The sequence below is a fragment of the Pseudomonas salomonii genome, from assembly GCF_900107155.1.
Classification (GTDB): Bacteria; Pseudomonadota; Gammaproteobacteria; order Pseudomonadales; family Pseudomonadaceae; genus Aquipseudomonas; species Aquipseudomonas salomonii.
In genome coordinates this window covers 571,531-629,201 of record NZ_FNOX01000002.1, presented here as the reverse complement: position 1 = coordinate 629,201, position 57,671 = coordinate 571,531, and the positions used below count along the sequence as shown (strand labels likewise).

46 protein-coding genes and 3 pseudogenes (2 of these 49 only partly in view) are annotated in these 57,671 nt (G+C 59.3%); 23 read left to right on the top strand and 26 right to left on the bottom strand.

The genetic code is table 11. From position 1 onward, the window contains the following. Positions 1 to 775, bottom strand: the 5' portion of a protein-coding gene (efeU, locus tag BLV67_RS06905) for an iron uptake transporter permease EfeU (protein WP_069787863.1). Its footprint begins 71 nt before the window's first position; only the first 775 of its 846 coding nucleotides appear in the window; it begins with the start codon at positions 773 to 775; its stop codon lies beyond the left edge, outside the window. Between the two features lie 167 nt (positions 776 to 942). Here efeU and BLV67_RS06900 point away from each other — a divergent pair, with 167 nt between their 5' ends. Then, positions 943 to 1,962 carry an AraC family transcriptional regulator gene (locus tag BLV67_RS06900; RefSeq protein ID WP_069787862.1) on the top strand — a complete coding sequence of 340 codons (1,020 nt, stop codon included), beginning with the start codon at positions 943 to 945 and terminating at the stop codon, positions 1,960 to 1,962. 266 nt (positions 1,963 to 2,228) lie between these two features. On the opposite strand, the gene BLV67_RS06895 is transcribed toward BLV67_RS06900, so the two are convergent. From BLV67_RS06895 to BLV67_RS06880, 4 genes are all read right to left on the bottom strand, one after another. Beyond that, positions 2,229 to 3,644 carry an efflux transporter outer membrane subunit gene (locus BLV67_RS06895; RefSeq protein ID WP_069787861.1) on the bottom strand — a complete coding sequence of 472 codons (1,416 nt, stop codon included), beginning with the start codon at positions 3,642 to 3,644 and terminating at the stop codon, positions 2,229 to 2,231. Continuing rightward, complete coding sequence (locus BLV67_RS06890) at positions 3,641 to 6,820, bottom strand: efflux RND transporter permease subunit (protein WP_065930180.1); 3,180 nt, start codon at positions 6,818 to 6,820, stop codon at positions 3,641 to 3,643. The genes BLV67_RS06895 and BLV67_RS06890 overlap by 4 nt, the downstream gene beginning before the upstream one ends. Positions 6,821 to 6,835: 15 nt before the next feature. Beyond that, the gene (mexE, locus tag BLV67_RS06885; protein WP_065930203.1) at positions 6,836 to 8,077 is read right to left on the bottom strand and encodes a multidrug efflux RND transporter periplasmic adaptor subunit MexE; all 1,242 of its coding nucleotides are present in this window, start codon (positions 8,075 to 8,077) and stop codon (positions 6,836 to 6,838) included. Positions 8,078 to 8,308: 231 nt separating this feature from the next. After that, on the bottom strand, positions 8,309 to 9,523 hold the full coding sequence (locus tag BLV67_RS06880; protein ID WP_069787860.1) for an MFS transporter: 1,215 nt from the start codon (positions 9,521 to 9,523) through the stop codon (positions 8,309 to 8,311). A 114-nt stretch (positions 9,524 to 9,637) separates the two neighbouring features. Here BLV67_RS06880 and BLV67_RS06875 point away from each other — a divergent pair, with 114 nt between their 5' ends. The 9 genes from BLV67_RS06875 (at position 9,638) to BLV67_RS06835 (ending at position 20,954) form a co-directional block, all read left to right on the top strand. Further along, positions 9,638 to 10,549 (top strand): LysR family transcriptional regulator, encoded by a 912-nt coding sequence (locus BLV67_RS06875; protein WP_069787859.1) that lies wholly within the window; start codon positions 9,638 to 9,640, stop codon positions 10,547 to 10,549. Between the two features lie 42 nt (positions 10,550 to 10,591). After that, positions 10,592 to 12,646: a prolyl oligopeptidase family serine peptidase gene (locus tag BLV67_RS06870; RefSeq protein ID WP_069787858.1), complete on the top strand. Its 2,055-nt coding sequence runs from the start codon at positions 10,592 to 10,594 to the stop codon at positions 12,644 to 12,646. A 50-nt stretch (positions 12,647 to 12,696) separates the two neighbouring features. Next, positions 12,697 to 13,539 (top strand): DUF1460 domain-containing protein, encoded by an 843-nt coding sequence (locus BLV67_RS06865; protein WP_069787857.1) that lies wholly within the window; start codon positions 12,697 to 12,699, stop codon positions 13,537 to 13,539. A 165-nt stretch (positions 13,540 to 13,704) separates the two neighbouring features. After that, a complete protein-coding gene (locus BLV67_RS06860; RefSeq protein WP_069787856.1) occupies positions 13,705 to 15,177 on the top strand; it encodes a DUF262 domain-containing protein in 1,473 nt (490 codons plus the stop codon). Then, entirely contained in the window at positions 15,177 to 17,141 is a 1,965-nt protein-coding gene (locus tag BLV67_RS06855) for a DUF262 domain-containing protein (RefSeq protein ID WP_069787855.1), read from the top strand. Before BLV67_RS06860 ends, BLV67_RS06855 begins: the two co-directional genes overlap by 1 nt. 100 nt (positions 17,142 to 17,241) lie before the next feature. Continuing rightward, on the top strand, positions 17,242 to 18,165 hold the full coding sequence (locus BLV67_RS06850; RefSeq protein WP_069787854.1) for a hypothetical protein: 924 nt from the start codon (positions 17,242 to 17,244) through the stop codon (positions 18,163 to 18,165). A 191-nt stretch (positions 18,166 to 18,356) separates the two neighbouring features. Continuing rightward, on the top strand, positions 18,357 to 19,253 hold the full coding sequence (gene gcvA, locus BLV67_RS06845; RefSeq protein ID WP_069787853.1) for a transcriptional regulator GcvA: 897 nt from the start codon (positions 18,357 to 18,359) through the stop codon (positions 19,251 to 19,253). Positions 19,254 to 19,335: 82 nt separating this feature from the next. Further along, complete coding sequence (locus BLV67_RS06840) at positions 19,336 to 20,163, top strand: DMT family transporter (protein ID WP_065930171.1); 828 nt, start codon at positions 19,336 to 19,338, stop codon at positions 20,161 to 20,163. Between the two features lie 29 nt (positions 20,164 to 20,192). Further along, positions 20,193 to 20,954: an SDR family oxidoreductase gene (locus tag BLV67_RS06835; RefSeq protein ID WP_065930170.1), complete on the top strand. Its 762-nt coding sequence runs from the start codon at positions 20,193 to 20,195 to the stop codon at positions 20,952 to 20,954. A gap of 36 nt (positions 20,955 to 20,990) precedes the next feature. Here the strand turns inward: BLV67_RS06835 and BLV67_RS06830 are convergent, their stop codons facing one another. Beyond that, positions 20,991 to 21,959: an AraC family transcriptional regulator gene (locus BLV67_RS06830; RefSeq protein ID WP_069787852.1), complete on the bottom strand. Its 969-nt coding sequence runs from the start codon at positions 21,957 to 21,959 to the stop codon at positions 20,991 to 20,993. 102 nt (positions 21,960 to 22,061) lie between these two features. On the opposite strand from BLV67_RS06830, the gene BLV67_RS06825 reads away from it, so the two are divergent. Beyond that, on the top strand, positions 22,062 to 23,312 hold the full coding sequence (locus tag BLV67_RS06825) for an MFS transporter (RefSeq protein WP_069787851.1): 1,251 nt from the start codon (positions 22,062 to 22,064) through the stop codon (positions 23,310 to 23,312). A 96-nt stretch (positions 23,313 to 23,408) separates the two neighbouring features. Here BLV67_RS06825 and BLV67_RS06820 read toward each other — a convergent pair whose 3' ends face one another. Genes BLV67_RS06820 through BLV67_RS06810 form a run of 3 tightly spaced genes read right to left on the bottom strand, consistent with a single transcriptional unit; the run spans position 23,409 to position 26,194 of the window. Then, positions 23,409 to 24,410, bottom strand: coding sequence for an NAD(P)H-quinone oxidoreductase (locus BLV67_RS06820; protein ID WP_069787850.1), 1,002 nt, complete (start codon positions 24,408 to 24,410; stop codon positions 23,409 to 23,411). Positions 24,411 to 24,412: 2 nt separating this feature from the next. Beyond that, positions 24,413 to 24,745: a carboxymuconolactone decarboxylase family protein gene (locus tag BLV67_RS06815; RefSeq protein ID WP_065930166.1), complete on the bottom strand. Its 333-nt coding sequence runs from the start codon at positions 24,743 to 24,745 to the stop codon at positions 24,413 to 24,415. Between the two features lie 12 nt (positions 24,746 to 24,757). Beyond that, complete coding sequence (locus tag BLV67_RS06810) at positions 24,758 to 26,194, bottom strand: NAD-dependent succinate-semialdehyde dehydrogenase (RefSeq protein ID WP_069787908.1); 1,437 nt, start codon at positions 26,192 to 26,194, stop codon at positions 24,758 to 24,760. A 242-nt stretch (positions 26,195 to 26,436) separates the two neighbouring features. On the opposite strand from BLV67_RS06810, the gene BLV67_RS06805 reads away from it, so the two are divergent. Beyond that, the gene (locus BLV67_RS06805) at positions 26,437 to 27,363 is read left to right on the top strand and encodes a LysR family transcriptional regulator (RefSeq protein ID WP_065930165.1); all 927 of its coding nucleotides are present in this window, start codon (positions 26,437 to 26,439) and stop codon (positions 27,361 to 27,363) included. A gap of 168 nt (positions 27,364 to 27,531) precedes the next feature. Here the strand turns inward: BLV67_RS06805 and BLV67_RS06800 are convergent, their stop codons facing one another. Both BLV67_RS06800 and BLV67_RS06795 read right to left on the bottom strand, forming a co-directional pair. Then, complete coding sequence (locus BLV67_RS06800; RefSeq protein ID WP_065930164.1) at positions 27,532 to 27,798, bottom strand: DUF2790 domain-containing protein; 267 nt, start codon at positions 27,796 to 27,798, stop codon at positions 27,532 to 27,534. A 457-nt stretch (positions 27,799 to 28,255) separates the two neighbouring features. Further along, entirely contained in the window at positions 28,256 to 28,519 is a 264-nt protein-coding gene (locus BLV67_RS06795; RefSeq protein WP_074854430.1) for a hypothetical protein, read from the bottom strand. Between the two features lie 386 nt (positions 28,520 to 28,905). Here BLV67_RS06795 and BLV67_RS06790 point away from each other — a divergent pair, with 386 nt between their 5' ends. From BLV67_RS06790 to BLV67_RS06780, 3 genes are all read left to right on the top strand, one after another. Further along, positions 28,906 to 30,345 carry an ATPase domain-containing protein gene (locus tag BLV67_RS06790; RefSeq protein WP_065930163.1) on the top strand — a complete coding sequence of 480 codons (1,440 nt, stop codon included), beginning with the start codon at positions 28,906 to 28,908 and terminating at the stop codon, positions 30,343 to 30,345. Positions 30,346 to 30,369: 24 nt separating this feature from the next. Next, complete coding sequence (locus BLV67_RS06785) at positions 30,370 to 30,735, top strand: response regulator (RefSeq protein WP_065930162.1); 366 nt, start codon at positions 30,370 to 30,372, stop codon at positions 30,733 to 30,735. A gap of 180 nt (positions 30,736 to 30,915) precedes the next feature. Continuing rightward, positions 30,916 to 31,374, top strand: coding sequence for an Hsp20 family protein (locus BLV67_RS06780; protein ID WP_069787849.1), 459 nt, complete (start codon positions 30,916 to 30,918; stop codon positions 31,372 to 31,374). 116 nt (positions 31,375 to 31,490) lie between these two features. On the opposite strand, the gene BLV67_RS06775 is transcribed toward BLV67_RS06780, so the two are convergent. Together BLV67_RS06775 and BLV67_RS06770 are read right to left on the bottom strand one after the other, a co-directional pair. Next, complete coding sequence (locus BLV67_RS06775) at positions 31,491 to 32,906, bottom strand: amino acid permease (RefSeq protein ID WP_065930161.1); 1,416 nt, start codon at positions 32,904 to 32,906, stop codon at positions 31,491 to 31,493. Positions 32,907 to 33,122: 216 nt separating this feature from the next. After that, on the bottom strand, positions 33,123 to 34,157 hold the full coding sequence (locus tag BLV67_RS06770) for a histone deacetylase family protein (RefSeq protein WP_069787848.1): 1,035 nt from the start codon (positions 34,155 to 34,157) through the stop codon (positions 33,123 to 33,125). A 119-nt stretch (positions 34,158 to 34,276) separates the two neighbouring features. Here BLV67_RS06770 and BLV67_RS06765 point away from each other — a divergent pair, with 119 nt between their 5' ends. Next, positions 34,277 to 34,777, top strand: coding sequence for an Lrp/AsnC family transcriptional regulator (locus BLV67_RS06765; protein WP_056859928.1), 501 nt, complete (start codon positions 34,277 to 34,279; stop codon positions 34,775 to 34,777). A gap of 138 nt (positions 34,778 to 34,915) precedes the next feature. Here BLV67_RS06765 and BLV67_RS06760 read toward each other — a convergent pair whose 3' ends face one another. The 9 genes and pseudogenes from BLV67_RS06760 to oxdA all read right to left on the bottom strand — a co-directional run bounded on the left by BLV67_RS06760 (position 34,916) and on the right by oxdA (position 44,264). Next, a complete protein-coding gene (locus BLV67_RS06760; RefSeq protein WP_069787847.1) occupies positions 34,916 to 36,556 on the bottom strand; it encodes an AMP-binding protein in 1,641 nt (546 codons plus the stop codon). A 78-nt stretch (positions 36,557 to 36,634) separates the two neighbouring features. After that, positions 36,635 to 36,889, bottom strand: a pseudogene (locus BLV67_RS33620) (methyl-accepting chemotaxis protein); the annotation flags it as partial. A 30-nt stretch (positions 36,890 to 36,919) separates the two neighbouring features. Next, positions 36,920 to 37,582 (bottom strand): annotated as a pseudogene (locus tag BLV67_RS33615) (PAS domain-containing protein); the annotation flags it as partial. 354 nt (positions 37,583 to 37,936) lie between these two features. After that, entirely contained in the window at positions 37,937 to 39,193 is a 1,257-nt protein-coding gene (locus BLV67_RS06750) for a GTP-binding protein (protein WP_069787845.1), read from the bottom strand. Continuing rightward, positions 39,190 to 39,846, bottom strand: coding sequence for a nitrile hydratase subunit beta (gene nthB / locus BLV67_RS06745; protein ID WP_069787844.1), 657 nt, complete (start codon positions 39,844 to 39,846; stop codon positions 39,190 to 39,192). The genes BLV67_RS06750 and nthB overlap by 4 nt, the downstream gene beginning before the upstream one ends. A gap of 41 nt (positions 39,847 to 39,887) precedes the next feature. Beyond that, positions 39,888 to 40,481 carry a nitrile hydratase subunit alpha gene (nthA, locus tag BLV67_RS06740; protein WP_065930156.1) on the bottom strand — a complete coding sequence of 198 codons (594 nt, stop codon included), beginning with the start codon at positions 40,479 to 40,481 and terminating at the stop codon, positions 39,888 to 39,890. Positions 40,482 to 40,559: 78 nt separating this feature from the next. Further along, positions 40,560 to 42,074 (bottom strand): amidase, encoded by a 1,515-nt coding sequence (locus BLV67_RS06735; RefSeq protein WP_069787843.1) that lies wholly within the window; start codon positions 42,072 to 42,074, stop codon positions 40,560 to 40,562. Between the two features lie 180 nt (positions 42,075 to 42,254). Then, positions 42,255 to 43,121, bottom strand: a complete 867-nt coding sequence (locus BLV67_RS06730; RefSeq protein WP_065930154.1) for a transporter — start codon at positions 43,119 to 43,121, stop codon at positions 42,255 to 42,257. A gap of 84 nt (positions 43,122 to 43,205) precedes the next feature. Continuing rightward, positions 43,206 to 44,264, bottom strand: coding sequence for an aliphatic aldoxime dehydratase (gene oxdA, locus BLV67_RS06725; protein WP_069787842.1), 1,059 nt, complete (start codon positions 44,262 to 44,264; stop codon positions 43,206 to 43,208). A 566-nt stretch (positions 44,265 to 44,830) separates the two neighbouring features. Between oxdA and BLV67_RS06720 the strand changes: the two genes are divergently transcribed. The 6 genes and pseudogenes from BLV67_RS06720 to BLV67_RS06695 all read left to right on the top strand — a co-directional run bounded on the left by BLV67_RS06720 (position 44,831) and on the right by BLV67_RS06695 (position 51,282). Continuing rightward, positions 44,831 to 45,766, top strand: a complete 936-nt coding sequence (locus BLV67_RS06720) for an AraC-like ligand-binding domain-containing protein (RefSeq protein WP_065930152.1) — start codon at positions 44,831 to 44,833, stop codon at positions 45,764 to 45,766. Between the two features lie 387 nt (positions 45,767 to 46,153). Continuing rightward, positions 46,154 to 46,387, top strand: a pseudogene (locus tag BLV67_RS06715) (hypothetical protein); the annotation flags it as partial. A 211-nt stretch (positions 46,388 to 46,598) separates the two neighbouring features. Then, on the top strand, positions 46,599 to 47,570 hold the full coding sequence (locus tag BLV67_RS06710) for a helix-turn-helix domain-containing protein (protein WP_425272298.1): 972 nt from the start codon (positions 46,599 to 46,601) through the stop codon (positions 47,568 to 47,570). A gap of 68 nt (positions 47,571 to 47,638) precedes the next feature. Beyond that, the gene (locus BLV67_RS06705) at positions 47,639 to 48,571 is read left to right on the top strand and encodes a SphA family protein (protein WP_069787839.1); all 933 of its coding nucleotides are present in this window, start codon (positions 47,639 to 47,641) and stop codon (positions 48,569 to 48,571) included. 10 nt (positions 48,572 to 48,581) lie between these two features. Further along, the gene (locus BLV67_RS06700) at positions 48,582 to 49,814 is read left to right on the top strand and encodes an MFS transporter (RefSeq protein ID WP_069787838.1); all 1,233 of its coding nucleotides are present in this window, start codon (positions 48,582 to 48,584) and stop codon (positions 49,812 to 49,814) included. A gap of 16 nt (positions 49,815 to 49,830) precedes the next feature. Beyond that, entirely contained in the window at positions 49,831 to 51,282 is a 1,452-nt protein-coding gene (locus BLV67_RS06695; RefSeq protein ID WP_069787837.1) for an amidase, read from the top strand. Positions 51,283 to 51,670: 388 nt separating this feature from the next. Here BLV67_RS06695 and BLV67_RS06690 read toward each other — a convergent pair whose 3' ends face one another. The 3 genes from BLV67_RS06690 to BLV67_RS06680 all read right to left on the bottom strand — a co-directional run bounded on the left by BLV67_RS06690 (position 51,671) and on the right by BLV67_RS06680 (position 55,175). Then, positions 51,671 to 52,234, bottom strand: coding sequence for a cytochrome b (locus BLV67_RS06690; protein ID WP_065930146.1), 564 nt, complete (start codon positions 52,232 to 52,234; stop codon positions 51,671 to 51,673). An 82-nt stretch (positions 52,235 to 52,316) separates the two neighbouring features. Then, entirely contained in the window at positions 52,317 to 53,771 is a 1,455-nt protein-coding gene (locus BLV67_RS06685) for an aldehyde dehydrogenase family protein (RefSeq protein WP_069787836.1), read from the bottom strand. Between the two features lie 27 nt (positions 53,772 to 53,798). Further along, positions 53,799 to 55,175, bottom strand: coding sequence for an aspartate aminotransferase family protein (locus BLV67_RS06680; protein ID WP_069787835.1), 1,377 nt, complete (start codon positions 55,173 to 55,175; stop codon positions 53,799 to 53,801). A gap of 210 nt (positions 55,176 to 55,385) precedes the next feature. On the opposite strand from BLV67_RS06680, the gene BLV67_RS06675 reads away from it, so the two are divergent. Further along, the gene (locus BLV67_RS06675; RefSeq protein WP_069787834.1) at positions 55,386 to 56,402 is read left to right on the top strand and encodes a helix-turn-helix domain-containing protein; all 1,017 of its coding nucleotides are present in this window, start codon (positions 55,386 to 55,388) and stop codon (positions 56,400 to 56,402) included. Here BLV67_RS06675 and BLV67_RS06670 read toward each other — a convergent pair. Further along, on the bottom strand, positions 56,350 to 57,671 hold the 3' portion of the coding sequence (locus BLV67_RS06670; protein WP_069787833.1) for a methyl-accepting chemotaxis protein. It continues 817 nt past the right edge of the window; only the last 1,322 of its 2,139 coding nucleotides appear in the window; the start codon falls outside the window, past its right edge; the stop codon is at positions 56,350 to 56,352. The two genes, BLV67_RS06675 and BLV67_RS06670, sit on opposite strands and share 53 nt — an antisense overlap.

Below are 57,671 nucleotides of genomic sequence, written 5' to 3'. Positions count from 1 at the left end.
GCGCCACTACCAGATAAATCAGATAGGCACCCAGGGTGCTCACGGTCGGCGCTTCCTGGTAGCCGAACATCCCGGCGAGCACCGAGCCCAGCGGGCTGTCCATCGGCAGCACGGCACTGAAGTCGAACAGCACGGTTTGCAAGTGGTTCCACACTCCGGCTTCGTGCAGCGCCTGCACCGAGTTGGCAAGAATGCCGGCGGCCACCACCAGGATGAACAGACCAGTCCAGCGGAAGAACGCGCCGAGGTTCAGGCGCATGCTGCCGGTGTAGATCAGGAAGCCGACGATAATCGCCAGGATCAAGCCGAGCAGGGCGCCGATCGGTGCGCCCGGGCCTTCGCTCTGCTGGAACACGGCGAGCAGGAAAAACACGGTTTCCAGGCCTTCACGGGCCACGGCAAAGAACACCATGGCGATCAGCGCAATGACTTGGTGCTTGGAGCCGGCCAACGCGTGATCCAGGGATTCGTGCAGGGAATGCTTGATGGAGCGTGCCACCTTGCGCATCCAGAACACCATGGAGCTGAGGATGCCGACGGCTACCAGGCCGACAATGCCTTCAAACAGTTCCTGTTGTTTCTGCGGGAACTCCGCACTGACCAGTTCCAGCCCCCCACCTACCAGCAGGGCCAACGCAGCGGCCAGGAACACGCCGATCCACACGGCGGGCATCCACTGGCCACGGCCGGTTTGCTGCAGGTAACTGGCGATAATGCCAACGATCAATGCGGCTTCAATGCCTTCGCGCAGCATGATTAGAAAGGGAACGAGCATTCGGCACCGCATCAAGGCTGGATAGGATGCTAATTTGTAACATAATGATACTCATTACTAAACAGCCAATATGGACCTTTGCTGAACTGCGGCTGAACGGTGGTGGCGAATCGCAACCGCCCTTATGATGCACTCCATCTTTTGCAGCATTGAATAGCCCGATTCCCATGGCGGAAAAAGACACCATCTCCATCCATCTTGTGCGCGAAGCCTTGCTGCAAAGCTGCGCGCCCGGCGCGGCCACGGTTGAAGCCTTGAGCAAGGTCGGGATAGACCCGACATTGCTGGCGCAGCCCGACGCCCGCGTACCGGCCACCGCGTACGCGCGGCTGTGGCGTTTGTTGGCGCGCCGCCGGGATGATGAATTTTTTGGTATGGACCCGCGCAAACTCAAGTCCGGCAGCCTGGCGTTCCTGTGCCGCGCCGCGATGGCGCAACCGAGCCTGGCTGCCGGCGTGGAAACCGGCCTGGGTTTTTTGTCGTTGATGCTCGAGCAGATGCCCGCACAACTGGTGCGCCAACAGAGCCTGGCAGAAATCGTTCTGCTCGAACCCGAACCCAAACGCGCGTTTACCTATTTCACCTACTGGATGATCGTCCACGGCGTCGCCTGCTGGCTGGCGGGTCGGCGGATTCCGATTCTCGCCATTGAATTGCGCTGCCCGCCACCGGAGTTCTGCGACGACTATCGCGTGATGTTCTCCGACAACCTGCGCTTCGACCGGCCACGCACGCGCATGATCTTTTCTGCCGACTGCCTGGACCTGCCGATCAAGCGCAGCCCGGAAGAACTCAAGCGCTTCCTGGCGCATGCGCCAGCCAACATACTGGTCAAATACCGCGACCCGACGAGCCTGGCCAATCGCATCAAACATGACCTGCGCCATATGCCTGCCAATACCTGGCCGGAAACCGAAGGCTTGGCCGCCAACCTGTGTATATCCGCGTCGACCCTGCGTCGCCGGCTGGCAGATGAGGGCCAGACTTATCAGGGGCTCAAGGATAGCGTGCGCAAGGAATTGGCGATTGTCTGGCTCGCCGAGGCCGATATCAGTTTTGTTGAAATTGCCGTGCGCCTTGGGTTTGCGGATGTCAGCTCCTTTTACAAAGCCTTCCGCAAATGGTCCGGCTCAAACCCTGGGCACTACCGCAGCCTGATCCTGAGTGACGCGTTGCCGTCTGTGTGACGCAGGCTCCCGCGTAGACCCTCTGGTGGTGGTCGCCACTGCGGTTGCGGGCGTCGCTAAAGCCGTGGCAAGGACTCGCTGATTTCAGCAGACGGGTGAAAGATTGCCATGTTCTTACCCTCCAATGATCGGAAATCACTGGCGAGGGACTACAGCAATATTTGCCGTCCATGCGTTTCAAATTAACCCAAAAAAAAGCCCCGCGACCGAATGAGCCGCAGGGCTAAAAATTGGCTGGATGCGACCAACCAAAGGAGCTCGTTACATCACTTGCTGCTGGCTACGACCGTGTCCGGCTGCCAGCCACCGCCCAGGGCCTTGTAGATCGCGACGATGCCGCGATACAAATCCACTTCGGCCTGGGCCTGGGAGTCTTCAGCCGCCAGGCGCTCACGTTGCGCATCGAGCAGCACCAGAAAATCCACGGTGCCTTCGCGATAACGAATCGCGGCGAGGTCAGCGGCAGCGCGACTGGATTCACTCTGACGAATCAGCGAAACCAGGCGCTGCTGGCGTTTGCCGTAATCGCTGAACGCATTCTCCGATTCTTCCAACGCCAGCAACACTTGCTGTTCATAGGTCGCCAGAGCGCCATCGGCCTCGGCATTCGCACCGCGCAAACGCGCACGCACGCTGCCCAGGTCAAAGGCAGCCCAGGTGATGCTTGGGCCAAGGGACCAGGCATTCGCTGCTGCCGAGCCAATCTGCGAACCGCGCCCTGCGGTAAAACCGAGGAAGCCGCTGAGGCTGACCCGCGGGAACAGGTCGGCCTTGGCCACGCCGATACGCGCGGTGGCGGCGGCCAGTTTGCGTTCGGCACTGAGGATGTCCGGGCGACGTTGCAGCAACTGGCCGGGGTCGCCGATCGGCAAGGCCTTGGCAATCGCCGGCAGGTCTTTAGGGCTCAGGTCCACGCTCAGCTTGTCGGGGCGCTGGCCGAGGAGGGTGGCGATGCGGTTACGCTCGCGCACTTGCTCGGCTTGCAGTTGCGGCACGCTGGCTTCAACCGCCGCCAGACGTGCGTCGGCGCGTTCCACATCGAGCTGATCACCCACACCGGCATCACGCAGGCTCAGGGTAATGGTGCGCGATTCCTGCTGGTTCTTCAGGTTGTCCAGGGCAATGCGTTCACGCAATTGAGCGCCGCGCAGCTGGCCGTAGGCGTCCACCAGTTCGGCAATCATGCTGACTTGCAGTTGGTACAGGTCGGCTTCGGCGACCTGTTGGTCCGCATCGCTGGCCTCAAGGTTGCGGCGGATACGGCCGAACAAGTCGACTTCCCAGGCCATGTCCAGGCCCAGGTCGTAGCGCTCGCTGTTGACACGCTGGGTGGTCTGGCCGGGAATCTGGCCTTTGCCCACATCACTGCTGGCGCGAGAGGTGACGACCGGCATGATGTCGTTGGCGGCGTCATCCCGGATGGCACGTGCCGCCCGCAGACGGGCAAAGGCGACGCGCAAGTCGCGGTTACCGCTCAGCGATTGAGTCACCAACTGGTTGAGGGTCGGGTCCTCGAACTGCTGCCACCAGATGCCTTCGTACTTGGCGTGGTCATAGCTCTTGGTGTCGGCGGCGGCCGTAACATTGGCCGCCTCCAATTTTTCGGTTTTGTAGTCCGGGCCCACGGCGCAGGCGCTCAGCGCCAGTACCAGCAAGCTCGGCAAAAATACTTTCACGCTCATTGCTGTGTCTCCAGCTTCAAGGCCTTGGCCGCTTTGCGTGCTTCGCCGCGCTCCACATAACGACGGATCAGGACGTAGAACACCGGGGTCAGCAACAGACCGAAGAAGGTCACCCCGATCATCCCGGAGAACACCGCCACACCCATGGCATGACGCATCTCGGCACCGGCACCGCTGGACAGCACCAGGGGCACCACACCCATGATGAAGGCGAACGAGGTCATCAGGATCGGCCGCAGACGCAGGCGGCAAGCTTCCAGTACCGCCGCCAGCGGATCGAGCCCCTCGGCTTGCTTATCCTTGGCAAACTCGACGATCAGAATCGCGTTCTTGCACGCCAGGCCCACCAGTACGATCAGGCCGATCTGAGTGAAGATGTTGTTGTCGCCACCGGAGATAATCACCCCGGTGATGGCCGACAGCAGCGTCATCGGTACGATCAGGATCACCGCCAATGGCAGGCTCCAGCTTTCGTATTGGGCGGCCAGTACCAGGAACGCCAGCAGTACGCAGAGCGGGAACACGAACAGTGCGGTGTTGCCCGAGAGGATTTGCTGATAGGTCAGGTCGGTCCACTCGTAGGTCATGCCATTGGGCAGTTCGTCTTTGAGCAACTTTTCAATCGCCGCCTGTGCCTGGCCGGAGCTGTAGCCCGGTGCGGCGTTGCCGTTGATTTCGGCGGTGATAAAGCCGTTGTAGTGCATCACGCGGTCCGGGCCCGAGGTGTCGCTGACCTTGATAAAGGTCGCCAGCGGGATCATCTCGCCCTTGTTGTTGCGCACTTTCAGCTGGCCGATCTGGTCTTCATCCTGGCGGAACTGTTGCTCAGCCTGCACGTTGACCTGGTAGGTACGGCCGAAGCGGTTGAAGTCGTTGGCATACAACGAACCCAGGTAGATCTGCAGGGTGTCGAAGATGTCGCTGATCGCCACGCCATGGGTCTTGGCCTTTTCGCGGTCAATGGCGGCATCGACCTGTGGCACGTTCACCGTGTAGCTGGTGAACAGGCCGAACAACTCAGGTACGCCACGGCTTTTGGTGATGATGTTCTGCACTTCTTTGTACAGCTCGTCGTAACCCAGGTTGCCACGGTCTTCGACTTGCAGGCGGAACCCGCCGATCGTACCCAGGCCCTGTACCGGCGGCGGCGGGAAGATCGCCATGTAAGCTTCTTCGATGCTGCTGTATTTACCGTTCAGTGCACCGGCAATGGCGCCGGCGGACATGCTCGGGTCTTTACGCTCATCGAACGGCTTCAAGGTCACGAACACGATGCCGTTGTTAGGGCTGTTGGTAAAACCGTTGATTGACAAGCCGGGGAAGGCAATAGCGCTTTCAACGCCGGGTTGTTTCATGGCGATATCGGACATGCGCTTGATCACATCTTCGGTGCGGTCCAGGCTGGCGGCGTCGGGCAATTGCGCGAAGGCCACCAGGTACTGTTTGTCCTGGGCCGGTACGAAACCGGTCGGCGTGTGGGCAAAGCCCAACCATGTCAGCACCATCAGGCCGGCGTACAGGAACAGCGCAATGCCACTGCCGCGAATCACCCGGCGCACGGTGCCTACATAACCATGGCTGGCTTTGTCGAAGAAGCGGTTGAACGGTTTGAACAACCAGCCACCCAGGATCTTGTCGAGGAACCTGGAGAAGCCGTCCTTGGGTGCGTTATGACTTTTAAGCAGTACCGCAGCCAGTGCGGGCGACAAGGTCAGCGAGTTGAACGCCGAAATCACCGTCGAGATCGCAATGGTCAAGGCGAACTGCTTATAGAACTGTCCGGTCAGGCCACTGATAAAGGCCGCGGGTATGAACACCGCACAGAGTACCAACGCAGTCGCGATGATCGGGCCAGTCACTTCGCTCATGGCCTTTTCAGTGGCCGGGAACGGTTCGAGTCCCAACTCGATATTTCGCTCGACGTTCTCCACCACCACGATGGCGTCGTCCACCACGATACCGATGGCCAGTACCAGACCGAACAGCGACAGCGCGTTAAGCGAGAAGCCAAACAGGTGCATGACTGCAAAGGTACCGATCAACGATACCGGCACCGCCACCAATGGAATGATCGAGGCGCGCCAGGTTTGCAGGAACAGGATCACCACCAGCACCACCAGGATCAGTGCTTCGAACAAGGTGTGAACCACGGCCTCGATGGAACCGCGTACGAACACGGTGGGGTCGTAGGCAATGCGGTAATCCATGCCTTCCGGGAAGCTCTTTTTCAGCTCCGCCATCTTGGCGCGCACTTCATTGGAGATGTCGATGGCGTTGGAGCCAGGGCGCTGGAAGATCGGAATCGCCACGGCCGGCTGGTTATCGATCAACGAGCGCAGGGCGTATTGACTGGAACCCAACTCCACCCGTGCGATGTCCTTCAGGCGCGTGATTTCGCCGTTAGCGCCAGCACGAATGACGATATTTTCGAACTCTTCCTCAGTGACCAAGCGGCCCTGAGTATTGACCGACAGCTGGAAGCTGGTGTCGTTAGGCGCAGGCTGCGCACCCAGCGCACCGGCCGCTACCTGACGGTTCTGTTCACGAATCGCCGTGACCACATCGGTGGCGGTCAGGTTGCGCGAGGCGGTCTTGTTCGGGTCCAGCCATACACGCAGGGAATAATCGCCCATGCCGAACAGCTGTACATCGCCCACGCCGCCCAGCCGTGCCAGTTCATCCTTGATATTGAGGATGGCGTAGTTGGACAGGTAGAGCATGTTGTAACGCTGATCCGGGGAGGTGATGTGCACCACCATGGTCAGGTCAGGGGAAGCCTTGTCCACGGTAATACCGATACGCGTCACTTCCTCAGGCAATTTCGGCTGAGTCCGCGTCACACGGTTTTGCACCTGTACCTGCGCGTTGTCCAGGTCGGTGCCCAGGGCGAAGGTGATGGTCAGGGTCAGCTTGCCGTCGGCGGTCGACTGCGAGGACATGTACAGCATGTTCTCGACGCCGGTGATGGCTTGCTCCAACGGAGCGGCCACGGTTTCACCGATGACTTTGGGGTTGGCGCCCGGGAAGTTGGCACGTACTACCACGGTGGGCGGCACCACTTCCGGGTATTCGCTGATCGGCAGTTGGAACAGCGAGATCGCACCGGCGATCAAAATCAACAGCGACAGCACCGCTGCGAAGATCGGCCGCGAAATGAAGAACTTGGAAAAATTCATCTTGAGTCGTATCCCTTAACCGCGTGGAGTCGCGACGGCTGCGAGCTTGGGCGCGGCTTTATCCGGCGCCACTTGCTCCAGGTTGCTGGCTTCAAGCGCTTGTCGTTGTTGTGCCAAGGCGGCGAGGGTTTCCTTGCTGGCCATCGGGATCGTTTCCGGTGCAACCGGCGAACCCGGGCGAATGCGCTGCAAGCCCTTCACGACGATGGTGTCGTCCTTGGTCAAACCGCTGCGCACAATGCGCAGGCCTTCGATCTTCGGCCCCAGTTCCACCGAGCGATAAGCCGGCTTGTCGCCGTCCATCACCAGCACGAACTTCTTGCCGAGGTCGGTGCCAACCGCTTCGTCGTTGATCAGCACGGCGGAGTAGGTGCCGCTGCCGACCAGCTTCAAGCGGGCGTACAGGCCAGGCGTGTATTCGCCCTTGCTGTTATCGAACACGGCGCGACCACGGATGGTGCCGGTGGCCGGGTTGACCTGGTTGTCGACGAAGTTCATCTGGCCCAGGTGCGGGTTGCCGGTTTCATTGGACAGGCCCAGGTACACAGGGGTGGTCGCGCCACGGCGGCCTTCACGGGCCAACTCGGTGTACTTGAGGTACACGCGCTCGTCGGCGTCGAAGTAGGCGTAAACCTTGTCGGTAGAGACCACGCTGGTCAGCGCGGTGGTGTCGGCGGTCACCAGGTTGCCGGCGGTGATTTCCGCACGGCTGACGCGGCCACTGATCGGCGACGTTACGCGGGTAAAACTCAGGTTCAACTTGGCCAGGTCCAACTGCGCCTGGATCCCGGCGACAGCGGCGCGGGCTTCCTGGGCGGCGGTGGTGCGCGAGTCGGCCAGTTCGGCGGAGATCGCATTGCTCTGGCGCAGACGCTCGCCACGTTGCGCTTCGTTATCGCTACGGCTGGCGGCGGCTTTGGTTTGTGCCAGTTGGGCTTCGAGGCGGCGCACCTCAGCCTGGAACGGGCGCGGATCGATCTGGAACAGCAGGTCGCCTTTCTTCACCAGGGCGCCTTCGGTGAAGGCCACCTGGTCGATCTGGCCGGACACGCGCGGGCGAATCTGCACGGTTTCCGGGGCTTCCAGGCGACCGGTGAACTCGTCCCACTCGTTGACCGGTTGTTCCAGCACCTTGGCCACACTGATTTTCGCCGGGGGCATGGCGGCCGCTTGATCCGGGGTCTTGCCGCAGGCGCTCATCACCACCACGGCCAAAATCGCCAAGGGGAAGCGCAAGTGTTTGAGTGACTGTTCCATGAGGTGCATCCGCCAATGTATTTGAGATGGGCGGATCATGCGCGGCGAGGTGCTATGTCACGAATCGAATGAAGCAAAGGTAACTATCATTCGGAATGATATAAGCGAGAGATTAGCCCTCTAGAATGGCGGTTTCGTTAGGGAGCTATCAATGGGCTTGATGGCAAAAGTGTATTGCGTGGCCTGCAAGGAACGAGGCTCACAGGCTGCTGTCCGTGTGCGGCAACAGGCTCAACCGTCTGCCGGTGGCGCCAGGTTGCCACGCTGACTGCCAATCAACCCGCCCAAAAAGTACATCAACCCGCCCGCCACGACAAAAAGCACCAACATATAAAACATGCTGTACGCCGGCTGCGTCGCCAACACCCACCCACACAACGCCGGCCCCAACGCCGCGCCGACATTGCTCAGGTTCTGCGCGGCGTAATACATGCCGCGCAGGTGATTGGGTGCGATGTTGTCGATGAACATGTATTCGGCCGGGAACACGATAATTTCGCCAAGGGTGAAAATCGCCATGGACAGCACCCACATCAGCAGCGTGGTCGACAGCGCAAACCCGCCCAGGCCGACGACAAACAGGCTGAGCCCTGCGGCCAGCCATCGGTTCAGGTAACGCGGGGAAATCCGTTTGCCGAGGCTGTATTGCAAGCTGATCACCGTGAGGGCATTGGTGGCCACAATCGTGCTGATGATCCGGTAGGTCTCCTCAGGCGTGGTGGTGACGATCACGTATTGCGAGAGGTAGGCCGTGAACTGGCCGAACACCACGGCACTGAGCAGTCCGCCGAGGGTAAAGCACACCAGGCGGTAATCGCGCAGCAACAGTGTGCCGACGGCCAGGAACGCTACGGCTGGCTGGTTTGCCTGGGCCGTTTGCAAACGCTTGTCGCCCCATACGCAGTAGACCAACCAGAATCCGGCGCCAAGCCCGGCTGACATTAGAAACGGCAGGCTCGAATCTACGGTGGCCAATCCCGCGCCAAGGAACGGCCCGACGGCATAACCGATATTGGTCAGCGTGTATTTGATCGAAAATGCTTCACTGCGCTGTTCGACGGGAAGCAGGCTGCCAAAGGCGGCTTTTACCGCGATATCGACCACCGCATACGCCAGGTTCACCGCCACCAGGCACAGGTAGAACAGCCAGAGCGCAGGCGCGATAGCGGCGCCGAGAAAGCCTAGGGTGAACACGCCGCAGAAAGTCAGGATAAGCCGATAACTGCTCATCCGGTCCACCAGAAAGCCCCCATACAGGCTCAGCAGCGAGCCGATGATCAGTGTGCAGCCGATCACCAGGCCGATATCGGCGATGCTCAAGCCAAAGTGGCCTGATAAGTAAATGACCAGGTAGGGCAGGGTGATTGCGCGGGCGAGTGTCAGTATCAGCGAGGCACCCAATAGCAGTTTGAGCGTGGCGGGGTAGTGTTTCAGCGTGGCCAGCATTCGAGCCTCGGGGTCCATTTATCAGAGTGGACGCAGCTTACCTTTGAACCGAGTTCTGATTTAGGATGGTTTTTATCCAGGTACAGGAACTCAATTCATGAATAAGGGCTGTGCATGTTTTCTTCAGAGCGCCTGAAGGGCATTGATGTATTCGTCTGTGTCGCGCAGTACGGCAGCTTTACGGCGACCGCCGGGAAAATGAACCTGACCGCTTCGGCCGTGAGTAAAAGCATTGCGCGCCTGGAAGCCCGTCTGGGTGCCCGACTGTTCCATCGCACCACGCGCAGGTTGTCGCTGACCGATGCCGGCGTGGCCTACCTGCGCACCTGCACCGGCGTATTAGCCGACCTGGAAGAAGCCGAATGGGCACTGCAGGCTGAAAACACCGAACTGCGCGGGCGTGTGCGCATCGACCTGCCCGGCGCCTTTGGCCAGGCGCAGGTGCTGCCGATCCTGCTGCCGTGGCTGAACTCTCATCCATTGCTGGCCCCGCACATCTCCTTCTCCGATGGCTTTGTCGATCCGCTTAAGGAAGGCGTGGATATCGTCGTGCGCATCGGCGACGTCCCGGCCTGGCCGGAGACGGTAGAGCACCGTTTACTCACGCGCGAGTGGCATGTGCTGTGTGCATCCCCCGCGTATCTCGCCCGCCACGGCATGCCGCAGTCCGAGCGTGACCTCGAGCAGCATCAGTGCATGGCCTACGGCTGGGTCGATGGTCGCGTCAGCCCCTGGCGGCATGCTGGCGAACAAGGCGTGGCGCTGCACATAATCACACAGCCGCAACTGGTGATCGGCCATGGCGACGGGCTCAAGATGGCCGCGCTGGCCGGCTGCGGTATCGCGCAACTGCCGTCCTGGCTGGTTGAGCAACACTTGCAGGACGGGTCGCTGGTGCAAGTCTTGCCGCACTTGGCCAGTGTCGGCATGGGTATCAGCGTGGCCTGGGTCAAAAACCGCTACGCGCTGCCCAAGGTGCGCGCGGTGGTGGAGGTGCTGGTTGCAGGGTTGGGCGCGGCTGAGTGACACTCATTGGTTTTCCGCACCGATTTTTGACAGGATTCGACCATGCCAAACCTCCCGACACCGACTTCCACGGGCGACGATCCTTACCTTTGGCTGGAAGACGTCGACCGCCCACAAGCGCTGGACTGGGTGCGCGCGCAAAACCTCAAGACCCACGCCCGACTCGCCGAATCCGCGTCCTTCAAGGCCATGCAGGCCGACCTGCTGGCGGTGCTCGACTCGGACAGCAATATCCCCTACGTGGAAAAAATCGGCGCCCACTATTACAACTTCTGGGTCGACGCCGTGCACCCTCGCGGCCTGTGGCGGCGGACCACGCTGGCGGAATATCGCAAGGCGCAACCGGCCTGGGAAACCGTGCTGGATATCGACGCATTGAATGCCCTGGAAGGTGAAAATTGGGTCTGGCACGGCGCCGACTGCCTGCACCCTGGCTATCAACGCGCATTGGTCGCACTGTCCCGTGGCGGCGCGGACGCGAGTGTCACGCGCGAATTTGATCTGGTCGAAAAAGCCTGGGTCAAAGACGGCTTCGAGTTGCCCGAATCCAAGGGCGGGCTGGGTTGGATCGACCACGACAACGTGTATGTGTTTACCGACTTCGGGGCTGGCAGCATGACCCGCTCGGGTTACCCGCGCATCGTCAAGCAATGGCAGCGCGGTACACCCTTGAGTGCCGCGACGATCGTCTACGAAGGCCGGCACGACGATATGTATATCGCGGCGATGCACGACAGCACGCCGGGTTACGAGCGGGATTTCGTCAGCCGCACCCTGGCGTTCTACAACAACGAACTGTACCTGCGCGCCCCGGATGGCACGCTGAGCAAAATCGATGCGCCGAACTCGGCCGACAAGTCGGTGCACAAAGACTGGTTGCTCCTGCAATTGCGTGATGATTGGGCGGTGGGGGATGGCTATGTGGCCGGCTCGTTGCTGGCGATCAACTTTGCACGCTTCATGGACGGCGCGCGGGATTTCGACCTGTTGTTCGTGCCATCGGACAGCACCTCGCTGGCCGGCATGGACTGGACCCGCAACCACTTGGTGCTCAACGTGCTGGAGGACGTCAGAAACCGCCTCAGCGTGCTGACGCCCGGCCCGCAAGGCTGGGCACGCAGCGCACTTGTCGGCGCACCGCCGATGGCGACCGTGGATGTGAGCGCCGTCGACAGCGATGACAGCGACGCGGTGTGGCTGGTCACCCGAGGTTTTCTCACGCCGGTCACGCTGTCACTGGCCGAGCTTGGTGCGCAACCCGAAGTGCTTAAGGCCATGCCGGCGTTCTTCGATGCGAGCCGGCATGTGGTTGAACAGCATTTTGCCGTGTCCAAGGATGGCACCCGCGTGCCGTATTTCCTGGTGCACGAACAGGGCTTGCAGTACAACGCCAACGCGCCGACCTTGCTCTACGGTTATGGCGGCTTTGAAGTCTCGCTGTGCCCGGAATACTCCGGCGGGCTGGGTCGCGCCTGGCTGTCCAAAGGCGGCGTGTATGCCGTGGCGAATATTCGTGGCGGCGGCGAATACGGCCCGCGTTGGCATCAGGCGGCGCTCAAGCACAAGCGTGCGCGCGCCTATGAGGATTTTGCCGCCGTGGCGCAAGACCTGATCAACCGCAACCTCACCTCGCCCCGGCACCTGGCCGTGCAAGGTGGCAGCAATGGCGGCCTGTTGACCGGCAACATGCTCACCCAATACCCCGAGCTGTTCGCAGCCGTGGTCATCCAGGTGCCGTTGCTCGACATGCAGCGCTATCACCATTTGCTGGCAGGCGCCTCGTGGATGGAAGAGTACGGCAACCCGGACGTGCCCGAAGAATGGGCCTTCATCCAGACGTTTTCACCCTACCACCTGTTCGACCCGGCCAAGACCTACCCGCCGGTGCTGTTCACCACCTCGACCCGTGATGACCGCGTACACCCGGCCCATGCCCGTAAGCTTGCGGCCAGGATGATCGATGCCGGCCAGGACGTGACGTACTACGAAAACATCGAAGGCGGCCACGGCGGCGCGGCGGATAATGCCCAGAGTGCGTACATGAAAGCGCTGGTCTACGGCTTTTTGTGGGAGCGCTTGAGCGCCGGCCACGGCTGACCGGCGCTGGCCGGTATGATCGGATGCCCCTTGGATAAGTGAAGAGTCAGATGCGCACACCCTATGTTTTTATCCTGATGTCGATGCTGTTGGCCGGTTGTGGTTCGTCGGGCGCAACCACTGGAAGCCATGCGTTCGAACGTCAGCCAAATGCGCCGCTGACGTCCGATGCACCGCTGGATCCTTACACCGTTGAGAAGCTCAATGCGATTCTCCAAGAACGTCCAAACTACCGGTCGCTTCCCGCAGGCCAACAGATCGGCCTCATCTCGAAGGCCTTTTTAGGCACGCCCTATGTTGCCAACAAGTTACAGGGCTCACTGGGCACTCCCGAACAACTGGTGGTCGATTTTCGAGGCCTGGATTGCTTTACCTACCTGGATTACGTCGAGGCCCTGCGACAGTCAGCAGCACAACCCGACTTTATGAAAAACCTGTTGCGCACGCGTTATGTTGATGGCGATCTCGATTTTCTCAGCCGTAAGCACTTCTACACCGATTGGGCCTACAGCGGCAGGTATAAACCGGCGCAAGACATCACCGCGCAGCTAAGCACCCATGCCGTTCGCCGCGAAAAACGCCTCAACCAAAAAGCCGACGGCAGCGCCTACCTGCCTGGCCTGCCGGTGGTCCAGCGTACGGTGACCTACATTCCTGCTGGTTTTATCGATAAGCAGGTCATCAGTCGCCTGCACGAGGGCGATTTTATTGGCATCTATACGCCCTTGGCCGGGCTGGATGTGACCCATGTGGGGTTCTTTATCATGACGAACAAAGGCCCCGTACTGCGCAATGCGTCTTCGCATTCAGGCAGCCAGAAGGTGATGGATTCGCCGTTTCTGGCGTATGTGGCCAATACGCCGGGGATTGTTGTGCTGAGGGCGAAGGAGTAGGTGTCAGGGCGTTGATCCTGCTCTTGGCCGCAGGCGTAACTGCGCCATTTTGAACTTTGCGGCTCAGAATTGTGGCATTATGCCATCCTGCCGGTTTCTATCGTTCAGGGACGACCTCGGCATCTTCGATCAGCAGGTCGTAGAGCACATTACAAGGACAGTCATATGAGCCAAGCCGTGAGCGCACATGCATTTGCCTTGCATCTGCCGCAAGCCGTGGAGGGCATCGCCGTTGCCTCCACGAGCCTCGATAACGTATTCAGCGCAAAACGCATTCCGTCCAGCGACGGCGGCGTTATTTTTGGCAACCTGCATTTACCGGAATACCAACGGCCGTATCGGTGGGGAGAAGAGCAACTAACGCAGTTGCTCGATGATTTGCGCGCCTTCTTCAGCACGGATGCACCGGTCCACGACTTCTACCTTGGCAGTATCATCCTGCACCAGCAAGGTGGTAACGCGCGCCAGCGAGGATTGCTGAATATCATCGATGGCCAGCAGCGCATTACCAGCCTGGCGTTGCTTCATTGTCTTCAGAAGGGGGACAGAGGCGCGCCTGAGTTGAAATTCAACTCCCCAGAAAGTTATCGGCGCATCCAGCTCAATCTTCGATGGCTGGAGCAGCAAAAGCTTCCGCAAATAGATTTCACGCGCATTAACGTTACGCTGGTCGTCACGCAGCGAGAAGATGATGCGTACCGCTTCTTCGAAACTCAGAACACTTCCGGTGTGCGTTTGAGCGGCGCGGATATCATCAAGGCTTATCATCTACGCAGCGTTGCTACTGATGCGCAGAATGATTTCGCCCGGACCTGGGAGCGCCTTGGGGATCTCAAACCCCTTGTCGCCACCATCATGAAGGCCCGGCATTGGCAAAGACTGCGCTGGCGAAACGTTGCCAGTGATCGCGACCCGCTACTCGAGCGCAAGCAAATCGTCACAGAACTCGCCGAGCGAACGCTGGCAAATACGGGCGATATTGCCTATCGGACCTTACGGGTGTATCGCGATGTCGGAGGCAAGGAAGCGCACACCTTCCAGACCGGGTATGCCATGCGCCAGCCTCTGGGTGTCGGGGTTAATGCCATGCGCTACATCGAATACTTCCACGGCCTGCGCCTGGATTTGCTCGACGTGGGTAACGCGCCGCCCAAACACTCGTTTGGCTACTACTACAAACGGTTGTCCCAAGATGCGTGCGGCAGTGTGTTCCTGAGCCGTGCATACGATTGCGCTTTGCTGATGTACGCCAGCCAATTCGGTACTGCCCGACTGCTCGAAGCGAGCCTGTGGATATTCCGTATGGTTTTTTCGCTGCGCCTGATCAAAGAAGTCAGCGTGAGGGAAGATGGCGTCCAGGCGCACATCAGGGAGAATCCACTGATGGACTGGATTACCAGCAGCCATACCCACGAGGAACTGCTGGGGTACTTACGGACCTACACCTACACCACCACCCGGGAAGGGCTTGATAGGCACAGCATCAAGAAGCGCTTCGTGGAATCGGTGTCTGCAACGTTTCACTTGGGCTTGGCCTGGCCGGATATCGCCCAGGTAGCCTCTGGATACGATGTGGCGTTATGTGATGCCATCGAACGAATCAGCCTCGCTGACATTGCCCGCCAAGGAGGCAAATGATGAATGCTCAAGTCCAGTCAAATGTGCAGACTGCCGCCACGCTTTGCCAGCAAGGTATAGCGCTGACCATTCCCTGTTACCAGCGCCCCTATGTATGGCCCAGCGAGGATGTGGAGGTACTGTTGGAACAGATCATCCTGGCGAGCGAACTCGATGCGAACGGTCAACCCGCGCAGGCGCATTACTTCATAGGCACGGTGCTGACCAGCGAAGTCACTTCGCCGACCTCTGATGCATTCATGACCTATGAAATTATCGACGGCCAGCAACGCATGACGACATTGATGGTGTTGGCGCTAGCGTTCTGTGCGCTGATGCCCTCATCGCTACTGCGATCGCTTGTGGTCTTGGGCAATGCGCCGAGACTCACTTTCAATATTCGTGAAGAGGTTCAGTCACGGTTGAGCGCGTGGGCAGGATTGACGGCGGACACACATTCGGACGAAAAGGAGGCTTCGAATCCCTATCTCATACACTTGATTGGTGCTCGAAAGGTCGCATGCGACAGGCTGAAGAGATTGCAGGCAAAAGGTGGGGATCGAGCCCTTGAACGGGTTGCTGACTATTTGTTCAACCAGGTCACCTGGGTCAACAATGTCATGCCCATGGGCATGGACCTGAACAAACTGTTTGCGACGCTGAACACCAGTGGCGTGCAGCTTGAACAGACCGATATCCTCAAAGCCCGCCTGATGAAATGTATCAAGCAGAACCGTGCCACGTATGAAGGCATTTGGCAGGCATGCGAAGATATGGGGAATTACTTCGAGAAGAACCTGCGTGATGTCTTCGCGGGTGCCCATTGGGGTGGCTTGAAATTCAACGACCTCACAGATCACTCCTTCGAGCACTTTTCCCTGGATCGCCCCGCAGCCGGTTACGCGAAAGGCCGCACGATCAGCGAAATAATGTCAATGAGAGTGACTGACGACGCCACGATTGAGGCGCTTGGGGAGAAAGATGAGGCGCGTTATCAGTCGATCGCAAGCTTCGGTTTGCTGCTCATGCATGCTTTTCGAATCTACCGATTCGCTCAGAACTGGCGTGACATCGGCTCGCGGCTCAACGACAGCAACCTCAATGATTGTTTCTTCCAGTTCGCCGAAAACGCTACTGCAGCGCAAGCCAAAGGGTTTATGGAATGCCTCTGGAACGTAAGGTTTCAGTTCGACCGCTGGGTCGTCAAGTGGGTGCGCCTGGGCGAGGAGGATGAACGAACCCTGCGCTTGAGTTCCATCAACAATCGAAGCAAAGGTAATGGCCCTGATTGGCGCTCCATCACTCAGGAGACTGGCGATCTTAGCCAGCTACAGAGCATGCGCTACCTTACTGGCGAGCGCAGTGCCCAGTATTGGTTAACGCCCTTTCTTGGCAGGCTGGTCAATTCGCCAGGCATGGCGGAGCATGAGGTGCTGGCGCTGCTCGAACATATCGATAACCAACTCTCGCTTACGGCAATGACGCAGAAGGAGGCGAGTTATCGGCTCTTGTACAGTGACAACGCTGAACCTGAACCCATCGCCACGAAAATCGCTTACCTCAAGGAAGCTCACGGCACCAGCTTTGAACACTACTGGTTCCAGAAACTGGAATACATTCTTTGGCGTGAACGTCGCACGTCCAACTGGTTGGATCCTGACAAGCTGCAGCTATACAGGATTACTTCGAAGAATTCAGTCGAACATGTGCACCCTCAAAATGAAGAGTTCGGCAGGACATTATCAGACGATCTACTCCACGGATTTGGTAATTTGGTATTGCTCAGCCCGGGTGAGAACTCCTCCTATAGCAACCTGGCGGTCATCAAAAAACAAGCAGCATTTCGCACCAAACCCAAGTACGACTCGTTGAAACTGGCTCATATGTTTCATGTACTGGGCAAAGGCGACGACTGGGGGCAGCATCAGATTAATGAACATGCGCAAGTGATGCTCTCACTCCTTGAGACGCACTACGACGCCTAAGCAGTTGCCTGTCAGGGGCGGGCTATAAAAACCAGACGGGCCGCGACAGATTCAGTGACGCTCGTAACGATCCACTTCAAGTCAAAGGAAGGAACATAGTATGGCCGGTGCTTCGCATTTTGCACGTGCTGTTGAAGCGTATTACACGTGCGACCAGAATATTATTGAATTCTATTCAAATCTTTATAATGAAATGCATGAAAATAAACTGCTGGATGAAAACTTTGTCTCGCAAATGAGTGACGCGGACAAGACCATGCAGCGGCTGTCGGAGCTGGTTGTTCTTAAATATTGCACCCGGCGTATCAAGGGTATTTCCAGCGAGAAAAAAGGTCCTGATATTACGTTTAGCTTTGAAAGTAAAAGAATAAATATTGAAGTGATAACACCTGTTCAGGTGGTACAGAAAAAAACTCAGTACGCCCAATACTTCTTTCCTCGCCGACCGGAAGACCCCGCGCCAGGAAGCTCAGTAGACGCCTACACCCCCGAAATGGACAGCTTGCATGCAAGAATAACGTCGGCGCTTAAAGAAAAAGCAGGAAAGTATGAGGCTTACCTCAACAATAAAACCACCCAGTCCGACGATATAAATATCATCTGTATTAATGTTGGATTTATTCAGGGAAATGAACTTATTGACTATGCCTATTTAAAAAATCTTTTCACCCGGCAGGCGACGATCTACATAGATATTAACGAGCAGAAAAAAATCTCACCAAAAATCGTGGATATCGACTTTCAGATCACCAAGGAAAACAGCACAATCCTCACCACAAGCTATTTCGATAACTCAGCGTACGCGCACATTGACGGTGCTTGGATTATCAGTTGCAACGAGAAAAACTTCGATAGCCTGGCGCAAGTATCTCACCCCGCTAACATGGACAGGAACGTGATGCATCAAAATATGAACTCTAGAATCCCGTCTTCTCTGCTGTCAGCTTTACACATAAATAGCCCGCAGCAAGAGGAGAGTTTTGTTCAGCATATCAGGACGCATGGTCAACTCCCAAACGCCTAGCAGCGAGCCCCCGATGGTGAGGGTTGGGGGCGGAGTAGGGCAAGCGAACGAATACCCTGGATGCTAGTGGGTTATCAACCGCTACTGAGCTACTGTCCCGCCAGCGAGGCGACGTTTACAGTGAACTTCGCCGCTGCATGAGCTAACGTTCATACACGTGCTTTTGCGAAAACTCGCTGGATACCGCCCCTATGAGAGATCTGCCGCCCACCGCGACCTTGCGCGCTTTTGAAGTTGCGACCCGCCACCCGACATTTACAGCCGCTGCACAGGAGTTGCATGTGACTCAAAGCGCGGTCAGTCACCAGCTCAAGCACCTGGAGGCGCTTTGGGGCGTGCCGTTGTTTGAGCGTGGCAAGGCGTTACGCCTCACGGCAGCGGGGGCTACGCTGGCGCCCATCGTGCGGGAGTTTTTCATCAGTCTGGAGGCGACGTTGGGTGACTTGCGCGAGCAAAAGGGCAGGGTGCGACTCAGCGTCAGCACCACCTATTCCTTCGCGCTCAAATGGTTGCTGCCACGCTTGCCACGCCTGGCTCGTCAGCACCCCGAGCTGTTGGTGTCGCTGGACACCACGGATAAAATTATCCATTTCTCGCACGGCCAGGCGGATGTTGCGATCAGGCTCGGCAAGGGCAATTACCCAGGTCTGCATTCGGAGTTCCTGTTTGGGGAGCAGGTATTTCCTGTGGCCAGCCCCGAACTGCTGCGACGCGTGGGGACGCCGCAGAGCCCCGCAGACTTGTTGCACTTCCCGCTGCTGACGCGCGATGGCGCCGAGTTGGTGCCAAAGTGGGAGGCGTGGTTTCAAACCGTCGGCCTGGCCTATTTGCCGCTCAAGGAGAGCGTCAGGTTTGGCGATACCAACATGACGGTCGAGGCCGCCTTGCTCGGCCAGGGCGTTGCATTGGTGCGCAGCGGGCATGTCGAGAATGAAATCAGCGATGGCCGTTTGGTGCGGCTGTTCGACATACCGCTGCCATCGCCGCTGGCTTACTACTTCGTCTGCACCAAGGGCATCGAATCGCAGCCGCACATCGCCAGCTTTCGCCAATGGCTGGTCAGCGAGGCGCTGAAAGTACAGGCATAGACCCTCAAATTATGAGTATTTGCTCATGGCCCAATGAGGAGACTTCGCTTTAGCCCCGGCGCCGCATTGCCTAAAGTGGCGCATGCCTATTCATCTCGTGTTCCTTGTGCTGTTCGCCGCGCTCCTGCATGCCAGTTGGAACGCGCTGCTGCGTAGCGGCGCCGATCGGCTGTGGTCGATGACGGTGATGTGCGTCGCCATCGCCATTACCAGTGTGGTTGCTGCGACATTCATGGCGCCCCCGGCGATTGAAAGCTGGGGCTACGCGGTGGTCTCGGGGTTGCTGCATGTGGGCTACAACCTGTTTCTGGTGCGCAGTTACCGGGTCGGCGATCTGGGGCAGGTCTATCCGATCTCACGTGGATCGTCGCCGGTGCTGATCACCTTCGGTGCCGCCGTGTTCGCCGGAGAGAGCATCACCCCTGGCGAGCTCGTCGGTATTGCGCTGGTGTCGGGCGGGATTATTTCGTTGGCCTTCAGAGGGCGCAGTCTGTCGGTTCCCAGCTTGCCCTATGCGCTGGGAACGGGCGGCTTTATCGCGGCCTACAGCGTGGTCGACGGCATCGGTGCGAGGCTCTCCGGTGCGCCGCTTGCCTACACGGTATGGATGTGCGCCCTGTGGGGCGTGCTGATGCCGGTGGTCTACATCGGCCTGCGCGACAGCCGCAGCTTGTTCTGCGTCCGGCCCGGAACAGTGACCGCGCTGGTCGGCGGCCTGGTCTCATTGCTCGCGTATGGAATGATCATCTACGCCATGAACGAAGCGCCCCTGGGCGCGGTATCGGCACTGCGCGAAACCAGCGTGCTGTTCGCGGCGTTGATCGGCTATGCGTTTCTCGGCGAGACGCTCACTGCACGCCGGATACTGGCGTGCGTAGTGATCGCCGGCGGTACTCTCATCATCGGCTGATACAGCCAACAGCTCAGGAGCTATGTTCAATGGTCAATGTCTCGCAGGCACCGCTGATTCTAATCACGGGTGGCAGTCGTGGAGTGGGGGCCGCCACCGCCCGGTTGGCCGCTGAAAGGGGTTACGACGTGGCTATCAGCTACGTTGCCAACGAATCCGCAGCGCTGGCCGTGGCTGCGGATGTAGAAGCGTTGGGGCGCCGGGCGTTGGCGATGCGGGCCGACAGTGCGGACCCGCAACAGGTGGCCGATTTGTTCGCGGCCATCGACCGCAGGTTCGGACGTATCGACGTGCTGGTCAATAACGCCGGGATGCTGGGGCCTCAGTCTCGCCTGGAAGACCTTGGCGTGGAGCGGATGCAGCGCATCTTTGCGGTCAATGCCATTGGGCCAATACTCTGTGCCCAACAGGCGGTGAAACGCATGGCTTACCGCCACAACGGCCCGGGCGGTGTGGTGATCAATGTCTCTTCGGCCTCGGCGCGCCTCGGCAGCCCCAATGAGTACGTCGACTATGCGGCGTCAAAGGGCGCGTTGGAGACGTTCACCATTGGGTTTGCAAAGGAGGTGGCGCGCGAAGGCATACGTGTCAACTGTATTCGCCCCGGGCATATCTATACCGACATGCACGCCAGTGGCGGTGAGCCGGGGCGGGTCGACCGGGTCAAGGATTCGATCCCCATGGGGCGCGGTGGTCAGCCCGAGGAGGTGGCGCGCGCGATTCTATGGCTGGCGAGCGCGGAGGCATCCTTCGTTACCGGTACATTCCTCGACGTGACGGGCGGTAAATGAGCCGGCGCCACGGGTCATCGGCTGCTTACGCTCGGTTCAAGTCAGCGCGGGCTGCCTGACCTTGCGACTCAATCCCGGTGTCTGCCCCGTAATGCGCTTGAATGCACGACTGAAGGCGGCCTGGGAGGTATAGCCCAAGCGCTGCGCCACCTCTTCAATCGGCAGCCTTTCGAGGGTCAGCCACTGGCTTGCAAGGCGCATTCGCAGTTCGGTGACATAGCGCAGCGGGGTCATGCCGATAGTCACTTGAAAGCGCTCGGCGAACACCGAGCGCGAGGTATTACAGTGCTCGGCCAACTGCGCAACGGTCCATTCGCGACCCGGTTGTTGGTGGAGCGCAAGCAGCGCACCGGCCAGGCGTGGATCGCGCAAGGCGGCGACCAGCCCAGAGGCGTTGCCGCAGGCGCACTCCACCCAGCCGCGAACGACCATGGCCGCCACCACGTCGGCCAGTCGCGCGAGGATACCGGCGAAGCCGACACGGGCGGCGCTGACCTCGCGTTCCATGGTGGTCAGGATCGGCACCAGTCCGGGGTAACGCTGGCCACCGGCATCAATCAGCATCAGGCCCGGCATCAGCCGACCAAGCCCATGGATGCTGCCCAGTTCAAACTCCATGCAGCCACTGAACACGATAGTGCTTGGGGTGGGGCTGCCATCGGTCCCGGTATCCACCGCGCTGACGGTGTCGCCCAGAGGGGCGCCGTCTAAACGGTCGATGTCTTGAACCGGCACGTCCGTATGGGAAAACAGTTGATGGGCCGCGCCATGGGAAATAAACACGGCGTTGCCGGCAGACAGCGCGTAAGTGGTGCCGTCCTCCATTTTCAACACTGCAGTGCCGACGGCCATGAAATGGAACCAGGCGTGCCCGGGTTTTTCTGCGAAGCCCAAACCAAAGGTCGGGCCCGTTTGGATACGCCGGTATTCGACCCCACGCAGGCGCATGCCGCGTAACAGCTCGTTGATGAGATCTGAGGAAAGCGCAAACTGATCTGTAGGCATCGTTCAGGTGTTTTGGTCAAAAAGTAGAGACTTCAGATCATAGATCATCCGGATTCCCGCGCCTAGACTGCGGCTCGCAATGAAGATTGGGAGATCCGTGCAATGACTGACTGTGTGTGTAATACCGTTTCCGATAGCCCGTACGGCGTCGACTCGGACCTAGAACCTGCAACCCCCGCGTGGATGGCAGTATTTTCCCTGGCCATGGGGGTGTTCGGATTACTGACCGCTGAGTACCTTCCAGCCAGTTTGTTGACGCTGATGGCGACTGACCTGGGCGTGTCCGAAGCGCTGGCTGGCCAGGCAGTCACTGTGACGGCCGTGGTGGCGCTGTTCGCCGGCTTGTTGGTACCAGGCCTGACCCGTGGCATCGACCGACGGTGGGTGTTGCTGGGTTTTTCCACGTTGATGGTTGCCTCCAATCTGTTGGTCGCCGTTTCCTCCAGCTTCGCGGTGCTGTTGTTGATGCGCATCTTGCTGGGCATTGCCCTTGGCGGGTTCTGGAGCATGGCGGCGGCGGTAGCGATGCGCCTGGTACCGGGTGCCTTGTTGCCCCGGGCGCTGTCGATCATTTTCAGCGGCATCGCCATCGGCACGGTCGTTGCGGTACCGCTGGGCAGCTACTTGGGTGGGCTCTATGGCTGGCGCAGCGCGTTCTTTGCGGCGGCAGCGGTAGGCATGGCGACTCTGGCTTTCCAGGCGTTCACGCTGCCGCGCCTTGCGCCGCGCCGGCCGGCACGCCTGCGTACGGTACTTGAGGTGTTGCTGCGCCCGGGCATCGCCATGGGCATGTTCGGTTGTGTGCTGGTGCACAGCGGGCACTTCGCGATGTTCACCTATGTTCGGCCCTTCCTCGAGGGGACTACGGGTATCGGCGCCCAAGGGCTGTCACTGATGCTGCTGGGGTTCGGTGTCGCAAACTTCGTCGGCACGCTGTTGGCCGGGAGGCTGCTGGAGCGCCACCCGCTGGCCACACTGGTGTTGATGCCCGCACTGGTCGGCGTCGCCGCACTGGCGTTGGTGCTGTTGCCGGCCTCGGTGCCGGGGCAGGCGGTCCTGCTGGCGATCTGGGGCCTGGCCTTTGGTGGCGTGCCGGTGGCGTGGTCGAACTGGGTCGCCAGCGCGGTGCCTGACCAGGCGGAAAGCGCCGGGGGCATGGTGGTGGCCTCGGTGCAGTCCGCCATCGCAACGGGCGCCGCCGCAGGCGGTGCGGTATTCAGCCTCGGTGGCAGTGCAGGCGTATTCGTCGCCGCGGCCGTGCTGATGCTGCTGGCCGCGTTGCTGATTGCGCTGCGTGTTCGCGTCCCCTCCGCCCATGGCATCCGCCAGTCCAAGCCCGCGTTGCATCTTTGATCCGGTTAGCCAAATGAACAATAAGACGTCTCACGCAGGACGCCAAGGTGCACACAAAGAGCACCTTGTCGGTGTATTGGCAATCTACAGCCGAACTCAAACAATATCCTCAGGCTGCATCGTTAAAATGATTTTCCCAACGTTTTCGGACGATTCCATTCGGCGATGGGCATCGGCAGCTCGTGAAAGCGGGAACGTGCTGTCAACCACCGGCTCCAGACTTCCGGCGCCTTCAAACCGATCAAGCCAATGCTCGCGGAAGCGCTTGATCATGCCGTGCTTCTCTGGCTGTGTGCGGGACTTCATGACAGTACCGATGATCTGCAAGTGACGGTAAAGGATATGCTCCAGCTCTACGTTCACCTTACCGCCTCCGCCCAGGATGCCGACCTGAATAAGCCGGCCTCCCTTGGTCAGGCAGGCGATATTGCGGGCAAAGTAGGGCTCGCCAACGAAATCGATGACGATATCCACACCTGTACCCTTGGTTTTGTCTGCGATGACTTCGGCAAAATCCTGGGTCTTGTAGTCAATGGCGATATCGGCGCCTAAATGCTCGACACGCGCCAGCTTGCTGGCGTCGGTGGTCGCGTACACCGTGGCGCCGGTGGCGTATGCCAACTGGACGGCAGCAGAACCCACACCTCCCGCGGCCGCATGGATTAATACCGAGTCGCCGGCCTTGAGCCGAGCCAGATGCATCATTGCTTCATGGGCGGTGACGAAGACTTCGGGAATTGCCGCTGCATGCACATAGTCCAACTGCGCGGGGACAGGCATGGCCATGCGGTAGTCGATGCGTGCAAGCTCGGCATAGGCCCCACCTCCGACGACGCCCATCACTCGATCACCAATCTCAAAACCCTCGACCCTATCACCTTTGCCAATGACCTCGCCGGCGATCTCCAACCCCATGATCAGTGAATCACCAAAATTAGGCTGACCGTAGCCGCCGGTTCGGTGGGTCAGATCTGCTCGGTTCACACCCGCGGCATAAACCCGTACCAGCAGGTCAGTCGGGCGCACTTCGGGATCGGCAACATCTGCTAGCTCGAGTACGTCCGCCGCGCCGAATTCTCTAATATTGATGGCTTTCATGATCAGTTTTTCTCCGGTTCGCTAAACGTGGCATTGGCGATGGCAGACGCGGTGATGGCGCCTGGGAAGCCTACGTAGAACGCCAGATGAGTGATCGCGGCGGCAATTTCTTCATGGGTCAGCCCATTGCTGACCGCCCGCCGCAGATGCGCAGGCAGCTCTTCAGAGTGACCATCGGCAATCAACGCGGCCACTGTGATCAGGCTACGGTCGCGTGGGGACAATGTTGGATCACTCCAGATTTGCGGGTACAGCGTCGAATCAACGAACTGCGACAGCTTCGGTGTAAACGCCCGAGCCGCTTCACGAGGGCTGCTGAAATTGAGAGTGGACATGATGATGCCTCCTTAAGCCTGGCTGATGAATTTATTGGTGAGGTAGTGTTCGATGCCTTCAATGCCACCTTCCGAACCATGGCCGCTTTCTTTCACGCCGCCGAAGGGGAGTTCGGTGGCGACGATGCGGTATTGGTTGATACCGATCATCCCGGCCTCTAACCCGTCAGCAACGTCAATGGCCGTTCGAGCGCTAGCAGTGAATGCATAGGCTGACAGCCCGTAGGGCAGGCGATTAGCCTCCTTCAAGCCATCCGGCAAATGATCGAATGGCATCAGCACGGCGATGGGCCCGAAGGGTTCTTCATGCATGACTCGGGCGTTCATCGGCACATCCGCCAACACCGTCGGCTCAAAAAAGTAGCCGCTGCATTCCAGGCGCTTACCACCGGCCAACACCCTTGCACCTTTGGCGACGGCATCAGCCACCAGCTCTTGCATCTTGGCGAGCTGCCTTGGATTGGCGAGCGGCCCGACCTGGGTGCCAGGCGTGCGGCCATCGCCTATTTTCAGCGCGAGTGTGGCCCTCACAAAATGATCTACAAATCGTTGATAGGCGCCACGCTGAACAAGAAACCGCGTTGACGAGATGCAGACCTGGCCCGTCCCGCGAAACCGATTGGCAACACCTTCGACGGCTGCTTTTTCGATGTCTGCGTCATCAAATACCAACACCGGCCCATGGCCTCCCAATTCAAGGGTGATGGGTTTGACGCCCTCGGCCGCGCGGGCTGAAAGCAGGCGACCGATAGGTACCGAACCCGTAAAGGTCACCTTGCGGATGATGGGGGACGCGATCAGGTGGCTGGACACTTGATCCGGTACGCCGAAAACCACCTGCAACACGCCTTTGGGCAACCCTGCATCGTCGAGTGCCCGCGCCAGGGCCAGCGCTGTGGAGGGGCTTTCTTCCCCGGGTTTGAGAATGACACTGCAACCGGCGGCCAGTGCCGCCGAGAGTTTGCGAGCTGGGGTAATGGCCGGGAAATTCCAGGGCGTGAACGCAGCCACTGGGCCGATGGCTTGACGTTTGACCATTTGCAGCACACCGGGGCGGTTGGCCGGGACTACACGGCCATCGATACGGCGTGCGCTTTCGGCAAACCACTCGAAGTATTCAGCTGCACGCGTTACTTCATCCAGGCTTTCTCCAAGCGGTTTGCCTTCTTCAAGCGTCATTTGTTCGGCAATGTGTGGCGCCCGTTCGAGGATGAGATCGGCAGCGCGCTTGAGAATTTTTGCGCGCTGGTCAGGGACAGTCTGGCGCCATTGTTCAAAGCTCACTTGAGCCACTGCGAGTGCGTGATCAAGGTCGCCTGCGGTGGCGAGTGGCACGCGGCCTATCTCAAGTGCGGTTGCGGGGTTAACGACAGCGGCGGTTGCGCGGCCCTCGGCACTGATCCATTCACCACCGATAAAAAGATAAAGCGGGTCGTAAGACGTGTTCATGGGGTTGCCCTTCGGTTGGTTTATCAAAAGTTCGTACAAAGCTCGGCGCCTGAAGTACCAGGGGTAGTGCCTGGGGAACTGCGTGGGTAGTTCAGGCGCCCTGTGCAACCGAGTCTATGGAGTACGAGCGGTTTGATTTAGCCGGCCAGGAGGGAATCATTGTTGTGCGGGGAGGTAATATCGAGGACAGGCCGGAGCGTGTAGCATCGAACGCCTGGAATCAGATCGACAGGTAGCGTTGGATGGATAAACTTACGAACATGTCCGTGTACGTCAAAGTTGTTGAGATGGGCAGTTTTACTGCGGTGGCGAACCATCTGGACTCTACGGTCGGCAATGTTTCGCGTGCGGTTTCCGCGCTTGAAAACGTGCTCGATGCCCGTCTGTTGCAGCGCTCGACCCGGCGCCTTTCAGTGACAGACGCTGGCCGGCGCTTCTATGAGCGCTGTACCAAAATTCTGGCAGACCTTGAAAATGCAGAAGCCGAAGCGAGCAATGCGGCGTTGAACCCCAGGGGGACATTGCGTGTGCATTGTGTGCCGGGGCTGGCGCGGCAGTTGGTCACCTCAGCCGTGCTGGAATACCGCAGGGAATTCCCCGATGTTACCGTGGATTTAATGCTTTCTCAGCGAATGCCTAACCTTCTGGAAGACCAATTGGATGTCTCGATTCTGATTGCCCGAACGCTGCCGGATTCAGCGTATGTCAGCCAAAAGATCGGCGTTAGCCATTGTGTGCTGGTTGCTTCTCCTGAGTATCTGGAGCTGCACGCGGCCCCCGTGACGCCGGAAGATCTCCATGATCATCAGTGTTTGCTGTTGGGCACTGTCGATTATGTGCGGGATGAATGGCAATTGAAGAGCAAGACGGGGGATGCCACGTTTGCTCCGAAAGGCCCGAGTTTCAGCGTCAATGATATGGAAGCAATGGCGGTTGCCGTTCGAGAAGGGGCAGGCATAGGTTTGCTGGCCGGTTTTTCAGCCATAGAGGACTTGCGGTCAGGCAAGCTCGTCCGAGTTCTGCCCGAGTACCATACCTACGAGCGTAACGTTTACGCCGTCTACACATCGCGCCAGTTTATCGATGCAAAAATTACTCGCTTCATCGATACGCTGAAAAAGCGGGTAGGTACTGAGCTTATGATGACCGCTGAGGAACTCATCGCTTGAAGGACGCCGAGTGACGCTTTGCCGGGGGAAAGTAGCAGGTCTGGTGGAAGTTCAAGGATGTCAGGAGTAAATCGTTTTGCCGAAGCCGGTGCAAACATTGCAAGTCTCTAATGTAATTAGCGCCTCAGTTTAACCCGCTGAGGCGCAATTGTTTTTAGGGACCATTAATCAACCATTGCTGCAACCGGTGCCCATCACTTCGTATGCCAGGATATGCCGCTTGCCTTGTGAATCTTCATAGGTCATGCGCATCGGTACAACACCGCACACATCGGCGACTTCAGTTTGAGAAATCACCTTGGCGACATCAAGATGCGTGGAGTAGCTGTATTGCTCAACAGGCACGTGTTGATCTTGAACTGGAGCAGTGCCTTCCTGCGCCATTACCATCGTACTAAAGCCGAAGAGTGCGAGTATTGCGATGGACATTTTCATGGAGACTATCCTTTAATTGAATTTCAATTTTTTCAAATTAATAGTTTGGTTTTCCAGGCGCACAGAATCGCCGATCGCTATAAGCAAAATGTGTTGCTTACTGAAGATTTCGAGCGACTTGCCTGCCAACTGAAAAGCTGCTGGCTATCGGCGGGTTGCTGCGCTGACAGGACAAACTTTATGCCCGTCGTCCCCACGGAAATAGGCGCGAATCTGGTAAAGACTGTTTTGCATTCAGGCAATAATCGCGGGATAAGCCACTACAGGCGATGAAATGGCGGTCGCCCGCAGAGACCCTGACGTTCTCTCGGGCGATGGCATCAGTACGTCAGACTCGCGGCCTGGGGGTAGCAACAAGGGGGCGGCTGCACGCAATCGTTCAGCCGCAGGCTGCCGCGTTTTTTGCTCTCGCGTGTTCCAAGCTCAAGACGTGATGCCCAGACGGATATTCGGCTGGTTACTTACCCAGGTTTTGATTCATCAAGTTATCAAGAACAGGTGATTTGTTGGCAACCTGCCATTCGTGTAAATGCTTGCAGCCCGCCTCATTAAGCTCGGCGAGATTGCTACGCAAGTCGCATGTCGTGAACCAGTGCTGTCGAAGAGAAGGGTATTTTGAAAAGTCTTCGCGTGTAGGCGGTTGGAGGGTGGATAAGCGCGATGCTGCCAGCACTAAAAGAACAGCTGCCCCAATGCCAATAGAGTAGTCTTTATAATTCATTTGGATTTCCATGAATGAGGATTTATAACGCTTTGGCTGAGTGAATAGACTCTGGTGCTGCCCAGGGTAGGGGCTTACGATAGTTGATAAATGGTTCGATAAAAGATCCACTTTCGAGGTGTTTCATAGTGCCATTGAGTACGATGTGCCCTGACTGGCGCACCTCGGTAAACTCGGGAGGCTGTAGGGCCGAACTTTTCGCGACTCCAGCCGCCTTTCAGCATGAGGTGCTGATGAAGGTCGCGCACGGGATACACGATCTGGGACTTCATTCCTCGTTGATTGACCCACCGCGCTCCAGGTCTGAATGGCTCTAAAGCGTAAATGGCGTTAGCATTCCCATCATTGGGCTTAAACAGCCTGTTTTTTCAGATCAGGGTCGCATTGTGGAAAAGCTAAAACGCCTCCAAAGTGGAATCGAAGGGCTCGACGCTCTGCTCAAGGGAGGGCTGGTCGCGGGCGCCTCCTACATAATCCAGGGGCGGCCAGGGTCTGGCAAAACGATCCTGGCCAACCAACTTGGGTTCCATCATGCGAACAATGGAGGCCGGGTTCTGGTCGCCACACTGCTGGCCGAGTCACACGACCGCCTGTTTCAGTTTCTTTCTACTCTGAGCTTTTTCGACGCATCCAAAGTGGGCGCCGACATTCAGTTTGTCAGCGCGTTTGACACGTTGGAAAACGAAGGGCTGGACGAGGTGGTGAAACTGCTTCGGCGCGAAATAAGTCGCCAAAAAGCTACAGTGATGGTGGTCGATGGCTTGCTCAATGCTCGCTCAAAAGCCGACTCGCACATCGACACCAAGAAATTCATTTCCGAGTTGCAAGGGCACGCCGCTTTCGCGGGTTGCACGGTGCTATTTCTGACCAGCTCCCGTCTCGACGACGGCAGCCCTGAGCACACCATGGTTGATGGCGTCATTGAAATGGGCGAAGAGCTGTTTGGCACCCGCTCGGTACGTCGTATTCAACTGCGTAAAACTCGCGGCAGTGGAGCCATGACAGGCCTTCATGAGTGTGAAATTACCGACAATGGTTTGGTGGTTTACCCTCGGCTCGAAAGCCTTTATAGCCACCCGTCCGCCCCCGACAGCGCCGACATGACGCGTATCGCCAGTGGTATTGGTTCGCTGGACGGCATATTGGGGGGAGGCCTTTACAGTTCCAGCGTGTCTCTGGTCATGGGCCCCTCCGGCATTGGTAAAACGACGCTGGGCCTGAAGTTTCTGGCCGAGTCGACGGTGGAGGCTCCAGGACTGCATTTTGGCTTTTATGAGAGCCCACAACGGTTACGACTCAAAGGCCAATCACTGGGTATCGATATCCAGGGCATGGAGGACAGCGGCGCCCTGAGCATTGCCTGGCAGCCGACGACTGAGGGGTTACTGGATGGGTTGGGCGCTCGCCTGTTGAGTCTTGTAGAAGAAAAGGGCATCAAGCGCCTGTTCATCGATAGCCTCAGCGGTATGACCCGAGTCTCTACAAACCCGGCGCGAACTACTGACTTCTTCAGTGCGCTGATGAATGAGCTTCGATCCAGGGGCGTAACCGTATTCGCATCCTGGGAAATGCGTGATCTATTTGGCTCCGAGGTCAGCGCGCCGAACTCTGACCTGTCCAGCATCGTCGATAACTTGATGCTGATGCGTTTCTCTGAGAATCACTCTGAACTAAGCAGGACGCTTTCCATTCTTAAGGTACGAGATAGCTCTTATGACCCCTCCAGATTTGAGGTTGTCATCCAAGAACGCGATGTTTTCCTGAAAAAGGCTTCGAGACATGAACCTTCAGCCCCCACTGAGACATCGCCCGGTTCACTTTCTTAAGCTTTTTGAGTGGGTTGAATTAACATGACCACCATCCTGGTCGTCGACGACGAGTACTTGATCGCTGACATTCTCAGCTTCGCACTGGAGGATGAGGGGTTCATGGTGGTGACTGCCAGCAATGGTCGAAAAGGACTGGAAGTGCTGGATAGAGAAAGGCCAGCCTTGATCATCACCGATTTTATGATGCCCGTGATGGACGGCCTGGAATTCGCCACAGCCGTTCGAGCCCTCCCTTGCGCGAATCAATTGCCGATCATCCTGATGAGCGGTGCTCAGGCACACATCGGCATGCAGAGATCGGATCTGTTTGATGCGGTAGTGTCGAAACCATTCAACATCGACTTGATCATTGCCGAAGTTAAAAAGCTGCTCGCCTCTGATCAGTGAGTACTGCATCTACCTACCCGGAGCCGCGCAGGATCGGGCTCCGCCTGCCCAAACAATCGAGTTGAAAAAAATTTTCGAGGGGCTCTTGAAAACGTTTTGGTAGCACCTATTTTCGGTTCTACGCGATGCCGCAAACGGGTCGCGTCTTAAATCACTTGGAGAACACTCAGGAGATTTACTATGGCTACTACTCTTTCTTTGGCCCCTCTGTTTCGTCAATCTGTGGGTTTTGATCGCTTCAACGACCTGTTTGAATCAGCGCTTCGTAGTGAGGCTGGTAATACCTATCCACCGCATAACGTGGAGAAGCAGGGTGAGGATCAATACCGCATTGTGATTGCAGTGGCGGGTCTTACTGAGGAGGACATAGACATTCAGGTTGAAAATGGCGTATTGAGCGTTTCTGGTGGAAAACGTGAAAACGACGAGAAGGTGACTTACCTGCACCAAGGGATAGCGCAACGCGCCTTCCGCTTGTCCTTCCGGCTGGCTGACCATATCGAAGTGCAAGGTGCAGCGCTCACCCACGGTCTGTTAGCCATCGAGCTGCTTCGGGTCATACCCGAAGAAGCCAAGCCAAAACGTATTGAGATCGGTACTGCCGGCCAGCCAGACCAGCGTCAAGTAAGCCTGCAATAAGTGTGTTTAAGGCGCTCTGCGGAGCGCCTTTTTTATTTTGTTTTAATCAACCACTGAGGCGCGCACGTGTGGGGTTCTGCGCCGTGGTCGTTGCCGGTTGAAGTCCGCCTTTTGACTCAACCGAATTGACCTGCCGATTCAACGGCGGTTTTTGGTTTCCTGCTACGTGTCAGCTGATAGGCAATTGCCAGCCATATGAACCACCCCGGCATGACCATCAACGCAACGCGTGTGTCAGGTCTCAATGCCAGCAGGCAGAGCACGAAGCCCATAAAAGCCAGTGACAACCAGGCCATTGGCACGCCGCCTGGCATCTTGTAAGCAGATTTGGCGTGAAGCTCAGGACGTTTTTTGCGATAGGCAATGTAAGACGCGAGGATGGTCGACCACGTGAAGATCACCAGAATCGCCGACACGGTGGACACGATGGTGAATGCCGTCATGACTTCCGGAACGATGAACAGCACGAGCACGCCTGACAGCATCAACAGTGTCGTGAAGGCCAGGCTCAACAGAGGCACGCTGTTGCCCGATAGACGCCGAAAGACACCCGGAGCGTTGTCTTGATTGGCCAGCCCGAACAGCATGCGGCTGGAGGAGAATACGCCACTGTTGGCCGATGACGCGGCGGATGTCAGGACCACGAAGTTAACGATGCCGGCTGCTGCGGGAAAACCGGCGACGAGGAACAGTTCGACAAAAGGACTTTTTACCGGTGAAACCTGTTGCCAGGACGTCACGGCAATAATGCAGGCCAATGCCAACACGTAGAACAGGATGATTCGCAGCGGAATCGAGTTGATTGCCTTGGGTAACGTCCTCTCCGGAGCACGGGTTTCCGCTGCAGCGGTGCCGATCAACTCGGTGCCGGCAAATGAGAATATCGCCATCTGAAAACCGGCAAAAAACCCAAGCAAGCCATTAGGGAATGCAGCCTGCTTATCCACCAGATGGCCCAGAGACGCGGTGACGCCATTGGGCGAAACGAACGAGCTGGCAATCAGTACGATGCTGACCCCGATAAGCGTCACGACGGCGATGATCTTAATGATCGCGAACCAGAATTCGACTTCACCGAAAAGCCTGACCGTCAGCACGTTCAAGGCAAACAGTGTCGCCAGCATCCCGATCGCCGGTATCCAGGCAGGCAGATAGGGGAACCAGTACTGGAAAAACCCGCCGACAACGACGGCATCGCCGATCACTGCAACGCTCCAGCTCAGCCAATAGGACCAGCCGAGAAAAAACGCAGCGCGAGGCCCCAGGTAGGCGCCGGCAAAATCCGCAAAGGTCTTGAAATTCAAATTGGACAGCAGCATTTCGCCCATGGCACGCATGACGAAGTAAACGAACAGGCCAATGATCATGTAGATAAGGATGATCGAGGTGCCGGAGAGGGCGATGATCTTGCCGGAGCCCATGAACAAACCTGTACCAATGGCTCCGCCCATTGCCATTAACTGGATGTGACGATTACTGAGCGTGCGCTGCAGCGCAGGCTGCTCAACCTGCTCTGATAGATTCGATTTCATTTCAAAACCTCTTGATTTTATGTTTTTGAGTTTTGGCAGAAAAGTGCATAGCCAGCGCCATTGTCAGGATGCAATGGCGGGTGACGGTGTTGGTTTATGGTGGACAGCGCCGGCCCCTTGCACATGCCTGGGGGCGGCTTTGGTCGGCTGCTGATCAAGTCTCTGGAACAGGGTTTTTATATGTTCAGGTTGATCACGCCGTCTTCGGGCGGATGCTCAAGCGCGCTTGCTCTCGAAGCCATGCAGTACGTTCACCGCGTTGATTCCGATTTCATCGACCATATAGCCGCCTTCCATCACAAACAGGGTGGGGCAACCCACACTCGCTATCAGTTCGCCGATCCCGATGAAATCCTCGCTTTCCAGCAGGAAGTGACTGATCGGGTCGTCCTTGAAGGTGTCGACCCCCAGTGAGATCACCAATACCTGCGGTGAGAATTGCTGGAGTTTCCTGCAGGCATGCAGCAGGGCGTCGCGGTAGGTATCCCAGGCGGTGTTTTTCGGCAGCGGGTAGTTGAGGTTGAACCCTTCGCCAACACCTGCGCCGACTTCATCGCTGAACCCCGAATAGTAGGGATAGGACACGGCCGGCTCGCCGTGCAGCGATATGAACATCACGTCATTGCGCGAGTAAAAAATGTTCTGGGTGCCGTTACCGTGATGAAAATCGACGTCGAGTACCGCGACGCGTTTGGCGCCCTGGGTGATTGCCTGCTGTGCAGCAATGGCCGCGTTGTTGAGATAGCAGTACCCCCCCATGTATTCACGCGCCGCGTGATGGCCCGGCGGACGACAAAGGGCAAAGGCACTGTCATGGCCTTCATCGATAAGTGCCAGCCCCGTCAGGGCGATATCGGCACTGGTCTTGACCGCCTGCCAGGTGGTGGCAGTGATCGGCGAGCCGGCATCCATCGCATAGAAACCGAGTTTGCCGTCAATGAACGTCGGCACCTGATCGTTGGCCAAGTCACGTACAGGCCACACCAGTGGCAGCGCATCATGGGTGCGCCCTGTGGCGCACCATTGCGACCAGGCGCTCTCCAGGAAGCTCACGTAGCGCTCGCTGTGCGCGTTGACGTAACACGAGCGGTCGAACGCGCGCGGTTCGACTATCTGGCCAAGGCCAACTTGCTTGACGCGGTTGTGAACAGTGTCGGCCCGACTGGGCTGCTCGAACGACGGCTTGAGCACGCCATCCTTCAACTCGGTGCCATGGTGCAGACGGTGTGAATCACTGAAAACTGTAAACATTCTGCGCATCCGTTAATGTGGGCCAGTGCAAATATTCTGTTCTGGTCAGGACGCGATTTCTTTGCTTTGTTTCTGTGCTTTTGTATATTTATCGGGCGATTTAACTCAGGAATAGCGTAATGAAGAAAAATATATCCAGGCGTATCAGCCTCGATGAGACCGATCTGGCCATTCTTGAGTTATTGCAGGAGGACGCGAGCATTTCCAATGCCGAACTCAGTGAGCGGCTTTCATTGAGCCTTACGCCTTGCTGGCGACGGCGCAAGAGAATGGAGGAGGCGGGGGTGATAAAGGGCTATCAGGCAACGCTTGATCGAAGAATGCTGGGGCTGGATATCATGGCATTCGTGCACATCCGCTTTTCCACGCATGCCGATCACGCGCCGGACGCCTTTGAGGCAGTGATTGCGCAATTGCCGGAGGTATTGGCCTGCCACAAGATCACCGGAGACGCCGACTACGTGCTCCAAGTGTTGGCGGAGGACCTTGATAGCTACAGCGACTTTATCGAACAAGTACTGAGGCGCCAGGTGGGTATCGCATCTATTCAGTCGAGTCTGGCGTTGCGTGAAATCAAAGCGGGCAGCCGTATGGCCATACCCAAATTGAGCAAGGATTGAATCTCGGCGGTTCTGGCCTGGACAACCTGGGCTTTGAACGACTGGGTATAAGCGCTCCGTTCGCGCATTTAAGGGCTATCGCGTCCGCTTAAAAACAGGCGGACACCGCCGTCCTTGATTTGGGCGTTCGCCCGTGAGTCATGTGTCGAGTGCCTGCTGTTTGGCAATTTCCTGGTTGCGCAGAATGAACCGCTGCAACTTGCCACTTGGGGTCTTGGGCAACTGTTCGACGAATTCGATTTCCCGCGGGTAAGCATGTGCAGCTAGACGCTGTTTGACATGCAGGCGCAGTATTTCGGCCAGCTCGGCGCTTGGCAGGTACCGGTGGGTCAGCACGACAAACGCCTTGATCAGCTCGGTGCGTTGCGGGTCGGGCTTGCCGATCACCGCGGCTTCGACGACTGCCGGATGTTCGATCAGCGCACTCTCGACATCGAAAGGCCCCACGCGGTAGCCGGACGTGGTGATCACATCGTCGTTACGGCCTACAAAGCTGATACTGCCGTCCTCATTAAGCTCCACGATATCGCCGCTCAAGTAGTAACGGTCGACGAAGGCCCTGGTGGGCATGCCGAAGTATCCATTGAACCAGCACAGGGGCGAGCGCTCGCGATCCACCGCCAGTACGCCCGGCTGACCGGTCGGCAGTTCCCGATGCGCATCATCCAGCACGACAATCCGGTACCCCGGCACCGCATAGCCGGCAGAACCCTCACGTACCGGATGGCGCAGCCCGTGGTGATTGCACAGCACCATGCCGATTTCGGTTTGGCCGTAATGATCGTGAATGACCACGCCGAGCTGTTCGGCGAACCAACGGATGACTTGCGGGTTGAGTGGTTCGCCGGCGCTGCTGACGATACGCAGTTGACCACGCACGGCGGCGGCAAACTCGTCCCCGGCAGCAATCAGCAGGCGAAAAGCCGTCGGCGAGCCGGCCAGGTTGCTGATCGCATATTTGACGATAATCCGGCAGGTGCTTTCCACGGTGAAAGGGCCGTCATGCAACAGCGTGGCCCGGCCGCACGCCAGCGGCCCGGTTACTGCGTAATACAAGCCATATGCCCAGCCGGGGTCGGCGAGGTTCCAGAAATGGTCGTCCTCGCGCAGGTCGATTGCATCGCGCATATACCCTTTGAAAGCCCGAATGGCGCTCAAAGGCACCTCAAGCGGCTTGGCCGGTCCTGTGGTGCCCGAGGTGCACATCAGCAGGAAAGGCGCGCTGGCGTCCAGCAGCTCAGGTGTGCAGTCGGTGTGTTGACCACCCAGCACGTCCCAGAAACCGTAATCGCTCGGATGCTGCGCAGGGCCGTCGGTCACGATTGCGGGTGGGCAGCCAGGGATTTCATCCAGTTTGGGACGATTGTGGGAGTCGGTCACGATCCAGCGTGCCTTGGAGCAGTCCAGACGCTGCTCGATCGCCTTGGGACCGAATGCGGTAAAGAGCGGTTGGTAGACCGCGCCGATGCGCCAGGCTCCCAGGAGGGCAATCACCAATTCAACCGTGCGTGGCATCAGGCCGGCAATACGATCTCCCGGCTGCACTCCCTGCGCTCGCAGAAAGTTGCCAAAGCGCGCAGCATGCGCCTGCAGTTCGCTGAAGGTGTAGTGCCTGGCGCGGCCATCGCGCGTTTCGCAATACAACGCCACAGCATTCCCGTGAGCGTGCCGGTCGCAGCATTCGATGCAGGCGTTCAAGGCGCCCGGTTCGCCGTGCAAGCCCTGGTCTGCCGGCTGTAGATAGTCGAAGGATGACACTGCTGAGTCGTAATCGCGCATAACGTACCTGATTATTATTGTTGGAAGGTGTCCTGTGCCCACGCAGGCCGCGCAGGCGCCTGGATGTCGCTAGTTGTCCATCATCTCGGCTGCTTGCTGGGTCGCTTGGCTGGTACGCGTGGCCAGCTTGCGCACTTCATCGGCGACCACCGCAAAACCGCGACCGGCTTCGCCTGCGCGCGCCGCCTCAATGGCGGCATTCAACGCCAACAGGTTGGTCTGGCTGGCAATGCCCTGGATGGTGGCGACAATCTGCGTCAGCTTGGTGAGGGTTTCCTGCATCACCCGATGTTGTTGCGCCTGCGCCTCGCGCAGGGTGCTTTCTTCATGGTGGGCATGGATGTCGGTGATGGCTCCCACCACCCTTTGCGGGGAACCGTCCTGCCCTCGGCGCGTTTGCCCACGGCCGCGAAACCAGCGGTAAGTGCCATTTTTATGTTTGAGTCGATAATCCACATCAAACGGCGTCTTGCCGCTGCGGTCGTCCACATGGGCGACGAACGCGCCGATGGCCCGTGCGCTATCGTCGGGGTGCAAGCGTGAGGTCCAGCTTTCGAGGGTGTCAGGAAACTCCTCAATCGTGTTGCAACCCAGCAGCCGGCGCATTTGCGGCGACCACCAAATGGTATTTTTCGGGTTCGCCGGGTCGCCGGCCACTATCTCGATATCCCAGAGCCCGTCATGCAGCATTTCCCGGGAAATGTCGAAGCGTGTGGCCGCCAGTTCGAGCGCCTCGTTGTGCAGGTACTGTTCATGAATGTCACGAACGGTTCCTCCGATGGCAAGCGCGGCACCTTGCGCATCGCGTCGCGCGACACCGCTGATTCTGTACCAGCGATAGTCACCGTCTGCTGCCGGTTTCATTCGCACGTCCAGGGCCAAGGGCGTGCGCCCGCTTCGATCGGCAAGGTGCCTGGCGAGCGCTGCCAGATGCGCTTGCCGGTCATCCGGGTGCAACTGTTTGCTCCAACTGCCGAGCTGATCGATAGCCTGGGCCAGGTCCGATTCATACCCGGTCCACGTCATCACGCATTCCGGTGCGGGTGCCACGGTTCCATCCAGTTCCAGCTCCCAGAACAGTTCCCCTGCGCCCAGCGTGACCAGTGCCCAGCGCGCCGCCCATTGCCGCAACAGCGTGTCATTGCAGGCCAGGCGCTCTTCCAGTTGGTTGACGTCCAGCGTCAGTGCGCGGGCTTGCTCCTTGAGCGCTCGTCGCTCTTGCAGCAGTTGTTCGACGCTTGCCAGGATACGGCGCAATAACCGGTTGTTCGACGACAGGGGAGGGCTCGCCTGGTCAGGCTGCTCCAGGCGGTCGGCGAGCAGCGTCAATGCCCAGCGGGTGGTTCGGCTGAAAAAAAGCATGGGACACCTCTGCCTCGGTCAAATGGGATCAGCCTGCAGCGATTGCGTCGCAGCTGATAAGGCCAGCGAGTCAAAGACTGTCGCCCCCGACAGGGCTTGCCAGGTTGAAGGGCCGGCGCTGATTTCCTGAGCATTCAACAGGCAGTCGTCGAGCGCGTGCTGTAACGCGTGGGTATCCAGGTCCTGGCCGATAAAAACCAACTCCTGCCGGCAATCGCCGACAATGCTGTCCCACTTGGTCATGATGCTCTGCAACCGATATTCATCCCGTGGCCATTGCGACTGCTCGATGAAGGTCCACCAGCGCCCGACATAGTCCCACTGGAACTGTTTGCCGCTTTGCACCAGCAGGCCGGTTTCCAAGTGCCGGCTGGCGAGCCAGAAGTAACCCTTGCTGCGCAACAGGCGCCCGTTGCGCCAAGGGCGCTGTAGAAAGTCGAGTAACCGCTGCGGGTGAAATGGAGCGCGCTCGCGGTACACCCAGGACGTCACGCCATAGGTGTCCGACTCGGAGGCCGGAGCGTCGTTGGCCGCCATTTTTTTCATCCAGCCGGGCGATGCCGCAAGGCTGGGTAAATCAAACAGATGGGTGCCGAGAATGCCGGATAATTCAACGTTACCCTGAACCATCGGCAGGATCCGCGCGGTCGGGTTAAGGCCGGCGAGAATCGCGTGCACGGCCTGGTAACCAGGCTCGTCGATCAGGTCCAGTTTGTTGACGAGAATGACGTTGGCGTATTCCACCTGCTCGATCAGCAGGTCTGCCAAATGGCGTTTAGGCGTATTTTCCTGTGCGTCGTCGCGGTCCACGGTGTCCGGCGACTCGAGCAACGCCTGAAAACGACTGCCGTCGACCACCGTCACCAAGGTATCGAGCCGCGCCAGTTCGCTGAGGCTGAAGCCTTGCGCGTCAAGGAACGCGAACGTCTCGGCGACCGGCATTGGCTCAGAGATCCCCGTGGATTCAATGAGCAGGTAATCGAAACGCTCCTGACGTGCCAGGGCACTGATCTGCTCGAGCAAGTCGGCGCGCAGCGTGCAGCAGATACAGCCATTGCTCATTTCGATCAACTCATCGCGACCACGGTGCAGCGCCACGTCGCGCTGCACCTCTTCGGCATCGATGTTGACGTCGCTCATATCATTGACGATGACTGCCACTCTCAGGCCTTCGCGATTGCGCAGGATATGGTTGAGCAGCGTGGTCTTGCCGGCGCCGAGGAAGCCGGAAAGCACGGTCACCGGCAGTCGGCCTTTCAAGGCGCCGGCCATCATACGTTCACCGTGCTATCGGCATGGTCCAGATAGCTTTCGAACAGATCGACCACCACGAAACCGTCGTCGGCCGCGTCTCCCCACAGGTCCTTCACGCGAAACTCGATGTGGTAGGTCGGCTGATGCGCCGCGTTCAAGTCGCCATGCCCGATCGCGTCCGGGAATGGCCATTTTTCTGATGTTCGGTGCAGGACTACGCCATTCTTGCCGCGCACATAGGCCGGCATGCGGATATGCCCGGCCACATACTCGTCTCGCACGGTAACTCGGTCGCCGACCTCAAACGGCGCTCGACCGGTGATCGCCGGTCTGCCTTCAGCCTGCGCAGGGTTCGCCAGCTTGAAGTGAGAACCCAGGGCCTGATCGAGCTCCGCCTGGGTGATGACACCGGTTTCGACCAGCAGGGTGGCGGTAGCGATGACATAGCGTTCGTAGTACTCGGTACCGACATGTTGGCGGACATCCAGGCGTTCGACGGCGTGGCGCACTTCGTCCACGCTGAACTTCTTCAAGTGATCGGCACCGATAAACATCAGGCTGTAGGCCAGGTGCTCCCAGTCCTGCTTGAACACCGGTTGGTAGCTCAGGCTGTTGATGGTGTGAGGGACTTTGCCAAAGCCCTGGAAACCGCCGAGATCGTGAAAGCCATCCATAATAGAAACTCCGGAAAATGAACGATGACGCGCTGTTTTTCTCAGTCAACGCGGGGCAGGGCGACGCCGATCAGCACGTCTTTGGTCACCAGCGTCTGAAGCTGCTCCTCACTCATGTGTTCGGAGCCTTCAGGCCTGACCGGCAACACCAGGTAGCGGCTTTCGGCGCTGGTATCCCAAACCTTGACCACCACTTCGCTCGGCAGCTCTGTGCCCAGTTCGCGCAGTACGGTGCGTCCCTCCCGGACCAGGCGCGCACGAAACTCGAAGCCCTTGTACCACTCCGGCGGCAGCCCCAGGACGGGCCAGTTGGTGCAGGAGCACAGGCTGCACACAATCACGTTTTTCACACCCGGCGTATCTTCCAGCGCAACGATGTATTCACCCTGCGGGCCGGTATAGCCAAATTGGGCGCACGCAGCGGTACCGTCCTTTAGCAGCAGTTCGCGAAACTGTGGGTCGGTCCAGGCCTTGGCCACTACTCGAGCACCGTTCTGCGGGCTCCATTCGTGTGCCATCAGCTGTGTCATGTGCTCAATGTAACCGTCGGGGATCAGCTCTTTTTGCTTGAGCACCTGCAGGAGTGCCTGTGCTCGTTCGCCCGGCGTTGATGGGTTCTTTTCGTACGTGGTCATCAGGTTGACTCCTCATCGTTGAGCTTCCAGACAGCGCCTGGCGGCTTATTCTTTTTGCGCTGCAGGGGACAAAACCAGCTATCTGTTTTTCCAGTCAAACGACGCCTCGAACGCCGCGGCCGCCTGGTAAATCGTGCCTTCGGCATAGTGCTTGCCAACCAGCATCAGCCCGACCGGTAAGCCGTCTACCAGCCCGCAGGGAATCGACATGGCAGGATGGCCGGTGATGTCCTGAGCGCAAGCATTGCCGATCATTTCCAGCGCTCCGGCCACGTACTCGGTGATCGAGCAGCCTGGCTGCGGGTGGGGCTGGGCAAGGATCGGGACGGTCGGCATCACCAGCAGGTCATAGCGCGCCAATGCCGCGTCATAAGCGGCGCGTGTCAGGCGCCTGAGGTTTTGCGCCTTGGCGTAGTAACGGCCGTTGTAGCGCTCCAGACCGTATTGACCGACGAACATGCACAGCTTGAGAGAGGCGGACAGGTCATTCGCCTGATCGCGCCATCCGGCCTGCTTGTCCAGCAACCCGAGGTCATACAGCCCTTCCCAGTTAAAGCCGGCCCCATTGCCGTGCATCATTTGCATGGTCAGGCCTTCACAGCCGATGGGGTGCCACAACGAACCGGCAATCTTGTGCTCAGGCACCGAGACCTCTTCGACGTGCGCGCCCAGCCGCGAAAACGCTGCGATGGCAGTGCGCACAGAGGCGGCCACACGCGGGTCCTGGTTGGCCAATTCAAACCCTTCTCGCAGGACGCCGATCCTCAACCGGCTCACACCGCGTTCCAGGTAATCGCTGTAAGCGTCGACCCGGGGCGCAGCTTGTCGCGGATCCAGCCCATCCGATCCCGCCATGACCTCCAGCATCAAGGCGTTGTTGCGCACGTTTGCCGTGATGGGGCCGGCATGATCGATAGTCGCCTCGATGGCCATGATCCCGGTGTAAGGCACCAGTCCGTGGGTGGGCTTCATCCCGTAAGTGCCGCAGAATGCGGAAGGAATTCGGATTGACCCGCCCTGGTCACCGCCGACTGCCAGGTCGACCTCGCCCGCGGCAACCAGTGCTGCGCTGCCGGAAGACGAGCCACCCGAGGCGAATCCATGGCGATAGGGGTTGTGCACCGGCGCAGGATCGGAGGTGTGACTGCCACCGGACAGGCAGTAATGTTCGCAGGTTGCCTTGCCGAGAATGGTTGCGCCGGCATCCAGCAATCGGGTGACTACCGTGGCATCGAATGATGGAATGAAGCCCTCAAGTGGCTTGGCACCATTCATCATGGGCACGCCCGCCAGTGAAATATTGTCCTTGAGTGCAACCGTTTTACCCGCCAGTTTGCCTTCGCGGGCGCCGTTGACTTCTGTTCGGAAGTACCAGGCGTTGAGCGGGTTGTGTGCGGGCGAGGGGCGATAGCCCGAGCTGCGTTCGTAACGAACCGGCGGGATGAAGTCGGGCAGCTCGTCAACCAGGTCATAAGCGTCGAAGCTGGGTTGCATAAGCGCCAGGTATTCACCGGCTTGCTCCGCGCTGAGCTGCATGTGCAGGCCGCTCGAGATATCCAATAGTTGTTCAAGGGTAGGGCGTACGATTGCCATGGTTGAGCTGTCCTTATCGTAAGTGGCCGAAGAGCACTGCATGCTCTCAATATCAGCGGGCCAGGGGCTCAAGATAATCCGCGCATCCAGTCCCAGGCTTGGTTGAGAAAGACATCGACTTGGCTGAGGCGGACACCCCTGCGCAAAGGCGCCAAGTGGGCGCGATCGCGGACCCTTGCGTTAAAAAATGTGCGCGTAACGCATATTGATGCGCAAGTCTTCATGGGTGCCGTTGTCCACCGAGAGGTCCTTGCCCAATTGCAGTTGGATTTGGTCCTGTGGGGTGACGAATTTGGTGGCGGTGAGACGCAAGTTGGTGGTGCCCAACTCGTTATCCTGATTGACGTGCTCGACGTTCGTCTCACCGCCCCAGGTGCGCCCGAAGCCGATACCAAACGTGGTGGTGGCGTCTGGCATGTAACGCCCCATGATCTGTGCTGCATAGGAAACGTCCTGCTTCAAGCGGTCGGCATTTGCACCGTAATCAGTGTTGTCGCCATACCAGGTAGCGCCGCCGACCAGGTCCATAGCCCATTTTTCGGTGAAGTGTTTGACGTAGGCACTCTGCAGTTCGAATTTCCAGCGGTTCTCTCCGATATTGAGCGGGTCGTCCTTGTCATAAGTGCCCGTCGGCACATACAGGTAGGGGGCGATACTGAGCGTGTCGCGGGCTTCGTTGAACCGCCATTTGACCGGCGCGGTGAGGGTCAAGTCGCCAACGCCGCGAGCATTGCCCAGCGCTGAGGCGTCACCTGCGCTGGAGACGTGCCCGAAAGGCAACAGGAATTGCGGGTCGATGGTGACGGTGTCACTGAGTGCGTAGACATGGAGCAGACGAAGGATGCCGATGTCCGAGCTCACCTTGAAGTCAGAGCTGACCTTGTGTCCGTTGGTGTAGGCCGAGTCCGTGGTGGCGTGCTGGTAATAAATCACACCGATAGTAGCGCCGACCGGATATTGCTCATAATCGCCGGGAGCGACTTCACCGGCGTTCGCGTGAAGCGCGGGCAACAGGGTGGAGAGTGTCAGCAGGCGGATCTTATTCATCGTCTATTCCTCGCACAGGGAGACCGGGCCACCCGAGAAGGGTGGCTGGGAGGCAGAAGGTGGGGTGTTAAACGCCGATGGCGCTCAGGCTGTTGGCGGCAGTGCGTCGCGCAACATGCCGGTCTGCGAGTGACAGTTGATGTACTCGAATACCTGGCTCTTGGCGTCCGACACGGACACTTCGTGGTACAGCCTTAACTTCTTCAAGCCCGCGGCTACGCGGAAGAACGTCACGAAGATACGCAGGTGAGTAGGGTGGGATTCTGCCCAGCGTTCGAGTTTCTCCACCGAGCGCCAGTGACCGATGTTGTAGCTCAGGTCTAGAAAATTGCCGCCCAGATCGATATTGCGTACGAACCGGTTGCTGTAGCAGCCCAGCGGTTGGCCGTTGTCACGCAGGAAGTCCATACCGTCCTGCAAGGTCGGCAAAATTTCGTCAAGGTAGAGCGAGCGTTCCTCGGCCTCGGCGTCCGCCCAGTCCTGGCCAGAACGAATCAACGTGAGGTTGTCATGCCCCAGGACGACGACCCGTCCTCCCTGGGCAGGGTCGCCCGCGATCACTTGCAGCTCGCTCGTGGGCTTCATCCAGTCGGTCTGGGAGATCGGGAAGCGGTCGCGCATCGAGCCCCAGTAACCGTGCTCTTCGATCTCTCCACTGGTCGCATCCATCACCGCGCCGACACCGGGCAGGTTCTCCTGGAAGGCGTACAGCGTCTCGAACTGCTCGGCGCGCGGGGCGGTGATTTCGCGGAAATAGCCAAGGCCTTCACCGAGGCGCTGCGGCGAGCACCACCAGTCATTCACCTGGGGTGAGCGCAACCAGCGACAGTGGGCAGCAGGATCTCTCCAGTACCCGACCACAATCAAATTATCAAAGCCGCTGCTGTCGGTGTGATGGGTCAAATCATGGGTGTGCGGGCCATCGACCAGGCCGAAACTGCCGACGATGTGACGCATTGCCTGCAATGCAGGCTCGCGCTGGGCGTCGCCGCGATATTGCACGCCGAGATAAGCCATCACCACGTGTTCCAGTTGTTCGTCAGCGCGCGCGACCCACATCGGGAACGGCGGTTGATACTCGTCGGGCACACGGCGGGACAGGGTGCGTGGGCATTTGAGATGTGTGTCGATTGCAGATTCCATCTTGAGCTCCTCGTTATTTTCGTTCAGGCCTGCGGGTGGGCATCAGCGCGTCGGCGGCAGGTCGTGCTTGGCGACCTGCCGTCGGTGCAGCAGCTTCATGGCCCCCCATTCAATCAACCAATAAGCCGACGCTTCAGGCGCGAGGTCGCGCCTTTGCAGAAGCCAAAGGGAGTCAGCCAGTCGTTGTGAAGAGTGTTGGTGCATGGCGTGCCTCATCAGCGGGGTATGAGCTGCTGTGAGGTGGAAATTAGGCTGGGTGATGAGGCGGCGCTTTGTTCGGCGAGACAATCGTTTGGTTGGCAAAGACAACGCTGAAACCGACGTTCCCCGTGGCCCGCACTGGTGCACCTGAGTCGCTGGGGTGAGGTGCTGTGCGCTTAAATGGTGAAGGCCGTGGAGCGCGACAGCCTCCCGGGCACAGCGAAAGTTGCGATTGACATCACAGGGCAGCGCACCTGCGCAGGCCTGCCACTGCGCTTGGCCTGTTATTTGCTGCGCATGCCTGAAAATGGGCCGCACGTTTCAACTTCTCAAGCGCCTGTTGCATCGTTGTCGAGGTCAGTGTCATGAATCCGAGCGCTCAGTATTCGACCCTTGCCGTTCCCGCAGCACGTCGGTTTGATTATTGGAAAGAAGTGGTCTGCCGGCATTGTCTGGCGGCCGATAGCAAACCCTTGTCCCAGAGCAGCTTTGATGGCGCGCTCGCCATCAATACGGTCGGCGAGCTGGACATCTGTTCGCTGTCATCGCCGATGCATCACTGGGAGCGTTCCGAGCGGCACCTGCGCAGCGGTCCGGCCGAGGATTTATGGTTGGGTTTCGCTCGAAATGGCCACGGCCAAATAGAACAAGGTGCCAGAAAAGCCAGCCTGGCAATGGGTGATTTGTTTCTTTATGACGCAACTCAAGCGTTTCGCTTCAGCCTGGGTGGTACCGAAAACCACTTGATCCGTATTCCGCGAGCGTTGCTTACCGAGCGTTTGCCGCGTATTGCGGAGTTCACCGCAATGGTCCTCGACGACCGGCGCCCTGGTGTAGTTCCGTTGCGCGAAATGTTGCATCAGGCCGCGAGCACGCCAGCGTCGTTGCAGGATGAGCGCATCTCCAAGCGTTACTCAAGTGCTTTGCTGGACCTGCTTGTGATCAGCCTGGAACTCCAGGACCTGAAGACGAGCCATCAGGAGATGGACCTCTACGGCCGCATTATGAAGTACATCCAGCGACACCTGGCCGAGCCGGACCTGTCCATTGAAGCCATCGCCAAGGCCCACAACGTGTCCACCCGAACCGTTACGCGGGCCTTCGCACGCTACCAGAAAACCCCCGTTGCAGAGATCTGGAAAGAGCGCCTGAATGCCAGCCGTGAAGCAATTGAACGCGGCCAGGTACGCAGTGTGTCCGAGGCGGCGCTGGACTTCGGGTTTTCTGACTTTTCTCATTTCAGCCATGCGTTTCGCAAGGCGTTTGGTGTGGCGCCGAATACGCTTTTACGCCGCAATTGAAGGAAGTGCTGGAGCTAAGACTGGAGGCATCTTTTTCAAATCATTGAAGGCAAGCCTCCGGATGTGCCCCGAACCTGGTCATCCACTGGAAGGGTATGGATTTCCCTGGTTTATGGAAAAGCAGAAAGAAATGGATGCTCAGCCTGCTCGGGCAACGCCTAAAGGCTATCGGGGTCGTGAGTACATTTCAACTTGCGACTACCGAATGGGCCTGTGCCACTTGTGTATCGCTAAGGCGGCCCCTGAAGACGAAAGGTATGGTCCTAGTATTGAGACCAATTATGAAAGCTACCTCGATCAAGTGATGTTTGATCTGAAGGTAGATCAGAGAACCGCTCGCGCCGAGGTGATGCACGTCCTGAGGTTAAGCCGGTGGCGGCGGGATGGGGGCTGGTCAAGCAGGACAATGCTGAAAGCGGCACGTCGGTACCTTATCCTGGCAAAATCCCCGACCTGCGCTGGTTGTTTGGCGCTGCCAGCAAGTCCAAGGCGCGTACCGAACTGATCGTGCTGATTACCCCGCGTGTCAGCACCAGCAGTCAGTCACGCCAGGTCACGGATGACTATCGCCAGCAGATGCAGTTGCTAAAGGTTGAGCCGCTTCGCGCTCGCCTGCGATGATCCAGGCAGAGTAATAGGCAGGTAGCCTCAACGGTGAGGCTTTGGTGAAATGAGACGTCCTACAAAAGGCGAGCGAGCTTGCCCGTCTCACTATCCATTTTCGGCACAAATGTGCGGCCTGTCCTGAGTTCGGAATGGAACTTGCGTTGTAGGTGACCTGTAAGCCTTGTAACTGAAAAAGGTCAGGTCCATGCACAACAAAAATGAGCTGATGCCGACGGTTTCCAGCAAGGTGCGGACGGCATCGCCCCTCCAGCGTTTCCTGACGATTGACATCGATGAGCACGCTCGGAACATGCCCGGCTGGGAGCTTCGCTATGATCAGTTATCGCCGGGGATCTTTGAAGGCGAGCTGACCGAGTTCCGTTTGGACTGGATGCAACTGGCACGCGACCGCTCTAATCAGGCCATGATCAAGAGCGGATCGGCTTGGGAAGGGTCAATCACTTTCAGCTTGCCGTTGAGTGCTGACGGCCCGGTGTACTGCTCGGGGCATCCGATTCACGACCCCAGCCTATTGGTCGTCCACGGGCATAACCTGCCCGAGATACACACTCCCCAACACCTTGACTTGCTCAACGTGGCGATTGACGAGCGCGTGCTGGAATATGTCCTGGAGCGCCAGGGCAGCGCCTTTCGAATTACCGATATTCCCAAGTGTTACCGCCTGGGTGACTCGACTGTGCAGTATGAACTTACGGCATTGTTCGATGAACTGGCCGGTCGCGATCAAGGGCGTGATGCATTGCTGGGGCACGACGCGATCCGCCGCGGCATACGCGACACAGTGATGCTGCATGTGCTGGAACTGATTGCGCCGGATCAGGCGCCGCCCCTCAACCCCACCGCGCGTAAAAGGATGGTCGACCGCGCTCGCGAATACGCGCTGAGCCATCTCGACGAGCCGTTGTCGATCCTGGACCTGTGCAACCACATCGGTGCCAGCCGGCGCAAACTCCAGTACTGTTTCCAGGAAACCCTGGGGATCAACCCGGTGGCATATTTGCGTGCATTGCGCCTCAATGCAGTGCGACGTGAACTGCGAGCGGGCACGCCATCGGAAGGTGTTCAGGCCGTGGCGGCACGCTGGGGGTTCTGGCATCTGAGCCGGTTCTCTGGCGATTACCGCACCCTGTTTGGCGAAAGCCCTTCGCAGACCCTGCGGCGTACTCAACTCTGCTGAAAACGGATAACCCGCTCACGGCGTTGCTCAATAGGATGGCCCACACCACTTGATGGGAGGGGTATTCGATGATCAACAACAATAATGCAAACGCCGTACGTCTGACGCTGTTCACCCTGGGCCTGCTCGGTTGCTGTGCCGGCGCCCAGGCCACCGAGAACGGCGCGCCGACCACAGCGGTCGGTGTGTATGACTTCGGTGCAGGGATGATGCCACCGGCCACGCCTTATGGGACCGTTGGGCTGCGAACGGGGTTCTATTCGGCCAATGTGCAGAAGGACCGCAGCGGGCGCGCGGTCGACAACCATCTTTCACTGGATGTGCTGTCCATCGCAGCGGCCTATATGCACATGACGGATCACACCGTGTTGGGCGCAAGCTACGGATACGGGATGGTGGTGCCGTTTTTCAAGATGGACGCTTCCATGAAGGTCCAGACATCGGTCGGGCCGTTGCACCTGGAAGCCGACCCGTTTCGACTGGCCGACGTGCAGTTTTTGCCGGTGATCCTGCAATGGAATCTATCGCCGAATCTGTTCATCAACACCCAATTGCAGATCCAGGCGCCCACCGGCGACTACGACAAGAATCGCCTGGTATCTCCAGGGCTCAACCACTGGGCGTTCTCGCCGATCGTCAACGCTACTTACATCACCGACAGTGGCTTCGAGGTGTCTTCAAGCTTTGAAGTCGACGTCAACACCCGCAACCCCGCGACCGACTACAAAAACGGTGTCGAGTACCGCCACGAATTTGCTGTGGGCCAACACGTGGGGCCTTGGACCCTGGGCCTGGGCGGTTACTACTACCGCCAATTCAGCGATGACGACGCGCCGGGGCTGCAATCGGGCAACCGTGCACGGGTGTTGGCGGTCGGGCCAGCGGTGAGCTACATCGCGCCCGGGCTGCCGCCCATCTGGCTGCATGCCTACAAGGAAACAGATGCCCGCAACCGCGCCGAGGGTTACACCGTGGCGCTGCGTATTTCTCAAAGTTTCTGAGGGGCTGGCCATGAACCCATTCCGTTCTGATTGTGCGTTACCCCGTCAAGCCATCGGGCGTCGCGAAGGGCTGGTGCTGATGCTGGGCAGTAGCTTGACCGTCATGGGCGCGGTCATGGTGGCGCCGGTGCTGCCCAAGCTTGGCGCCGAGTTTGGCCCGCTGGAATCGCGCGCCGACTTGCTGGTGCCGCTGGTGGTCACCGGGCCGGCACTGGCGATTGCATTGTGCGCGCCGTTGGCCGGATGGTTGGCCGACCGAGTAGGGCGCAAGCCCCTCCTGATCATCGCCACTCTCTTGTATGCCGTGCTCGGCGCGCTGCCGGCAGTACTCGATCATTTGCCGACCATCGTGGGTATACGTCTGTTGTTCGGCTGCGCCGAAGCTGCGGTCATGACCTGTTGCGCTGCGCTGATCGCCGACTATTGGCACGGCGAGGAGCGCATGCATTACGTCAATCGGCAAGTGGTGACCATCGGGCTGGTGGGGGCGCTGTTCTTCGTGGTGGGTGGGGCGCTGGGCGAACATTCCTGGCGCCAGCCGTTCCTGCTGTACCTGCTGCCGTTGCTGCTGGTGCCCGCGATGTTGAAGGTGCTTTGGGAACCCGGGGCCAGCCGGCAATTCCTTGATGTGCCTGACGAGGGGCGGGTGGCGATGCTGTCCTTGGTGCTCGGTTACCTGCTGATTCTCAGCGGTATGGTCCTGACGTTTGTCGTACCGATCCAGGCGCCGATTCTGCTGGTCGGCCTGGGCGTGACGTCGAGCACACTGATCGGGCTGTCGGCGGGGTTGAGCCTGCTGGCGACCCTCGGCGGTTCGCTGGCCTGGCCGCTGCTGCGCCGCCGCATCGGTATCGCCGGTTGCAATGCGTTGCTCCTGACATTACTGGGGGCGGGACTGTGGCTGCTGATGCGCGGGCAAAGCTACAACGCGGTATTGCTGGCGGTGCTGATTCACGGCCTGGGCGCCGGGCTGCTGGTGCCCAACGCGATGGCACCGGTGATGAATGCCTTGACTGCCAGGACCCGCGGGCGCGGTTTGGGCGGGTTCACCGCCTGTCTGTATTTCGGCCAATTTGTCAGCCCGTTGGTGGTGGCGCTGCTGAGTGCCTACTCGGGCGACCTGCGCCTATCCATCCTATGGCTGGCCTTCGCCAGTGTGGCTTCGGCCCTGGTCTGGGCGCTCGCAGGCCTGCAAGCGCGACGCAAGACGGCTCCCCGTACTTTCGGCTCAAGTCATTCGTAATCAAGAGGAGATCAAAATGGACATCCACAACCTGCTGGACACCGAAGACGCCACGGGATTGGCCGAGTGGCTCCGGCGTGGTGAGCTACAACCCGGCGAACTGCTGGAGGCGGTCATCGATCGCATCGAACGGGTCGAACCGCAGCTCAACGCCGTGGCCGAGCGCTTGTACGATTCGGCCCGTGAGGCCGCACGCACAACGCGGTCCGGTGACGGGGTGTTTGCCGGCGTGCCGACCTTGATCAAGGACCTGTTCTCACCGGTCAACGGCGCGGCGATGACCAATGGTTCCCGGGCGCAGGGAGGCGCGCGCGCCCACTTCGACGCAGAACTCGTGACGCGTTTGCGCCGTGCCGGTTGTGTGATTGTCGGCACCAGCACCTCGCCCGAATTCGGCACCTCGTACTCCACCGAGTCCACGCGCTTTGGTGCCACCCGCAACCCCTGGAACATCAGCCACAGCGCGGGCGGCTCCAGCGGCGGCGCGGCAGCCCTGGTGGCGGCGCGCGTCGTGCCGTTCGCCCATGGCAACGACGGCGGTGGGTCTTTGCGCGTACCGGCTTCGTGCTGTGGGGTGTTCGGCCTCAAGCCGAGTCGCGGGTTGTTGCCTTCGGGGCCGATGATCGGCGAAGGCTGGGCGGGGATGGGCACGCCCCATGCCATCACCTTGTCGGTACGGGACAGTGCCGCGTTGCTGGATGCGACGGCGGGTATCGACCTGGGCGCGCCGTATGCCGCGCCCTTGCAGGCACAGCCCTATGTCTCGGCGCTGCAACGCGATCCACGGCCGTTGCGTATTGCGCTGGTGGAGCAACTCGGGCCGTGGTCGACGTCCAGCACGGTGCTTGAGTCCGTGCGCGCGACGGCCAGGCTGTGCGAATCCCTGGGTCACCGTGTCGAGCCGGTGAACCTGCCGGTGGTGCTGACGGAATTTCTCGATCAGGTCTTTACCATCATTGGCGCCAGCACCCGTCACTATGTCGACGTCTTGGGCCAGATGCGCGGCTTCGTGGTGCAGCCCGAGGAACTGGAAGCCCGTACTCGGATCATCTTGCGCAGCAAGGGCGAGGTCAGCGGTGCGCAGTACGCCGGCGCGGTGGAGTGGATCCATGCCTTGGGCCGTCAACTGGCGGTGTTCATGCAGGACTACGACCTGATCCTCACACCCACCCTGGCCCGTGAACCCGTATTGATCGGCGAGCTGGACCTGCAGGATGACCGCCTGAGCCTGGATGAGTTGATCGAGCGCTTCCATAGCTACTCGCCGTTCACCGCGCTGTTCAATGCCAGCGGGCAACCGGCGATGTCGGTACCGTTGCACTGGAGCGCGGCCGGGCTGCCGATGGGCGCGCACTTCGCCGCTCGTTTCGGAGAAGAACATACCCTGTTCGCCCTCGCCGCACAGTTGGAACGGGCCCAGCCCTGGCGGCAGCGGATACCGCCGATCAATGCCTATGCCGCGCGCTAACCGGCCGGTTGGAATGGCAGCCCTTGCTAATGCCAGTCAGTTAAGGAGGAACACTGTAACTGTGGCAAACCCGCTCGCTACAGGTTATTAGTCGCCCGTTCTATCTCTTAACTGACCGGGCATAGCTTTCCCGCCGCCATGAGCTGGATTTCGCTGCGCAGGAGGTCGATCTGTTGGTGGATGGGGCCGTCGCGGATAACATCACGCTCTCGCCGCTGGTCGGTTTCTACAAGTCGCAGCAATGGCTGGGGAACGGTGGCCGGCAGAGCCGCGACGCATCCACCAGCACGTACATGCAGTTCATTGCGTGGGCGACGTTATGAGTCGTCATTGAGGTTTGTTGCGGGTCCGAGCAGGCGTTGACGTTTTGCGTCAACGCTTCATCCTGTCAGAGCATGCGGCGCAACACGTCGTTGCGCGGGTCGCGGTCGTAGAAGCGGTGCTTGAGGGCGCCCGCCACATGCAGCACGATCAGGACCAGCAACGTGTAGGCGAGGACTTTGTGCAGCCATTGGAACACCGCGAACCAATCGTCATTCTTTGGCAACAGCTCCGGCAGGTTAACCCCAAAAAAGAACACCCCGTCGCTCATTGTGTAGGTGCTCGACATCGAATAGCCCATCAACGGCACGATCACCAGCAGTACATACATGACGCGCTGGGTCAGGCGGGACAGGAACCGTTCATACCCCGCCAGGGTTTCCAGTGGCTGCGGCAGCTTGGGGGTGCGAAAACGCACGGCGAGCTGAGTCAGGACCACCAGGAACGTCAACACCCCGAAGGACTTGTGCCACGGATAATAGAGCTCGAATTTGCTCGCCACTTCATCGTTCATGCCGGTCATGTGCCAGCCGACCCACAGCAAGCCCAGGACGAGCACGGCACGCACCCAGTGCAACACGCGCAGGGAGGTCGGGTACCGATCGATTGTCGGTTGATCTATTGGGTTCATATCAGGCTCTCCACGGAGCGAAGCACGGTTCAATGGCCACCCTCAACGTTGAAGGGTGGCTCGGTCAGGACAGCGCGTGCGCTCAGCCCGGCAGCAGCACGGTGATGACTTTCTCCTCGGTGTAGGCCAGCGCGCCGCTGAACCCGCCTTCGCGCCCGATGCCGCTGGTCTTGACGCCGCCCCAGGGCAGATTGGCGTCCAAGGGGCTCCAGCAGTTGATGCCCACGGCGCCGGCTTTAATCGCCGCCGCGACACGGTGCGCCCGCACCAGGTCGCTGGTCCAGACCGTGGCCGCGAGGCCGTAGCGGCTGTCGTTGGCCAGGGCGATCGCTTCATCTTCGCTGTCGAACGTAATGAGTGTGCCGACGGGACCGAAGATCTCGTCTCGGGCGATGTCCATGTCGTTGCGGGCGTTGGCGAAGATGGTCGGCCGCACGAACCAGCCCTGCTCAGGGGCCGATACGCCGCCGGCGAGCAGCGTTGCGCCTTGGTCGATGCCCAATTGAATGTAGCGGTTGACGCGATCGAATTGCGCCTTCTTGGCCACCGGACCCATCTGTACGCCGGGCGTTCGAGGATCGCCGACGTTCACCGCCTGTGCGGCCTCGGCCAGCGCGGCGCCGAAACGTTCGGCGAGGCTGCGCTGCACCAGGATCCGCGAACCGGCTGCACACACCTGGCCCTGGTTGGCGAAAAGACCGAGCGTACAGCCGCGCAGGGCGTCGTCGAAGGAGGCATCGTCAAACACAATCTGTGGGCTCTTGCCGCCCAGCTCCAAGGCCACGCGCTTGAACAACACACCGGCGGTGCGCTGGATCTCGCGCCCGGCCTCGGGGCTGCCGGTGAAGCTGATCTTGGCGACATCCGGATGCTCGCACAGGGCGCGACCCACTTCATTGCCGTAGCCGGTGACCACGTTGATCACGCCGTCCGGGAAGCCGGCTTCCTGCGCCAGCAGTGCCAGGTGCAAGGCTGACTGCGGGGTTTCTTCCGATGGTTTGATCACGACGGTACAGCCTGCCGCCAGCAACGCGGCGAGCTTCCACACCGTGATCATCAGCGGCGAGTTCCAGGGCACGATGGCACCCACTACGCCAACGGGTTCGCGCACCGTGTACGACAGGGTTTTGGTGCCGAAGTAGCCACCGGTGGGAATGGTACGACCTTCGAGTTGGTTGGCCCAGCCGGCGGCGGCGCGCAGGTTGGCAATCGCGTTGGGCAGGTCCATTCGGCGCGGTTCGATGGGGGAGCGTCCGATAGCGTTGGCGTCCAGATCGGCCAGCCGTTCACTGTCGCGCTCAACCAGGTCGGCCAGTTTTGACAACAGTCGGCCACGCTGGGCGCCGTCGAGTTGGCTCCACTCGCCACCATCGAGTTGCCGGCGTGCAGCCGCCACGGCACGGTCCACGTCCTCGCGGGTGCCGCGCGCGGAGCTGCCATACACCTGCTCGGTCACGGGGCTGACCAGGTCGATACGACGACGGTCGAAGGCTTCGCAGGACGTACCTTCGATGAAATGATTCAAGTGCTCAGTCATGTTGCGGTCCTCGAATAGTGGGCAGGTTCACGCCTTGAGGGACGCCAGGGCGTCGCCGAAGATGTCCAGTGCCTTGAAGAACAGTTCGCGGGAGATCGTCAGCGAGGGCATCACGCGCATCACGTTGCTGTAGCGGCCACAGGGAATCATCAGCACGCCGTGGTTGAGCAGATAGCCCATCAGTTGGCCGATCTTCTCGCCCGCCAGGGGCGCCTTGGTGAGCGGGTCTTCGACCAGTTCGATGCCGATCATCAGGCCGCGCCCGCGCACTTCACCGACCAACGGGCTGTTGAAGCCACGAATATGCGCTTGTGCCTCGAGCCCCAGCGTGTGGGCGCGGTTGAGCAGGTCGAGTTCGGGATCCTGGAGGATGCTGATGTTGGTCAGTGCCACCGCGGCCGACAACGAGTTGGCGGCGAATGTGTTGGGCATGGAACCGTCGGGGATCTTCGCCGCCAGGTCGGAGCGCATGATCAGGCCGGCCATGGGCAGGTCGCTGCCGATGCCTTTGCCGAAGGTGAGCATGTCGGGCTGCACGCCGGAATGTTCGACCGCCCACATTTTGCCGGTGCGCCCCGCGCCGGACTGCACTTCATCGACGATCAGCAGTGTGCCGCTGCGGTCGCAGGCTTTGCGCAGCAACTGCAGGAATTGCGGCGATGGGGGCACGTAGCCGCCTTCGCCCTGTACCGGTTCCACGATCACGGCCGCCACGTCATCGGCGGCGGTGTAGGGCGTGTTCAACAGGTAGTCGATGTACTCGCCGGCGATCTGCTCGGCGCTTTTGTGGGTGGTGTCGAAGGGGAAGCGGTAGGCGTAAGGGTAGGGGGCGTGAATCACTCCGCCCATCTGCGCACCGAAGCCCTTGCGGTAGGCCGTGCCGGTGGTCAGCGAACCCGAAGCGTTCCACACGCCGTGGTAGCCGCCATGGAAGGCGATGATCTGGTGCCGCCCGGTGATGCGCTTGGCAAACTTGATCGCCGCTTCCAGTGCATCACTGCCGCTTTGTGTGAAGAAGGTGATGCAGTCGCCACGCAAACCGTCGGGCGCGATTTCGGACAGCTTGGCGGCCAGCTCGGTACGCCGGGTGCTGTTGATTTCCAGGGCATGCATCAGCACTTCGGACTGTTCGCGAATCGCCTGCACCACTTTGGGGTGGCAGCGGCCTACGCTGCTGACACCGACGCCGGCGGACAGGTCGATGTAGGTGTTGCCGTCCGGGTCCTTGAAGGTTGCGCCGAAGGCACGGTCCATGGCGATCGGCATGCGTCCGCCGCCGCGTGCCATCGACTCGGTACGCGCCGAAAGCGCCAGGGCCTCGCACGTTTTGGGGCCGGGGAGCGTGCTGGAGGTGATGTGCGGTGCATCGGCGAAATGCAGGGCTGCAAGCTTGGCTTCACTCATGACGGATTCTCTGCGATGTTGATTGATGTGGCCTGATCATCTACGCGACGCGGGTAAGGCTGGTAGCCCGAATCGGCACATGTGGGGCGCCGACGCAGGTGAGGCGGCGTGAGCTGAAGCTCTCACGAAATTTGCATTAATTGCGCTATGTGAGAATATCTATAAATAAATGGACATTAAAATAAAAAATATCCGAGGGTATCGCTCATTATGAGAAATAACAGCGTCGGTCATTTTAAGGATGTTCACGTTCATGCGGCCAACGTGCAGCAGTGGAACCAGGACTACAGCCAGTTAACCGCCGGTTCGACCGAGAGTTCGCTGATGCAGTTGACCACCGGCGGTTGCCACGTTTTCCTTGAGCAGATCAACCAGCGTGTCGTGCAGCACGGTGTCGCGCCGCGGGGCAAGATGTGCTTCGCGGTGCCGATCAACGTGCCCGGCTCGATGCGAATGCAGGGGCGCGAGGTGGACGACAGCAGCCTGTTCTTTCTGCGCGGTGGCGAGGAGTTCATGTTTCATATGCCGATGGGCATGCAGCTGCTGTCCATCACGTTCGAGCGTGAATTGTTCGAGCAGGCGCTGGCGCAAACCGCGTCGGCCAAGGATGTGAGCCTGTTGCTGCGTCAGCCGGTGATCAGGGTTTCCAGCCAACGTTTCGCCGATGCCCGTCGGCGCTTGCTGGCGGTGTTCGCCCAGGCGATGGCCAGCGATACTCACGACAGCGCGCAAGAGCGGCAACACGACGAGGCGCTGGAGCAGGCCATGCTCAGCGAGTTGATGCAGCTCATGACCGATCCGGCCTGCGATAAGCAGCAGCGCACGAGCAGTTCCACGCGCAGTTTTATCGTCGAGAAATGCCACCGCATGGCGACCACCGGACTGTTCGACGTGCCCAGTGTGTTCGAGCTGTGCGAACGCCTCCAGATCAGCCGGCGCACGGTGCAGAACAGCTTTCGCGCCGTGGCCGAGACCACGCCGCTGAACTACCTTCGCTGTGTGCGGCTCAATGGCGTACGCCGCACCTTGATGTCCACCCAGGCCGCGCACCTCTCGATTGGCGATGCCGCGGCCCAGTGGGGGTTCTACCACCTCAGCCATTTTGCGGCTGAGTACCATGCGCTGTTCTCCGAATTACCGTCCCAGACATCACGCGCCGCCATACCGCCGTGTGTTACACGCGGAACTGATCCATCAGCTTCATCTGTTGATTGGCCCGCGCGTTGAGCTGACTGCTGATCTGCGCCGACTCGGCGGCCTGTTCCGTCAGGGTCTCGGTCACGCCACGGATGGTCGAGACGTTGCGATTGACCTCTTCGGCCACCGCACTTTGCTCCTCCGCCGCACTTGCAATCTGCAGGTTCATGTCGCTGATCACGGTTACCGCGTCGCTGATCTTGCCAAGCGCCTGCACGGCCTGATGGATCTGCCCGGCGTTGTCCTGGGCGAGCGTCTGGCTGGAATGCATGGTCGCCACCACGCCCCGCGTGCCGGTTTGGATGCGTTCGATGACCATGCGGATTTCCTCGACGGAGTCCTGGGTGCGCTTGGCCAGGTTGCGGACTTCATCGGCCACCACCGCAAAACCCCGGCCGCTTTCCCCGGCACGCGCCGCTTCGATCGCAGCGTTGAGTGCCAGCAGGTTGGTTTGCTCGGCAATGCTGCGGATCACTTCCAGCACCGAACCGATCTGCTCGCTGTTGACCGCCAGCGCTTCGACTTCCGTCACGGCCTTGCTGACCTCGCGGGCCAACGCATTGATGTCCTGGGTGCTGCGCTCGATAAGGGTGATGCCCTCTCTGGACGCCTGGTCGGCACCGCGCGCTGCCTGGGCGGCACTCGAGGCGCTGTGGGCGACTTCATGGGCGGTGGCGCTCATTTCGTTGGACGCGGTTGCCAGTTGATCGATCTCGCGAAACTGCACCTGCATCCCTTCACTGGTCAGCCGCGCAATTTCCGAAGACTGGTCGGCGGTACCGCGCGCATCGGTAATGCTCTGCTTGATCTGCGCGACGGTGGGCTGCAGTTTGTCGAGAAAACGGTTGAACCAATTCACCAGTTCGCCCAGTTCATCTTTCTTGCGGTAGTGCAGGCGTTGAGTCAGGTCGCCGTCGCCACTGGCAATTGCCTTGAGCATCTGCGCGACACTGTTGATCGGGCGCGTCACCCCGGAGGCAGTGAACCAAATGAGCAGCAGGCCCAACAGCCCGGCGCCGATGGCCACCAGCAATGACTTCAGCGTGTCGCGGGTTTGGGTCTGGTCAAGCAAGGTCTGAAGTGCTGCCGAGTCGGCCAGCAGTACCTGTTTGGGCAAATCAATGACCACTCCCCAGGCCGGCGCGTCGGGGATAGGCGCGACGGGGTAGACGGCGCGGATCAAATCATCCTGGGCCAGCACCAGCGGTTTTTTCTGCGTCAATGCCGCGAGTATCGCCTTGCTTTGCTCACCCAATGTGACGCTGAGCGGCTTGGCGACCTGGCCGGCATCCTTGCTGT

Coding starts and splice junctions, on each gene's coding strand:
- BLV67_RS06900 (WP_069787862.1), top strand. CDS start 943: ATGGCGGAAAAAGACACCATCTCCATCCATCTTGTGCGCGAAGCCTTG.
- BLV67_RS06895 (WP_069787861.1), bottom strand. CDS start 3,644: ATGAGCGTGAAAGTATTTTTGCCGAGCTTGCTGGTACTGGCGCTGAGC.
- BLV67_RS06890 (WP_065930180.1), bottom strand. CDS start 6,820: ATGAATTTTTCCAAGTTCTTCATTTCGCGGCCGATCTTCGCAGCGGTG.
- mexE (WP_065930203.1), bottom strand. CDS start 8,077: ATGGAACAGTCACTCAAACACTTGCGCTTCCCCTTGGCGATTTTGGCC.
- BLV67_RS06880 (WP_069787860.1), bottom strand. CDS start 9,523: ATGCTGGCCACGCTGAAACACTACCCCGCCACGCTCAAACTGCTATTG.
- BLV67_RS06875 (WP_069787859.1), top strand. CDS start 9,638: ATGTTTTCTTCAGAGCGCCTGAAGGGCATTGATGTATTCGTCTGTGTC.
- BLV67_RS06870 (WP_069787858.1), top strand. CDS start 10,592: ATGCCAAACCTCCCGACACCGACTTCCACGGGCGACGATCCTTACCTT.
- BLV67_RS06865 (WP_069787857.1), top strand. CDS start 12,697: ATGCGCACACCCTATGTTTTTATCCTGATGTCGATGCTGTTGGCCGGT.
- BLV67_RS06860 (WP_069787856.1), top strand. CDS start 13,705: ATGAGCCAAGCCGTGAGCGCACATGCATTTGCCTTGCATCTGCCGCAA.
- BLV67_RS06855 (WP_069787855.1), top strand. CDS start 15,177: ATGAATGCTCAAGTCCAGTCAAATGTGCAGACTGCCGCCACGCTTTGC.
- BLV67_RS06850 (WP_069787854.1), top strand. CDS start 17,242: ATGGCCGGTGCTTCGCATTTTGCACGTGCTGTTGAAGCGTATTACACG.
- gcvA (WP_069787853.1), top strand. CDS start 18,357: ATGAGAGATCTGCCGCCCACCGCGACCTTGCGCGCTTTTGAAGTTGCG.
- BLV67_RS06840 (WP_065930171.1), top strand. CDS start 19,336: ATGCCTATTCATCTCGTGTTCCTTGTGCTGTTCGCCGCGCTCCTGCAT.
- BLV67_RS06835 (WP_065930170.1), top strand. CDS start 20,193: ATGGTCAATGTCTCGCAGGCACCGCTGATTCTAATCACGGGTGGCAGT.
- BLV67_RS06830 (WP_069787852.1), bottom strand. CDS start 21,959: ATGCCTACAGATCAGTTTGCGCTTTCCTCAGATCTCATCAACGAGCTG.
- BLV67_RS06825 (WP_069787851.1), top strand. CDS start 22,062: ATGACTGACTGTGTGTGTAATACCGTTTCCGATAGCCCGTACGGCGTC.
- BLV67_RS06820 (WP_069787850.1), bottom strand. CDS start 24,410: ATGAAAGCCATCAATATTAGAGAATTCGGCGCGGCGGACGTACTCGAG.
- BLV67_RS06815 (WP_065930166.1), bottom strand. CDS start 24,745: ATGTCCACTCTCAATTTCAGCAGCCCTCGTGAAGCGGCTCGGGCGTTT.
- BLV67_RS06810 (WP_069787908.1), bottom strand. CDS start 26,194: ATGAACACGTCTTACGACCCGCTTTATCTTTTTATCGGTGGTGAATGG.
- BLV67_RS06805 (WP_065930165.1), top strand. CDS start 26,437: ATGGATAAACTTACGAACATGTCCGTGTACGTCAAAGTTGTTGAGATG.
- BLV67_RS06800 (WP_065930164.1), bottom strand. CDS start 27,798: ATGAAAATGTCCATCGCAATACTCGCACTCTTCGGCTTTAGTACGATG.
- BLV67_RS06795 (WP_074854430.1), bottom strand. CDS start 28,519: ATGAATTATAAAGACTACTCTATTGGCATTGGGGCAGCTGTTCTTTTA.
- BLV67_RS06785 (WP_065930162.1), top strand. CDS start 30,370: ATGACCACCATCCTGGTCGTCGACGACGAGTACTTGATCGCTGACATT.
- BLV67_RS06780 (WP_069787849.1), top strand. CDS start 30,916: ATGGCTACTACTCTTTCTTTGGCCCCTCTGTTTCGTCAATCTGTGGGT.
- BLV67_RS06775 (WP_065930161.1), bottom strand. CDS start 32,906: ATGAAATCGAATCTATCAGAGCAGGTTGAGCAGCCTGCGCTGCAGCGC.
- BLV67_RS06770 (WP_069787848.1), bottom strand. CDS start 34,157: ATGTTTACAGTTTTCAGTGATTCACACCGTCTGCACCATGGCACCGAG.
- BLV67_RS06765 (WP_056859928.1), top strand. CDS start 34,277: ATGAAGAAAAATATATCCAGGCGTATCAGCCTCGATGAGACCGATCTG.
- BLV67_RS06760 (WP_069787847.1), bottom strand. CDS start 36,556: ATGCGCGATTACGACTCAGCAGTGTCATCCTTCGACTATCTACAGCCG.
- BLV67_RS06750 (WP_069787845.1), bottom strand. CDS start 39,193: ATGATGGCCGGCGCCTTGAAAGGCCGACTGCCGGTGACCGTGCTTTCC.
- nthB (WP_069787844.1), bottom strand. CDS start 39,846: ATGGATGGCTTTCACGATCTCGGCGGTTTCCAGGGCTTTGGCAAAGTC.
- nthA (WP_065930156.1), bottom strand. CDS start 40,481: ATGACCACGTACGAAAAGAACCCATCAACGCCGGGCGAACGAGCACAG.
- BLV67_RS06735 (WP_069787843.1), bottom strand. CDS start 42,074: ATGGCAATCGTACGCCCTACCCTTGAACAACTATTGGATATCTCGAGC.
- BLV67_RS06730 (WP_065930154.1), bottom strand. CDS start 43,121: ATGAATAAGATCCGCCTGCTGACACTCTCCACCCTGTTGCCCGCGCTT.
- oxdA (WP_069787842.1), bottom strand. CDS start 44,264: ATGGAATCTGCAATCGACACACATCTCAAATGCCCACGCACCCTGTCC.
- BLV67_RS06720 (WP_065930152.1), top strand. CDS start 44,831: ATGAATCCGAGCGCTCAGTATTCGACCCTTGCCGTTCCCGCAGCACGT.
- BLV67_RS06710 (WP_425272298.1), top strand. CDS start 46,599: ATGCCGACGGTTTCCAGCAAGGTGCGGACGGCATCGCCCCTCCAGCGT.
- BLV67_RS06705 (WP_069787839.1), top strand. CDS start 47,639: ATGATCAACAACAATAATGCAAACGCCGTACGTCTGACGCTGTTCACC.
- BLV67_RS06700 (WP_069787838.1), top strand. CDS start 48,582: ATGAACCCATTCCGTTCTGATTGTGCGTTACCCCGTCAAGCCATCGGG.
- BLV67_RS06695 (WP_069787837.1), top strand. CDS start 49,831: ATGGACATCCACAACCTGCTGGACACCGAAGACGCCACGGGATTGGCC.
- BLV67_RS06690 (WP_065930146.1), bottom strand. CDS start 52,234: ATGAACCCAATAGATCAACCGACAATCGATCGGTACCCGACCTCCCTG.
- BLV67_RS06685 (WP_069787836.1), bottom strand. CDS start 53,771: ATGACTGAGCACTTGAATCATTTCATCGAAGGTACGTCCTGCGAAGCC.
- BLV67_RS06680 (WP_069787835.1), bottom strand. CDS start 55,175: ATGAGTGAAGCCAAGCTTGCAGCCCTGCATTTCGCCGATGCACCGCAC.
- BLV67_RS06675 (WP_069787834.1), top strand. CDS start 55,386: ATGAGAAATAACAGCGTCGGTCATTTTAAGGATGTTCACGTTCATGCG.